This is a genomic window from Microbacterium phyllosphaerae (assembly GCF_050628115.1).
In the GTDB taxonomy this organism is placed as follows: Bacteria; Actinomycetota; Actinomycetes; order Actinomycetales; family Microbacteriaceae; genus Microbacterium; species Microbacterium phyllosphaerae_A.
The window spans coordinates 3151582-3207019 of sequence record NZ_CP192502.1; the positions used below are offsets into that span (position 1 = coordinate 3151582).

58 protein-coding genes and 3 tRNA genes (2 of these 61 running past the window's edge) are annotated in these 55438 nt (G+C 67.6%); 27 read left to right on the top strand and 34 right to left on the bottom strand.

Going from position 1 to position 55438, the window contains the following annotated elements:
- Positions 1-547: the 5' portion of a DEAD/DEAH box helicase gene (locus ACQ4LY_RS15085; RefSeq protein WP_431072770.1), read on the bottom strand. It extends 1196 nt beyond the left edge of the window; 547 of the gene's 1743 nt are visible here — the first part of the coding sequence; it begins with the start codon at positions 545-547; the stop codon falls past the left edge of the window.
- A gap of 148 nt (positions 548-695) precedes the next feature.
- On the opposite strand from ACQ4LY_RS15085, the gene ACQ4LY_RS15090 reads away from it, so the two are divergent.
- Entirely contained in the window at positions 696-1532 is an 837-nt protein-coding gene (locus ACQ4LY_RS15090; protein ID WP_431072772.1) for an SGNH/GDSL hydrolase family protein, read from the top strand.
- A 7-nt stretch (positions 1533-1539) separates the two neighbouring features.
- Here the strand turns inward: ACQ4LY_RS15090 and ACQ4LY_RS15095 are convergent, their stop codons facing one another.
- The gene (locus tag ACQ4LY_RS15095) at positions 1540-2343 is read right to left on the bottom strand and encodes a TrmH family RNA methyltransferase (RefSeq protein WP_431072774.1); all 804 of its coding nucleotides are present in this window, start codon (positions 2341-2343) and stop codon (positions 1540-1542) included.
- A gap of 95 nt (positions 2344-2438) precedes the next feature.
- Between ACQ4LY_RS15095 and ACQ4LY_RS15100 the strand changes: the two genes are divergently transcribed.
- Complete coding sequence (locus tag ACQ4LY_RS15100; RefSeq protein WP_431072776.1) at positions 2439-3278, top strand: Sir2 family NAD-dependent protein deacetylase; 840 nt, start codon at positions 2439-2441, stop codon at positions 3276-3278.
- Entirely contained in the window at positions 3275-3862 is a 588-nt protein-coding gene (locus tag ACQ4LY_RS15105; RefSeq protein WP_431072778.1) for a histidine phosphatase family protein, read from the top strand. Before ACQ4LY_RS15100 ends, ACQ4LY_RS15105 begins: the two co-directional genes overlap by 4 nt.
- 38 nt (positions 3863-3900) lie before the next feature.
- Here ACQ4LY_RS15105 and ACQ4LY_RS15110 read toward each other — a convergent pair whose 3' ends face one another.
- From ACQ4LY_RS15110 to ACQ4LY_RS15130, 5 genes are read right to left on the bottom strand one after another with little or no spacing between them, the layout of a single operon-like run.
- A complete protein-coding gene (locus tag ACQ4LY_RS15110) occupies positions 3901-4707 on the bottom strand; it encodes an HpcH/HpaI aldolase/citrate lyase family protein (protein ID WP_431072780.1) in 807 nt (268 codons plus the stop codon).
- On the bottom strand, positions 4704-5192 hold the full coding sequence (locus ACQ4LY_RS15115; RefSeq protein WP_431072782.1) for a MaoC family dehydratase: 489 nt from the start codon (positions 5190-5192) through the stop codon (positions 4704-4706). Before ACQ4LY_RS15115 ends, ACQ4LY_RS15110 begins: the two co-directional genes overlap by 4 nt.
- A 41-nt stretch (positions 5193-5233) precedes the next feature.
- Positions 5234-6382: an acyl-CoA dehydrogenase family protein gene (locus ACQ4LY_RS15120; protein ID WP_431075697.1), complete on the bottom strand. Its 1149-nt coding sequence runs from the start codon at positions 6380-6382 to the stop codon at positions 5234-5236.
- Entirely contained in the window at positions 6382-8304 is a 1923-nt protein-coding gene (locus tag ACQ4LY_RS15125) for an acetyl/propionyl/methylcrotonyl-CoA carboxylase subunit alpha (protein ID WP_431072784.1), read from the bottom strand. Before ACQ4LY_RS15125 ends, ACQ4LY_RS15120 begins: the two co-directional genes overlap by 1 nt.
- 5 nt (positions 8305-8309) lie before the next feature.
- Positions 8310-9863 (bottom strand): carboxyl transferase domain-containing protein, encoded by a 1554-nt coding sequence (locus ACQ4LY_RS15130; protein WP_431075699.1) that lies wholly within the window; start codon positions 9861-9863, stop codon positions 8310-8312.
- 113 nt (positions 9864-9976) lie between these two features.
- On the opposite strand from ACQ4LY_RS15130, the gene ACQ4LY_RS15135 reads away from it, so the two are divergent.
- Positions 9977-10570 (top strand): TetR/AcrR family transcriptional regulator, encoded by a 594-nt coding sequence (locus ACQ4LY_RS15135; protein WP_431072785.1) that lies wholly within the window; start codon positions 9977-9979, stop codon positions 10568-10570.
- On the opposite strand, the gene ACQ4LY_RS15140 is transcribed toward ACQ4LY_RS15135, so the two are convergent.
- The 3 genes from ACQ4LY_RS15140 to pdhA are packed head-to-tail and all read right to left on the bottom strand — an operon-like array spanning position 10563 to position 14040.
- The gene (locus ACQ4LY_RS15140; protein WP_431072787.1) at positions 10563-11915 is read right to left on the bottom strand and encodes a dihydrolipoamide acetyltransferase family protein; all 1353 of its coding nucleotides are present in this window, start codon (positions 11913-11915) and stop codon (positions 10563-10565) included. The genes ACQ4LY_RS15135 and ACQ4LY_RS15140 overlap by 8 nt on opposite strands.
- Complete coding sequence (locus tag ACQ4LY_RS15145; RefSeq protein WP_431072789.1) at positions 11912-12922, bottom strand: alpha-ketoacid dehydrogenase subunit beta; 1011 nt, start codon at positions 12920-12922, stop codon at positions 11912-11914. The genes ACQ4LY_RS15140 and ACQ4LY_RS15145 overlap by 4 nt, the downstream gene beginning before the upstream one ends.
- A 2-nt stretch (positions 12923-12924) precedes the next feature.
- Complete coding sequence (gene pdhA / locus ACQ4LY_RS15150) at positions 12925-14040, bottom strand: pyruvate dehydrogenase (acetyl-transferring) E1 component subunit alpha (RefSeq protein ID WP_431075700.1); 1116 nt, start codon at positions 14038-14040, stop codon at positions 12925-12927.
- Positions 14041-14208: 168 nt separating this feature from the next.
- On the opposite strand from pdhA, the gene ACQ4LY_RS15155 reads away from it, so the two are divergent.
- A complete protein-coding gene (locus ACQ4LY_RS15155) occupies positions 14209-14682 on the top strand; it encodes an Lrp/AsnC family transcriptional regulator (protein WP_056307813.1) in 474 nt (157 codons plus the stop codon).
- On the opposite strand, the gene ACQ4LY_RS15160 is transcribed toward ACQ4LY_RS15155, so the two are convergent.
- On the bottom strand, positions 14654-15553 hold the full coding sequence (locus ACQ4LY_RS15160) for an alpha/beta fold hydrolase (RefSeq protein ID WP_431072791.1): 900 nt from the start codon (positions 15551-15553) through the stop codon (positions 14654-14656). The two genes, ACQ4LY_RS15155 and ACQ4LY_RS15160, sit on opposite strands and share 29 nt — an antisense overlap.
- Before the next feature lie 80 nt (positions 15554-15633).
- Here ACQ4LY_RS15160 and ACQ4LY_RS15165 point away from each other — a divergent pair, with 80 nt between their 5' ends.
- The 6 genes from ACQ4LY_RS15165 (at position 15634) to ACQ4LY_RS15190 (ending at position 20123) form a co-directional block, all read left to right on the top strand.
- A complete protein-coding gene (locus ACQ4LY_RS15165) occupies positions 15634-16386 on the top strand; it encodes an exonuclease domain-containing protein (RefSeq protein ID WP_431072793.1) in 753 nt (250 codons plus the stop codon).
- Positions 16367-17305, top strand: a complete 939-nt coding sequence (locus ACQ4LY_RS15170) for a helix-turn-helix transcriptional regulator (protein ID WP_431072795.1) — start codon at positions 16367-16369, stop codon at positions 17303-17305. The genes ACQ4LY_RS15165 and ACQ4LY_RS15170 overlap by 20 nt, the downstream gene beginning before the upstream one ends.
- Positions 17306-17391: 86 nt before the next feature.
- On the top strand, positions 17392-17724 hold the full coding sequence (locus ACQ4LY_RS15175) for a hypothetical protein (RefSeq protein WP_431072797.1): 333 nt from the start codon (positions 17392-17394) through the stop codon (positions 17722-17724).
- Between the two features lie 214 nt (positions 17725-17938).
- The gene (locus ACQ4LY_RS15180; RefSeq protein WP_431072799.1) at positions 17939-18694 is read left to right on the top strand and encodes a glycosyltransferase family 2 protein; all 756 of its coding nucleotides are present in this window, start codon (positions 17939-17941) and stop codon (positions 18692-18694) included.
- The gene (locus ACQ4LY_RS15185) at positions 18691-19524 is read left to right on the top strand and encodes an endonuclease/exonuclease/phosphatase family protein (RefSeq protein WP_431072801.1); all 834 of its coding nucleotides are present in this window, start codon (positions 18691-18693) and stop codon (positions 19522-19524) included. Before ACQ4LY_RS15180 ends, ACQ4LY_RS15185 begins: the two co-directional genes overlap by 4 nt.
- A 77-nt stretch (positions 19525-19601) precedes the next feature.
- Complete coding sequence (locus tag ACQ4LY_RS15190) at positions 19602-20123, top strand: hypothetical protein (RefSeq protein ID WP_431072803.1); 522 nt, start codon at positions 19602-19604, stop codon at positions 20121-20123.
- A gap of 31 nt (positions 20124-20154) precedes the next feature.
- On the opposite strand, the gene ACQ4LY_RS15195 is transcribed toward ACQ4LY_RS15190, so the two are convergent.
- The 3 genes from ACQ4LY_RS15195 to ACQ4LY_RS15205 all read right to left on the bottom strand — a co-directional run bounded on the left by ACQ4LY_RS15195 (position 20155) and on the right by ACQ4LY_RS15205 (position 21141).
- A complete protein-coding gene (locus ACQ4LY_RS15195; protein ID WP_431072805.1) occupies positions 20155-20358 on the bottom strand; it encodes a DUF6458 family protein in 204 nt (67 codons plus the stop codon).
- 142 nt (positions 20359-20500) lie between these two features.
- Positions 20501-20574, bottom strand: a tRNA-Ile gene (locus ACQ4LY_RS15200).
- A gap of 30 nt (positions 20575-20604) precedes the next feature.
- The gene (locus ACQ4LY_RS15205; RefSeq protein WP_431072807.1) at positions 20605-21141 is read right to left on the bottom strand and encodes a gamma carbonic anhydrase family protein; all 537 of its coding nucleotides are present in this window, start codon (positions 21139-21141) and stop codon (positions 20605-20607) included.
- 141 nt (positions 21142-21282) lie between these two features.
- On the opposite strand from ACQ4LY_RS15205, the gene ACQ4LY_RS15210 reads away from it, so the two are divergent.
- Entirely contained in the window at positions 21283-21768 is a 486-nt protein-coding gene (locus tag ACQ4LY_RS15210) for a Dps family protein (protein ID WP_056307824.1), read from the top strand.
- Positions 21769-21830: 62 nt separating this feature from the next.
- Here ACQ4LY_RS15210 and ACQ4LY_RS15215 read toward each other — a convergent pair whose 3' ends face one another.
- From ACQ4LY_RS15215 to ACQ4LY_RS15235, 5 genes are read right to left on the bottom strand one after another with little or no spacing between them, the layout of a single operon-like run.
- Entirely contained in the window at positions 21831-23294 is a 1464-nt protein-coding gene (locus ACQ4LY_RS15215) for an amidohydrolase family protein (protein ID WP_431075701.1), read from the bottom strand.
- A gap of 29 nt (positions 23295-23323) precedes the next feature.
- Positions 23324-23965: an FMN-binding negative transcriptional regulator gene (locus tag ACQ4LY_RS15220; RefSeq protein WP_431072809.1), complete on the bottom strand. Its 642-nt coding sequence runs from the start codon at positions 23963-23965 to the stop codon at positions 23324-23326.
- A 23-nt stretch (positions 23966-23988) separates the two neighbouring features.
- Positions 23989-24987: an Fpg/Nei family DNA glycosylase gene (locus ACQ4LY_RS15225; RefSeq protein WP_431072811.1), complete on the bottom strand. Its 999-nt coding sequence runs from the start codon at positions 24985-24987 to the stop codon at positions 23989-23991.
- Position 24988: 1 nt separating this feature from the next.
- The gene (locus ACQ4LY_RS15230) at positions 24989-25474 is read right to left on the bottom strand and encodes a ribose-5-phosphate isomerase (RefSeq protein ID WP_056509813.1); all 486 of its coding nucleotides are present in this window, start codon (positions 25472-25474) and stop codon (positions 24989-24991) included.
- 37 nt (positions 25475-25511) lie between these two features.
- On the bottom strand, positions 25512-26696 hold the full coding sequence (locus tag ACQ4LY_RS15235; RefSeq protein ID WP_431072813.1) for a ferrochelatase: 1185 nt from the start codon (positions 26694-26696) through the stop codon (positions 25512-25514).
- A 124-nt stretch (positions 26697-26820) separates the two neighbouring features.
- On the opposite strand from ACQ4LY_RS15235, the gene pepN reads away from it, so the two are divergent.
- From pepN to ACQ4LY_RS15255, 4 genes are all read left to right on the top strand, one after another.
- Positions 26821-29373 carry an aminopeptidase N gene (pepN, locus tag ACQ4LY_RS15240; protein ID WP_431072815.1) on the top strand — a complete coding sequence of 851 codons (2553 nt, stop codon included), beginning with the start codon at positions 26821-26823 and terminating at the stop codon, positions 29371-29373.
- A gap of 73 nt (positions 29374-29446) precedes the next feature.
- The gene (locus ACQ4LY_RS15245; RefSeq protein WP_431072817.1) at positions 29447-30520 is read left to right on the top strand and encodes a mechanosensitive ion channel family protein; all 1074 of its coding nucleotides are present in this window, start codon (positions 29447-29449) and stop codon (positions 30518-30520) included.
- Positions 30517-30966 (top strand): globin, encoded by a 450-nt coding sequence (locus ACQ4LY_RS15250; RefSeq protein WP_431072819.1) that lies wholly within the window; start codon positions 30517-30519, stop codon positions 30964-30966. The genes ACQ4LY_RS15245 and ACQ4LY_RS15250 overlap by 4 nt, the downstream gene beginning before the upstream one ends.
- Positions 30963-32621: an FAD-binding dehydrogenase gene (locus tag ACQ4LY_RS15255; RefSeq protein ID WP_431072821.1), complete on the top strand. Its 1659-nt coding sequence runs from the start codon at positions 30963-30965 to the stop codon at positions 32619-32621. Before ACQ4LY_RS15250 ends, ACQ4LY_RS15255 begins: the two co-directional genes overlap by 4 nt.
- A 31-nt stretch (positions 32622-32652) precedes the next feature.
- On the opposite strand, the gene ACQ4LY_RS15260 is transcribed toward ACQ4LY_RS15255, so the two are convergent.
- Positions 32653-33318 carry a hypothetical protein gene (locus ACQ4LY_RS15260; RefSeq protein ID WP_431072823.1) on the bottom strand — a complete coding sequence of 222 codons (666 nt, stop codon included), beginning with the start codon at positions 33316-33318 and terminating at the stop codon, positions 32653-32655.
- A 51-nt stretch (positions 33319-33369) separates the two neighbouring features.
- On the opposite strand from ACQ4LY_RS15260, the gene ACQ4LY_RS15265 reads away from it, so the two are divergent.
- Entirely contained in the window at positions 33370-34257 is an 888-nt protein-coding gene (locus ACQ4LY_RS15265; RefSeq protein WP_431072825.1) for an acyl-CoA thioesterase, read from the top strand.
- A gap of 114 nt (positions 34258-34371) precedes the next feature.
- Here ACQ4LY_RS15265 and ACQ4LY_RS15270 read toward each other — a convergent pair whose 3' ends face one another.
- The 4 genes from ACQ4LY_RS15270 to ACQ4LY_RS15285 form a co-directional block, all read right to left on the bottom strand.
- Entirely contained in the window at positions 34372-34860 is a 489-nt protein-coding gene (locus tag ACQ4LY_RS15270; protein ID WP_431072827.1) for an acyl-CoA thioesterase, read from the bottom strand.
- Positions 34861-34867: 7 nt separating this feature from the next.
- On the bottom strand, positions 34868-36547 hold the full coding sequence (ettA, locus tag ACQ4LY_RS15275) for an energy-dependent translational throttle protein EttA (RefSeq protein WP_431072829.1): 1680 nt from the start codon (positions 36545-36547) through the stop codon (positions 34868-34870).
- 121 nt (positions 36548-36668) lie between these two features.
- Complete coding sequence (locus tag ACQ4LY_RS15280) at positions 36669-37166, bottom strand: DUF6993 domain-containing protein (protein ID WP_431072831.1); 498 nt, start codon at positions 37164-37166, stop codon at positions 36669-36671.
- 86 nt (positions 37167-37252) lie between these two features.
- Positions 37253-37789 carry a single-stranded DNA-binding protein gene (locus ACQ4LY_RS15285; RefSeq protein WP_431072833.1) on the bottom strand — a complete coding sequence of 179 codons (537 nt, stop codon included), beginning with the start codon at positions 37787-37789 and terminating at the stop codon, positions 37253-37255.
- Between the two features lie 206 nt (positions 37790-37995).
- Between ACQ4LY_RS15285 and ACQ4LY_RS15290 the strand changes: the two genes are divergently transcribed.
- Positions 37996-38265, top strand: a complete 270-nt coding sequence (locus ACQ4LY_RS15290; protein WP_431072835.1) for a hypothetical protein — start codon at positions 37996-37998, stop codon at positions 38263-38265.
- A gap of 20 nt (positions 38266-38285) precedes the next feature.
- Here the strand turns inward: ACQ4LY_RS15290 and ACQ4LY_RS15295 are convergent.
- Positions 38286-38361 (bottom strand) — tRNA-Arg (locus ACQ4LY_RS15295).
- 59 nt (positions 38362-38420) lie between these two features.
- Here ACQ4LY_RS15295 and orn point away from each other — a divergent pair.
- From orn to ACQ4LY_RS15325, 6 genes are all read left to right on the top strand, one after another.
- Positions 38421-39047 (top strand): oligoribonuclease, encoded by a 627-nt coding sequence (gene orn / locus ACQ4LY_RS15300; protein ID WP_431072837.1) that lies wholly within the window; start codon positions 38421-38423, stop codon positions 39045-39047.
- Positions 39048-39083: 36 nt separating this feature from the next.
- Positions 39084-39159, top strand: a tRNA-His gene (locus tag ACQ4LY_RS15305).
- Positions 39160-39362: 203 nt separating this feature from the next.
- Complete coding sequence (locus ACQ4LY_RS15310; protein WP_431072839.1) at positions 39363-39992, top strand: LysE family transporter; 630 nt, start codon at positions 39363-39365, stop codon at positions 39990-39992.
- A gap of 36 nt (positions 39993-40028) precedes the next feature.
- On the top strand, positions 40029-40376 hold the full coding sequence (locus tag ACQ4LY_RS15315) for a metallopeptidase family protein (protein ID WP_431072841.1): 348 nt from the start codon (positions 40029-40031) through the stop codon (positions 40374-40376).
- Positions 40373-40666, top strand: a complete 294-nt coding sequence (gene clpS, locus ACQ4LY_RS15320; RefSeq protein ID WP_431072843.1) for an ATP-dependent Clp protease adapter ClpS — start codon at positions 40373-40375, stop codon at positions 40664-40666. The genes ACQ4LY_RS15315 and clpS overlap by 4 nt, the downstream gene beginning before the upstream one ends.
- Positions 40663-41154 (top strand): DUF2017 family protein, encoded by a 492-nt coding sequence (locus ACQ4LY_RS15325; RefSeq protein ID WP_431072845.1) that lies wholly within the window; start codon positions 40663-40665, stop codon positions 41152-41154. The genes clpS and ACQ4LY_RS15325 overlap by 4 nt, the downstream gene beginning before the upstream one ends.
- Positions 41155-41158: 4 nt before the next feature.
- On the opposite strand, the gene ACQ4LY_RS15330 is transcribed toward ACQ4LY_RS15325, so the two are convergent.
- From ACQ4LY_RS15330 to gatC, 6 genes are read right to left on the bottom strand one after another with little or no spacing between them, the layout of a single operon-like run.
- Positions 41159-41740 (bottom strand): hypothetical protein, encoded by a 582-nt coding sequence (locus tag ACQ4LY_RS15330; protein WP_431072847.1) that lies wholly within the window; start codon positions 41738-41740, stop codon positions 41159-41161.
- Positions 41724-42041 (bottom strand): hypothetical protein, encoded by a 318-nt coding sequence (locus ACQ4LY_RS15335; protein ID WP_431072849.1) that lies wholly within the window; start codon positions 42039-42041, stop codon positions 41724-41726. Before ACQ4LY_RS15335 ends, ACQ4LY_RS15330 begins: the two co-directional genes overlap by 17 nt.
- 37 nt (positions 42042-42078) lie before the next feature.
- Complete coding sequence (dinB, locus tag ACQ4LY_RS15340; protein WP_431072851.1) at positions 42079-43335, bottom strand: DNA polymerase IV; 1257 nt, start codon at positions 43333-43335, stop codon at positions 42079-42081.
- 47 nt (positions 43336-43382) lie between these two features.
- Positions 43383-44897, bottom strand: coding sequence for an Asp-tRNA(Asn)/Glu-tRNA(Gln) amidotransferase subunit GatB (gene gatB, locus ACQ4LY_RS15345; RefSeq protein WP_431072853.1), 1515 nt, complete (start codon positions 44895-44897; stop codon positions 43383-43385).
- Positions 44897-46414, bottom strand: coding sequence for an Asp-tRNA(Asn)/Glu-tRNA(Gln) amidotransferase subunit GatA (gatA, locus tag ACQ4LY_RS15350; RefSeq protein WP_431072855.1), 1518 nt, complete (start codon positions 46412-46414; stop codon positions 44897-44899). The genes gatB and gatA overlap by 1 nt, the downstream gene beginning before the upstream one ends.
- Positions 46411-46710: an Asp-tRNA(Asn)/Glu-tRNA(Gln) amidotransferase subunit GatC gene (gene gatC / locus ACQ4LY_RS15355; RefSeq protein ID WP_311257383.1), complete on the bottom strand. Its 300-nt coding sequence runs from the start codon at positions 46708-46710 to the stop codon at positions 46411-46413. The genes gatA and gatC overlap by 4 nt, the downstream gene beginning before the upstream one ends.
- Before the next feature lie 68 nt (positions 46711-46778).
- Here gatC and ACQ4LY_RS15360 point away from each other — a divergent pair, with 68 nt between their 5' ends.
- From ACQ4LY_RS15360 to ACQ4LY_RS15370, 3 genes are read left to right on the top strand one after another with little or no spacing between them, the layout of a single operon-like run.
- The gene (locus tag ACQ4LY_RS15360) at positions 46779-48479 is read left to right on the top strand and encodes a long-chain-fatty-acid--CoA ligase (RefSeq protein WP_431072858.1); all 1701 of its coding nucleotides are present in this window, start codon (positions 46779-46781) and stop codon (positions 48477-48479) included.
- A gap of 47 nt (positions 48480-48526) precedes the next feature.
- Positions 48527-50371: a DEAD/DEAH box helicase gene (locus ACQ4LY_RS15365; protein WP_431072860.1), complete on the top strand. Its 1845-nt coding sequence runs from the start codon at positions 48527-48529 to the stop codon at positions 50369-50371.
- 11 nt (positions 50372-50382) lie between these two features.
- Positions 50383-50838, top strand: a complete 456-nt coding sequence (locus ACQ4LY_RS15370) for a GNAT family N-acetyltransferase (RefSeq protein WP_431072862.1) — start codon at positions 50383-50385, stop codon at positions 50836-50838.
- Between the two features lie 104 nt (positions 50839-50942).
- On the opposite strand, the gene ligA is transcribed toward ACQ4LY_RS15370, so the two are convergent.
- The 3 genes in view from ligA to ACQ4LY_RS15385 are tightly spaced (at most 42 nt apart) and all read right to left on the bottom strand, a layout consistent with a single transcriptional unit that may run on beyond the window.
- Entirely contained in the window at positions 50943-53258 is a 2316-nt protein-coding gene (gene ligA / locus ACQ4LY_RS15375) for an NAD-dependent DNA ligase LigA (protein WP_431072864.1), read from the bottom strand.
- Between the two features lie 42 nt (positions 53259-53300).
- A complete protein-coding gene (gene mnmA, locus ACQ4LY_RS15380; RefSeq protein ID WP_431072866.1) occupies positions 53301-54398 on the bottom strand; it encodes a tRNA 2-thiouridine(34) synthase MnmA in 1098 nt (365 codons plus the stop codon).
- 9 nt (positions 54399-54407) lie between these two features.
- On the bottom strand, positions 54408-55438 hold the 3' portion of the coding sequence (locus tag ACQ4LY_RS15385) for a cysteine desulfurase family protein (RefSeq protein ID WP_431072868.1). 145 nt of this gene lie beyond the right edge of the window; only the last 1031 of its 1176 coding nucleotides appear in the window; the start codon falls outside the window, past its right edge — the gene reads right to left on this strand; it ends in the stop codon at positions 54408-54410.

The following is a 55438-nucleotide window of genomic DNA, read 5'->3' on the forward strand; positions in this document are numbered from 1 at the left end:
GGTACTCGACGAACGGGATGGGTGCGGTGTCGCTGCGGAACGGGGTGCCCGAGAGCAGCAGCCGCCGTTTCGCCGGCCCGTAGGCATCGCGGATCGCGTCGCCCCAGCTGAGCGCATCGCCGCCGTGGTGCACCTCGTCGAGGACCACGAGCGTCTTGGCATCCTCGGTGAGATGCCGATGGACCGAGGACTTCGCGGCGACCTGGGCGTATGTGACCACCGCGCCGTGATAGTGCCGCGCGGGCGCCCAGTCGCTGTTCCGGAACCGGGGGTCGAGTCGGATGTGCACGCGGGCCGCGGCATCGGCCCACTGCGTCTTCAGATGCTCTGTGGGCGCGACCACGATGATGCGGTTCACCTCGCCCATGCGCATGAGCTCGACCGCGAGGGTCAGAGCGAACGTCGTCTTTCCGGCGCCGGGGGTCGCAGCCACGAGGAAGTCGCGCTGGTCGGCCTGGAAGTACTGCTCGAGCGCCTCCTGCTGCCACGCGCGCAGCTTGTTCGCGGTGCCCCAGGGGGCGCGCTGTGGGAAGGACGGAGAGAGCATCGAGACAACGATAATCGCTGCCACGGACACTCGGCACGCTCGCGGCCTTCCCCGCGCGCGTCCTCGCCGCGGATGCCCGCACCCGAGTAGGCTCGGTCACTGCGCAGCCGCCATAGATGTGCTGCGTCCGTTCGCGAAGGAGAGCTGGATGACAGACCAGGATTCGACCCGGACCCCGCATCTCGACAACGAGAGCGCGCACCCGTGGCGACGTTTCGTCGCGATCGGCGATTCGTTCACCGAGGGCATCGGGGACCCCGACCCATCGCACCCCGGGAATCATCGCGGCTGGGCAGACCGGGTCGCCGAGGTGCTGTCGCAGCAGGTCGACGACTTCGCCTACGCGAACCTGGCGGTGCGCGGCAAGCTCATCGCCCAGATCGTGCGCGACCAGATCGAACCGGCGATCGATCTGCACCCCGATCTCATCTCGATCTGCGCCGGCGGGAACGACGTGATCCGCCCAGGCACCGATCCGGATGCCATCGCCGTGCAGCTCGAGGATGCCGTCGCGCGGCTCTCCTCGACCGGTGCGGCCGTGCTGCTCTTCACCGGCGTCGATACGGCGTTCACCCCCGTCTTCCGGGCTTTCCGCGGCAAGGTCGCGATCTACAACGAGAACATCCGAGCGATCGCCGAGCGCCACGACTGCATCGTCGCGGACCAGTGGGCGCTCAAAGTCGTGCAGGACATGCGCTTCTTCGACGATGACCGACTGCACTACAACCCGCTCGGGCATCACGAGATCGCGAGGATGGCGCTCCGCGCCCTCAACGTCCCCAACGATCTCGAATCGATGCAGCCGGAGCCGCTTCCGGTCCGCACCTGGCGAGAGGCACGCTCCGAGGATCTGGGTTGGGCGCGCGAGCACCTCGTTCCCTGGGTCCTGCGACGTCTGCGCCACGAGTCCTCGGGCGATCACATCATGGCGAAGCGCCCGGAGCCCTCGCCGGTCGTGTTCCCCGGTCTCGACCGACGGCCCTGATCGAGCGTCAGCCCGATGTGAGCGCCCACAGGGCCACCGCCGCGGCCGATGCGACGTTCAGCGAATCCACGCCGCCTGCCATCGGGATGGTGACGACCGTGTCGGCGATCTCCAGAGCCGTGCGGGAGAGTCCGTCGCCCTCCGCTCCCATCACGACCGCGACGCGTTCCGGGCGGTCGGCGACATACGCGTCGAGCGTCACCGCGTCATCGCGCAGAGCGAGAGCTGCGACGTCGAAGTTCGCCGCATGCAGGTCCGCGACCGCCGACTCCCAGTCCGTGATGCGAGTCCATGGCACCTGGAACACCGTCCCCATGCTGACGCGCACGCTGCGTCGGTAGAGCGGGTCCGCTCCCCCGGGCGACACCAGCACCGCGTCCGCCCCCAGTCCGGCCGCCGCCCGGAAGGCCGCTCCGACGTTGGTGTGATCTCCGACGTTCTCGAGGATCAGCACGAGGTTCGCGCCGTCGATCACCTCATGCACCGTCGGCAGCTCAGGGCGATGCATCGATGCGATCGTGCCGCGATGCACAGCGAAACCGGTGACCGCCTCGGCCACCTCGTCCGGGACCACGAACACAGGCACATCCAGATCGCCGACGATCGCTCTGATGTCGTCGATGCGTCGTTCCTGCACGAGAACGGAGCGCGGACGGTGACCTGCGGCGACGGCGCGCGCGATCACCTTGGTCGATTCGGCGATGTACAGCCCGCCGGCGGGGTCGCTCACGGTGCGGAGCGCCGTGTCGGTGAGCGCGCGATAGTCGTCCAGTCGTCGATCGTCCGGATTCGTCACGCGCAGCAGTTCCACGCGCTCCAGTCTGCCATCGCTCTCTTCGCGCGCCTCGCAGGCGGCCGCGAAGCCTCGGTCATCCCTCACGCCGTAGACTCGCAGGAGGAGGTCCTGTGAGCGCATCGAGTCCGGTCGAGTTGTCGGCCACCATCGCTCGCACCGCTGAACTCCTTCGAGGACGGAAGATCGCGCTGCTCACCGGAGCGGGCATCTCGACGGACTCCGGGATCCCCGCCTACCGCGGGGAGGGCTCCCGCAACCGCTCGGACCCGATGACCATCCAGCGATATCTGGCTGACGAAGCCGCTCGGCGTCGCTACTGGGTCGGCGGCCATCTCGGATGGCGCGCGTTCGCCAGGGCTGACCCGAACCCCGGTCATCTCTCGCTCGCCGCGATGGAGTCATCCGGCCAGGTGAGCGGCGTGATCACACAGAACGTCGACGGCCTGCACCTGCGCGCAGGCAGTTCGCACGTCATCGAGGTGCACGGCACGATGCGCAGGGTGCTCTGCCTGAAGTGCGGTCAGGTGTTCGACCGCCGCGACATCGCGGTGCAGATCGAAGAGCGCAATCCGTGGATCTCGGTGCCCGAGAACGTCGCGCTGGCACCGGACGGCGACGTACTGCCCGAGAGCACCGACGGATTCATCGTCCCGGTCTGCACGGTGTGCGGCGGGATGCTGAAGCCGGATGTCGTGTTCTTCGGCGAGTACGTCCCGCAGGATCGTTTCAAGGCCGCCGAATCGCTGCTCCGCGCGAGTGACGCGATGATCGTCGCGGGATCCTCTCTCGTCGTGAACTCCGGGGTCCGGCTCGTCGAGCGCGCGCGCCGCCGCAGCATCCCCCTCATCATCATCAATCGCGAGCCGACGCGCGCGGATGTCTGGGCCGATGTCACCATCGCCGCGGGCACCAGCGACGTGCTCCCCGCCCTCCAGGAGCTTCTCGAATGACCCTGCTCACCCTCGTACGTCATGGCCAGACCGACTGGAACCTCGCTCGACGGATCCAGGGCGCAACCGACATCCCGCTGAACGAGACGGGTCGCGCAGATGCGCGGACAGCCGCGGAGCGTCTCGAGGGGAGCACGCATCACGCGATCTACAGCAGCCCGCTTCTTCGCGCGCGGGAGACCGCCGAGATCATCTCGGACCGGCTCGGGCTCGGCGCGCCCGTGCTGGTGCCGGACATCCGGGAGCGCGAGTTCGGCGAAGGAGAGGGCATGCTCGTCTCCGAGTACATGAAGACCTACGGCGACTGGCTGGCGCCGGTGCCGGGCGCAGAGACGCTCGACGAGGTGGCCGTGCGGGCGATGGATGCTCTGGACGAGATCGCTCGTGATTCTCGTCGACGCTCGACGCCTGTCGCCGAATCCGTGATCGTCGTGGCTCACGGCGGCGTGATCCGGTCGCTCATCTCGCATGTTTCCGGTGGCACCCTGCCCCACGCCGGTGACCCGATCGTCAACGGATCCGCGCACCGCTTCGAGGTGTCGCCCGGGGTGCTGCGCCTGCTGGATCAGTCCGTCCTCATCTGAATCGCCGGCCGAGGGGCGACTCGACGCTCCGAACTGCCTCAGCGCGCTCGGGAGAGCAGCGAACGCGCATGCCGGAGGACCGGTTCATCGATCATCCGTCCTCGGAAACGGAAGACACCGCGCTCGGACTCGGCCGCGTGGAGCACGGCACGCGCCCAATCGAGAGCATCCGCTGAGGGTGCGTACGCTTCGCGGATGACCGCCACCTGACTCGGGTGGATGCAGGCGGTCGCCGCGAAGCCCGACGCCGACGCGTCGACAGCCTCGGCCTCCTGCCCGGCGATGTCATCGATGTCTATGTGCACCGCATCGATGGCGCCCTTGCCGTGCGCGCCGGCTTCCAGAAGCACCCGCGACCGCGCATGGCGCGCGACGTCGCGATAGCCTCCGGTCGGGAGGCGGCTCGACGTCCCGCCGAGAGACGCGACGAGATCCTCGGCACCCCACATCATCGCGACGATCTGCGGATGCGCCGCGATCCGGTCGGCCGCGTGGACGCCCCGCGCCGTCTCGCACAGCGCGATCAGCGAGAACCTCTCGTCGAAGGCGCTGAGGCTCTCGGCGCGCTCGGTCTTGGCGACCATGACGGTGCGGAAGTCCGTCTGGGAGAGCGTCGCCAGATCCGACGCGAATGCCTCCGACCCCGGCGGATTCACCCGCACGATCACCCGATCGGGATCGAGGTCGGCGTCGATGAGATTGCCCCGAGCTGCTGCCTTCGCGTCGGGAAGCACGGCGTCCTCGAGATCGAGGATGACGGCATCCGCCTTCTCCAGCGCCCCGCGGAAGCGTTCAGGGCGATCAGCCGGACAGAAGAGCAATGCCGGTCCGAGTTCGAAGGTCATCGGGCTCCCCCGTCGGGCAGACAGTGCACGAGCACCGAACGCGCGGCCGTGGCGACGACCGTCTCGTCCTGGTTGCGTCCGGTGTGGGCGATGGTCACGATCCCCTGTCCGGGTCGCGAGGTCGAGAGGCGCTTCTCGAGGATCACGCTCTCTGTGTAGAGGGTGTCGCCCGCGAACATCGGGTGCGGGAATGCGACGTCGCCGAAGCCGAGCTGCGCGACGAGCGTTCCCTGCGTGAGCTGGGCCACGGATGCGCCGACCATCGTCGACAGCGTCCACATCGAGTTGATCAGGCGCGCGCCGAAGGGCTCCTGTGCGTCAGCGAACGCCGCATCGAGGTGCAGCGCCTGCGTGTTCATCGTGAGCGTCGTGAAGAGCACGTTGTCGGCCTCGGTGGCGGTCCGGCCCGGTCGATGGAGATATCGGGCCTCAAGGTCGAACTCCTCGAAGTAGAGCCCCCGCTGGATGATGTCGTGCGCGGTCACTTCGGCTCCCTCGGTCGATCGGAACGTCGCATGCTGCCACGCTACCCGGCGAGTCCGAGGGCACGCGCGATCACCAGGAGCTGGACCTCGGTGGTGCCCTCGCCTATTTCGAGGATCTTGGAGTCGCGGTAGTGACGCGCCACCGGGAACTCGTTCATGAACCCGTTTCCGCCGAAGATCTGCGTGGCGTCCCTGGCGTTGTCCATGGCGGCTTCGCCCGCGACGAGCTTGGCGATCGCCGCCTGCTCGGCGAACGGCCGTCCCCCGTCGCGCAGCCTCGCCGCATGATGCCAGGCGAGCCGCGCCGTATGCACCCGAGCGCGCATCCGCGCCAGAGTGAACTGGGCGTTCTGACGGGTGCTGAGCGCACTTCCGAAGATCGTGCGACTCTTCGCATAGTCCACGGCCGCCTCGAGGCAACCCTCCGCAGCGCCGGTCGACAGCGCCGCGATGGCGATACGCCCCTCGTCCAGGATGCTCAGGAAGTTCCGGAACCCGCTCCCCCGCGCTCCGAGGAGGTTCCCCGCCGGTACGCGCGCGCCGTCGAAGGTCAGCGGATGCGTGTCGGATGCGTTCCATCCGACCTTGTCGTACGGCGCCTCCACCGTGAAACCCGGGGTGCCGTTCGGGACGATGACCGTGGAGATCTCCTTGCGTCCGCCCTCGCTGCCCGTGACGGCGGTGACCGTGACGAATCGGGTGATGGGCGTCCCGGAGTTGGTGATGAACTGCTTCGACCCGTCGATCACCCATTCGTCCCCGTCGAGGCGGGCCGTCGTGCGGGTCGCCCCCGCATCGCTTCCGGCCTCGGGCTCGGTCAGCCCGAAGCCCGCAAGAGCACGACCGGCGAGCAGATCCGGGAGCAGTTCCTGCTTCTGCTCTTCGGTTCCGAATCGGAACACCGGCATCGCTCCGAGGCTCACTCCCGCTTCGAGGGTGATCGCGATCGACTGGTCGACGCGACCGAGAGCCTCGATCGCGATGCCCAGGGCTATGTAGTCGCCGCCCTGTCCGCCGTGCTCTTCGGGGAACGGCAGCCCGAACAGTCCGAGGTCGCCCATCTGTCCCACGACGTCCATCGAGAGCGTGTGCGTTCGGTCGGCCTCGTAGGACTGCGGCGCGACGACGCTGTCAGCGAAGTCGCGCACCATCGCGGCGAGCTCGCGCTCCTCGTCGTTCAGATCTTCCATCATCGGTTCTCCTCCGTCGTCACGCGGGCGACCGGCTGGTCGCGCCGCACCTGGTCGCCCACGGCGACCAGCAGGCTCACTGTCCCGTCATGCGGGGCGAGCACGGGGTGCTCCATCTTCATCGCCTCGATCGAGACGATCGGCGTACCTGCCGTCACCGTCGAACCGTCGGCCGCGTGCACGGCGACGATGCTCCCCGGCATCGGGGCACGGGCCTCGGGTCCTGTCGCGTCGGCACGCGCATCACGTGCCTGCAGGCGTCGCTGCATGCGCTGGCGGCGATCCATCGGCCGGAGTCGTGCGGTGCGCCCGTCCTCGCTCACCCAGACCGCGCCGTCGCCGTCGATGGCGACGGTGATCTTTTGGCGGTGACAGGCTGGCGCTTCGGGCGCGACGAGAAGCTCGTCCTTATCGGTGAGGAATACTATCTCGCGCTCCGCGACACCGCTGACAGCAGCCCACACGGCGCCGGCACGGCGGGCGATCCTGGCGTCTGCACCTGGAGCGCCGTCACGCATGGCCATGCGTCTCGCGGCGGCCAGCATCGACGTCGTCGGATGCTCGACCTCCAGAGGCAGGAGAGTGTCGATCAGCCCCGTGTCGAGATCTCCTGCCATCACCCGTGAGTCGCGACACAGCGTGCGCAGGAACGCGATGTTCGTGTCCACACCGAGGACGACCGTGCGCGCCAGCGCCTCGTCCAGTCGGCGAAGGGCAGTCTCCCTGTCGGAGGCGACGGCGATGACCTTGGCGATCATCGGGTCGTAGAAGCCCGTGACCTCTGAGCCCGTCTCCACCGCGGCATCCACCCGCACGCCCTGCGGCGGATCGAACAGCAGCACACGGCCGGTGGACGGCAGGAACCCGCGCTCCGGCGACTCGGCGTACACACGGGCCTCGACCGCGTGCCCGCGCACGGGAGGAGCCTGATCGAGCCGCTCTCCCCCGGCGACTCGGATCTGAAGCGCCACGAGGTCGAGACCGGTCACCTCCTCGGTGACGGGGTGCTCGACCTGCAGACGTGTGTTCATCTCGATGAAGAAGACCTGCTCCGGTTCATCCGCATCGATGAGGAACTCCACCGTGCCGGCACCGACGTACGAGACGCTCTCTGCCGCCTGGACCGCCGCGGTCAGAAGCCGACTTCTGGTCGCATCCGGGATGCCCGCCGACGGCGCCTCCTCGATGACCTTCTGGTGACGACGCTGGAGAGTGCACTCGCGCTCGCCGAGTGCGATCACCGTTCCGTGGACGTCTCCGAAGACCTGGACCTCGATGTGTCGAGGGCGCCGGATGAGCCGCTCGAGGATCAGCGCGTCATCGCCGAAGGCCGACGCTGCGACCCGCCGCGCCGAAGCCAGCGCCTGCCCGAGCGCCGCCTCATCGGCGACGATCTCCATGCCCTTGCCGCCGCCTCCTGCGCTCGGCTTGACCAGCAGAGGGAATCCGACGGCGATGGCCTCTTCGGCGATCTCCGCGTCCGACAGACCGCGGGCGTCGAACCCGGGAACGACCGGCACACCGGAACGCACCACATGGTCGCGCGCCTTGGCCTTGTCACCCATGATCTGGAGCGCGTCGACCGATGGGCCGATGAAGACGATGCCGCTCTCCGCGCATGCTTCGGCGAGCCCGACGCTCTCCGAGAGGAAGCCGTAGCCGGGATGGATCGCCTGAGCGCCGGCGGTGCGCGCGGCGCCGATCACGGCATCGATGTCGAGGTAGGACTCCGCTGCGGGAGCCGCGCCGATCCGCACGGCGTCGTCGGCCTCCCGCACATGGGGTGCATCCGCATCAGCGTCGCTGTAGACGGCGATGCTGCGGATGCCGAGTTCTCGCAGTGACCGGATGATCCGGCGTGCGATCTCGCCTCTGTTCGCGACGAGAATCGCGTCGAATGAGTGAGTGTTCTGGAGTGTCATGGCGGTCACATCCGGAAGAGGCCGAAGCGCGGTTCGGGCAGCGGACTGCGGGCGACCACGTCGAGGGCGAGGCCGAGGATGTCGCGGGTCTCGGCGGGGTCGATGATGCCGTCATCCCAGAGCCGAGCGGTCGCATAGTAGGGCTCGCCCTGCGTCTCGTACTGCTCGCGGATGGGAGTCTCGAACGATGCTCGTTCGTCGGCACTCCACTCTTCTCCGCGAGCGGCGAGCTGGTCGGACTTGACGGTGGAGAGCACGGAGGCGGCCTGCGCCCCGCCCATCACGGAGATGCGGCTGGCCGGCCACGTCCAGAGGAATCTCGGGGAGTAGGCCCTGCCGCACATCGAGTAGTTGCCCGCGCCGAAGGAGCCTCCGATGATCACGGTGAGCTTGGGTACGCGGGTGCTCGCCACAGCCGTCACCATCTTCGCGCCGTCCTTGGCGATCCCGCCGGCCTCGGCATCCGAGCCGACCATGAACCCCGTGATGTTCTGCAGGAACAGCAGCGGGATGCCGCGTTGGTCGCAGAGTTCGATGAAGTGCGCGCCCTTGAGCGCCGATTCGCTGAAGAGGACGCCGTTGTTCGCGACGATCCCGACCGGGTGGCCGTGGAGCCTGGCGAACCCCGTGACCAGAGTCTTCCCATACTCCGCCTTGAACTCGCGGAAGCTGTCGGCGTCGATGAGCCGATCGATGACCACGTGCACGTCGTATGCCGCGTTGACGTCGACCGGGACGACGTCGTACAGCGATCCGAGCTCGGCAGGGGCCCGGCTGTCGTGCACCTCCCAGGCGGCCTGATGCGGAGCAGGGAGTGTGGCGACGATGTCCCGCAGGATCTCAAGGGCATGCTCGTCGTCCTCCGCGAGGTGATCGACGACGCCGCTGCGGCGGGCATGGAGCTCGCCTCCCCCGAGCTCCTCTGCGGACACGACCTCGCCGATCGCGGCCTTCACGAGGGGCGGGCCGCCGAGGAAGATCGTGCCCTGGTCGCGAACGATCACCGTCTCGTCGCTCATCGCGGGGACGTATGCCCCACCGGCCGTGCACGAGCCGAGGACCGCTGCGAGCTGGGGGATGCGCTCTGCCGACATCCGCGCCTGGTTGAAGAAGATCCGACCGAAGTGCTCGCGATCGGGGAACACTTCATCCTGCTTGGGGAGGAAGGCCCCGCCCGAGTCCACCACGTACAGGCACGGGAGGCGATTCTCCAGGGCGATCTCCTGCGCACGCAGGTGCTTCTTCACGGTCAGCGGGTAGTACGTACCGCCCTTGACCGTCGCATCGTTGCAGACGACCATGACGTGCCTCCCGTGCACGAGACCGATGCCGGCGATCACCCCCGCTGCCGGTGCTTCTCCCCCGTACAGGCCGTCGGCCGCCAGCGGTGCCACCTCGATGAAGGGGCTCCCCTCATCGAGAAGACGGGACACGCGCTCGCGCGGCAGGAGCTTTCCTCGCGCGACATGACGCTCACGAGAAGCCTCCGGCCCACCCTGCGCGACGACCGTCAGCCGGTGGTGCAGTTCGGCAGCGAGGGACTGCTGGGTTGCGGGCATCGTGTTGTCCTCCTCGACCCACGTGGCGCCGACCACTTCGCTCTGGCGCACTCGATGCGTTTTCGGTTAGTGTTCACTAACCGATTGCATCAGGTTAGCGAGGATTAACTGAGATGACAAGCCCCGTCACCGCGCGAGATCGCGCCAAGGCAGAGCGCTCCGACGCGATTCTCCGCGAGGCCGCGCGACTCTTCGCCGACAGCGGCTACAACGGTGTGAGCCTCGAGGACATCGGGGCTGCAGTCGGGGTGTCCGGCCCCGCCGTCTACCGCCACTTCGCCGGGAAGCAGTCGCTGCTCGGAGCGGTTCTCGTCAAGGTGAGCGACGACCTCGTCACCGGCGGAACCCGCGTGGCGTCCGAGGGGCTGACGCCTGAGGATCGGATGCGCGCACTCGTCGCCTTCCACGTGGACTTCGCACTCGGTCATGCCGACGTGATCCGCGTGCACGACAGGGATGTCGCGCAACTCGATGCCCGCGATCACGCCGAAGTGCGGCGTCTGCAGCGTGCCTACATCGAGCTGTGGATCAGCACGCTGGCCCCACTCGTCGATGCCGACGCCGACGAGCTGCGTCTGCGCGTGCAGGCGTGCTTCGGCCTCATCAACTCGACCCCGCACAGCACGCGCGCCGCCGCCCGCCAGCGATCCACCACCGCGACAGTGCTCGCCGCGATGGCGGAGTCGGCGCTGCGCGTCGCTATCTGAGCAGCATCGCCCGCCCCGGCGCTTCGAGAACGTCCGCGACGTCTTTGAGGAACCGCGCTCCTTCTGCACCGTCGACGAGACGGTGGTCGAACGACAGGCTGAGCGTCATGATCTGGCGCAGCGCGATCTCGCCCCGGTGCTCCCACGGCTGACGCCTGACCGCGCCGACCGCGAGGATGCCGGATTGCCCTGGCGGGAGGATCGGCGTGCCGGCGTCGATTCCGAACACCCCGATGTTCGAGATCGAGAACGTACCGCCCGACAGCTCCGCCGGCGAGGTCTTCCCAGACCGCGCGGTCTCTGCCAGGGTCTTCAGCGCGTCTGCGAGGCCGACGAGGGTGAGCACATCGGCGTCGCGGATGTTCGGCACGATGAGGCCCCGTTCGGTGGCCGCTGCGATCCCGAGATCGACGTAGTGGTACTGGACGATCTCTCCCGCAGGCTCGTCCCACCGCGCATTCAGCCCTGGCGTCCGTGTCAACGCCAGGCACACGGCCTTCGCGACCACCGCGAGTGGGCCGATTCTGTGCGCCGAAAGACCGCGATCCTCCTTGATCGATGCGAGGAGGTCCATCGTCGCGGTGACGTCCACGGTGTGGAACACCGTCACGTGCGGCGCCGTGAACGCGCTCTCGACCATCGCGGCCGCGGTGTGCTTGCGCACCCCGCGGATCGGGATCCGCGTCTCGCGGACGCCCTCGTGCAGCGCAGCCGCGGTGTCCGGGAGCGCGACGCCTCGCGGTGCCACGTTCTCTTCAGGACGGATTCCGACGCGTGCCGCATGCTCGTCGATGTCGTCGCGCGTGATGACGCGATCGCCCACCGATGCCGCGACCAGGACGAGATCGATCCCCAAGCGCTTCGCGTAGGCCCGCACGGGCGGAGTCGAGCGCGGACGTTCGATGACTGTCTCCACGCTCACGGTCGGCGATGCATCGTGCGGTGCCGCCTCGAGCACCGCGGTGTCCGTGACCGGAGTCCTGCCTCCCGCACGCCGAGCGCGCCGAGCCGGGCGTCCGGATGCCGATGGCGCAGCGCCGTATCCGACGAGGTTGGGCTGCGCCTTCTCCTCTGCGGGCGAAGTCGCGACGGGCGGCTCCTCCGCCCCGTCGACGTCGAAGGCGATCAGGGGCGAGCCGACGGCGACGGTCTCCCCCGCCTCCGCGTGGAGTGTCGAGACGACGCCCTCGTACGGCGAGGGCAGCTCGACCACGGCCTTGGCGGTCTCGACCTCGGCGAGGGTCTGATTCAGCGCGACAGCGTCTCCGGGAGCGACAAGCCACTGGACCACCTCGGCCTCGGTCAGGCCCTCCCCCAGATCGGGCAGACGGAACTCGGCGATCATGCGTCCGCTCCCGTCAGGCTGTTCGGACGATCGAGCACCCGATCGACCGCGTCGAGCAGACGATCGAGATCCGGCAGATGATACTTCTCGAGCTTTGCTGGCGGGTACGGCACATCGTGGCCCGTCACCCGGAGAGGCGCGGACTCGAGGTACTCGAAGCAGAACTCCGTGATGCTCGCGATGATCTCCGCCGCCATGCCCACCTCGCGCGACGCCTCGTGAGCGACCACCACACGTCCTGTCTTACGGACGGAGGCCGCCACCGTGTCGTAGTCGACGGGCGAGAGCGAACGCAGGTCGATGACCTCGAGCGAGATCCCCTCGTCCTCGGCGGCCTCTGCGGCCTGCAGAGCCGTGGAGACCATGGCGCCGTAGGTGATCAGAGTGGCATCCGTGCCGTGTCGGACCACGCGGGCGAGGCCCATGGGTGCGGAATCCGCCAGCGGTGCCTCGAGGTCCACCTCGCCCTTGTGGTGGTACAGACGCTTCGGCTCGAAGAAGATCACCGGGTCGTCGGAGGCGATCGCCTGACGCAGGCTGCGGTAGGCGTCTTCGGGATTCGACACCGCGATCACGCGGAGTCCAGCCGTGTGCACGAAGTATGCCTCGGGCGACTCGGAGTGATGCTCTGCCGCGCCGATGCCGCCCGCCCACGGGATGCGGATGGTGATCGGCATCTTCACACGCCCCTGAGTGCGGTAGTGCAGCTTCGCGACCTGCGCGACGATCTGATCGAAGGCGGGATAGACGAAGCCGTCGAACTGTATCTCGACGACCGGCCGATAGCCGCGGAACGCGAGGCCGACGGCCGTGCCGACGATGCCCGACTCCGCGAGGGGGGTGTCGATGACGCGCGAGGCGCTGAACTCGTCGAGCAGTCCATCGGTGATGCGGAAGACGCCACCGAGCTTCCCGATGTCCTCCCCGAGCAGGACGACCCTCTCGTCGTCACGCATCGCCTGGCGCAGGCCCGCCCCCAGGGCCTTTCCGAGAGTGAGCTCCGTCACGGTCACGCCTCGCCTTCGAAGGACGCGAGATATGCCGCGTACTCGCCGCGCTGCCGTTCGAGCCCGGTGTGCGGCTCGGCGTAGACGCCGTCGAACACGGAGAGCGGAGGGCGCGTCACCATGCCGAGGCACTCCGCACGCATCTCTCTGGCGACGACGTCGGCGGCTGCCTGCGTCTGCGCCACCTGCTCATCGCTCAGTTCGCCGATCGCGCGCAGGTGTGCTTCCAGTCGGGTGATCGGGTCACGACGACGCCAGGCATCGAGCTCGTCCTCGTCGCGGTAGCGAGTCGGATCGTCGGCCGTCGTGTGGGGTCCCATCCGGTACGTCACGGCCTCGATGTAGGCGGGGCCCTTGCCCGAGCGAGCATGCGCGAGCGCCCAGCGCATCGCGGCCATGCAGGCGAGGACGTCATTGCCGTCGACCCTGAGGCTCGGGATCCCGAATCCGGGAGCGCGGCCGGCGATCGGGTACTGCGACTGCACGGACACGGGCTCCGAGATGGCCCAGTGGTTGTTCTGGCACACGAAGACCACGGGCGCTTGATAGGACGAAGCGAAGATCATCGCCTCGTTGACGTCTCCCTGACTCGTCGCTCCGTCGCCGAAGTAGGTGACGGCCACCTCGTCGGCGCCGTCATGGCGGATGCCCAGCGCGTAGCCCACTGCGTGCAGGGTCTGTGCGCCGATGATGATCTGCAGCGGTGCGACCCGAAGCGCTGCCGGGTCGTGCCCTGCCCCTTCCTCCCCTCGCCACATGCGCACGTAATCGCCGGGCTCGGCGCCGCGAGCGTAGATCACACCGGTCTCCCGGTAGCTCGGGAAGACGTAGTCCTGGGGCGCGAGCGCCCTGGCTGTGCCGATCTGCGTCGCCTCCTGACCCTGGCACGGCGCCCAGAGCCCCAGCTGTCCCTGCCGCTGGAGGGCGACGCCCTCGGCGTCGATCCGCCGGAGGATGATCATGTCCCTGTGGAGCGCCCGCAGCGATGCCGCATCGATGTCGGTGATGAACGTGTCGAGCCGGGGGTTCGCGATGCGGGTGCCGTCGGGGGCGAGGATGCGCTCTGCGAGTTCGAGATCCTGTGCGGTGTCGGCGATCGGGGTGATCTGCGGTGACATCATCGTCCTCCTCATCAGTGGCCGACGTCACGGGTTCTACGCGCGGCCCCGGCATCTTCGCCGGTTCACTCGAGCGTACGTCCGCTCATCACCTCGCTCAAGCAAGCGCGATCGCCTTGAGCATGTTGCCCAATTCGAGCCCGTGCGCCCCTGCTATGGTTTGGCACTATGGCCGGACTTGACCGTATCGATCTGGAACTTCTCGCAGCTCTCGCCGATGACCCGCGGGTCACGATCGTCGCCCTGGCGGAGAATCTCGGGCTGTCACGCAACACGATCCAGGCCCGCATGGCGCGGCTGGAGCAGACCGGCGTGTTCATGTCCTACGAGCGCTCGTTCTCCACCGATGTCCTCGGGTTCCCCCTGCAGGCGTTCGTCAGCATCGGGGTCCGTCAGACCGAGCTGCCTCGCATCATCAACGAGCTCGCGCGCATCCCGGAGGTCGTGCAGGCCCACGGGCTCAGCGGCTCGATCGACCTGCTCGCGCGAGTCGCCTGCCGCGACGCGCGGCATCTGTTCGACACGGATGCCCGCATCCTGTCGATCGACGGCGTCGAACGCACCGAGACGTCGCTCGCGATGGGCGAGGTCATCCCGTTCCGGGTCGCCGGACTCATCGGCCTCGCGCGGCGGGAATCCTGAGGAAGCGGCGGATGGCACCTGCCGCTTCGGCGGGCGTCTCGTAGTGGATCAGATGCCCGACGTGCGCTATCTCCACCAGTGTCCCGTGATCGAAGCGCGTCACCAGCTCTCGTTCCACCTCGATCGGCGTGATGTCGTCGCGCTGCGCGGCGATCAGCAGCGTGGGCACGTCGATCGCCGCGGCGAACTCGCTCACATCGTGTGAGACGCTCGCGATGAACGCGTCGCGGAGCACATCGCGGTCCGCGAAGCGCGAGAAGTAGGTGTCGTGCTGATCGTGGATGAACCGGCGGAGGTCAGGGTCGGCGGTCTTGGCCATCGTCACACTCATCACCCTGACGATGAGACGGTTGCGCAGCAGCGCGGTTCCCAGCTTCTCGGGCAGCCGAGCGCCCAGGGCGTAGTACATGACCGCGAGACGGGTCATGATGCCTTTCGGTCCCTCGAGCGCCGGAGCGCCGATCGGGTTGATCAGGATGAGGCGAGGGGTCTCGAGGCCGTCCGCGACCGCTGCAGAGGTGACGATCGAACCGAAGGAGTGTCCGAGGATGACCGCACCTGGCGCGATCACTGCGGCGAACTCCGTGAGCCATGCGACGTACTCGGCCAGATCGTACGTGCGCCCCGGCACGGGCGCGGTCTCGCCGAATCCGGGCAGATCGGGGGCGATGACACGCGCCTCCGGCAGGAACGCGAGGACGGACTCGAGGCCGTGGTGATCGCCGCGGAACCCGTGCACGGCGATCACGGACACCTCGGCATCCGCGGGGCCGTACTCCCAGTAGGCCGTGGTCCCCCCGCGCACCTCCGCCTCGCGCCGCTCGACCGGGAGGCGTTGCAGGCGGTCGGCGTAGGGCGAGGGCACGGTCATGCTCCGATTCTAGGGTCGACGAATGGATGCTCCCCGTGTGCCTCCATCCGGATGTCCGTACCCGGATCTACGGTGAGACCATGCCGTCGGCTCCTCCCCTCCCGCACTGGATCACCCGCGTGGGCGTGTTCGATCTCGAGACGACGGGCGTCGATGTCGAGAACGATCGCGTCGTGACAGCGCACGTGGGATTGCTCGATGTGGACGGCCGCGAGATCGCTGCGCGCGACTGGCTCGCCGATCCGGGCGTCGCCATCCCCGAGGGCGCAACGGCAGTGCACGGCGTGACGACCGAGCACGCCCGACGACTCGGGCGTCCCGTCGGCGAGGTCGTCGCGGAGGTCACGTCAGCTCTTCGCTCGCTGCTGTCGCAGGGCGTTCCGGTGGTCGCGTACAACGCCGCGTACGATTTCTCGCTCCTGGCGCATGAGGCACACCGACATGGGATCGCCCCTCTCGAGAACCCGTCGCCGATCATCGACCCGCTCGTCATCGACAAGGCGTACGACCGCTACCGTCCCGGCAAACGCACACTCCAGGTGGTTGCCGCGCTCTACGCGGTGCAACTCGAAGACGCGCACGAGGCCGCAGCCGATGCCGTCGCGGCCGGCCGTGTCGCCCAGGCACTCGCGCGCCAGTTCGCACTGCCCGAGACGCTCGACGAATTGCACACCCGGCAGGTGGGATGGGCGCGTTCTCAGGCAGCGAGCCTCACCGAGTACTTCATCCGCATCGGACGACTCGACCCCGAAGATCGCCTCGATGGCACCTGGCCGGTGCGCGCCCGTCGGTCGATCGAGGAGGTGACCCGCGATGCGATTCCGAACCAGTGACGTCTCGCGTGTGGAGAGCACCTGGAAGCAGTTCGTCCCGTCCGCAGTGCTGCATGACGTCGATCCGCAGCGGTTCCGCTTCGACTGGCACTCTGCCGATCTCGGCGCCGCGAGCCTCGTGCGCTACGACCTCGCAGCGGAGGTGCGATCAACAGCCGAGCCTCAGGACCAGGTCCTGGTCTGCCGCGTCGACGGTCCCGGCGTCCGGGTGTACTCCGATCGAGGCGATCTCGACGCGAGTCGCCCCTGGATATCCGACGGCCCGAGAGTGCATGCCCGCTGGGATGCGGGCGCCAGGGTCACGGCGCTCGTCTTCGAGCGAAGCACCCTGACTGACCTTGCGAAGAGGATCAGCGGCGATGACGACATTTCAGTCCGCATCGACGATCTGTCTCCGCGCTCAGCGCACGCCGGTGCGGCCTGGGATCGTATGTTCGCGTATCTCGAGCAGAGTGCCGCAGGTTTCACCGACGGAACAGACGATGACGATCTGCTGCGCAGAGAGCTCGCCCGTCACGCGGCCGCGACGACACTCGCAGCCTTCGCGACGACGAGTCGCCTCCCGCGCCATCGGCCGACGCAGAGCGTACCGGCGCCCGCGACCGTCCGTCGCGCCCTCGACTTCATCGCCGAGAACTCGCACCGCCCGATCACTGTCGACGACGTCGCCGCGGCCGTGCATATCTCGACTCGGGGCCTGCAGTATGCCTTTCGACGCGCGCTCGACACGACCCCGGCAGAGTCGTTGCGGCAGGCACGCCTCGACGGAGCGCATCGCGACCTGCGATCGGGCTCTCAGGCGACCGTCGCCTCGGTGGCGCGCCGATGGGGATTCTCGCACCCTTCCCGCTTCGCCGCGGCCTATCGAGAGAGCTTCGGTGTGCTTCCTTCTGTGACTGCCGCGAGACATCGTCGATGACATTACGCGAACAGGTTGTTCGCACCCGTCGCGCGCCGCGGCAAGCGCGCGAGAACCGCTGAGCGCCGACGCATATATTCCGAGATATGGGTTCTCTCTATTACGGCGGCTCAGAGCCGATCCATATCGAAGATCGCGCGCTCGCGCACCTGAAGGTCGTCGTGGCGACGAAGTTACGCCGCAATGAGAGCTTTACGCTGACGTGGAAGCACCCTGACGGCGACGCGGAAGGCCGTTCCACCGTCTGGCTGCATCCTTCGATCCCTCTGCGATTCGTCTTCGACGAGAGCGAGGCGCCCGAGCTCAGCCGTCGATGGATCGAGGATCTCGCTCACTCGGCGAACTCAAGCGGCGGCATCACGCTCGTCGACGAAGTGTTCGACCCTTCGCCAGATGTCGAGGCCGCAGAAGCTCACTGACCGCTAGCCTCTGACCGCTGGCCTCTGGCCTCTGGCCTCTGGTTTCGACAGAGGCTTCGGTACGCAGCCTCCGGTGTCAAGTCCCTCGCGCCGGGCATCAGCCGGTGAGAGCATCTCACCGATGATGGCACGCAGCAAGCGTCGAACGGGCGAGGGGCAGACAGGCGGAGAGCAGGCCAGCGCCGAGCCGGCGACGAGAGACTCGTCCCGTCCCTTGACCACCTCAGTGGTCGTCCCCGTCAAAGACGATGCGGCGCTCTTGGCCCGCTGTCTGAAAGCTCTGCACGCTCAGAACCGGCCCGCCGACGAGATCATCGTGGTGGACAACGGCTCGTCGGACTCCTCTGCCTCCGTCGCCTTGAACTGGGGCGCGCGCGTGCTCCGCTGCGTCGAACCCGGTATTCCCGCCGCAGCATCCACCGGATATGATGCCGCTCGCGGTGATCTGATCCTCCGCCTCGACGCGGACTGCGAACCGGATCCCCGCTGGATCGCCGCTGTCGTCTCGGCCTTCCACGACGACGAGCGACTCGGTGCCGTCACCGGGGATGCGCGATTCACCGACGGTCCTGAGACGCTGCGCACCCCGCTCGCACGCCTGTATCTCGGCGCGTACAGGAGCCTGCTGAGTATCACTCTCGGTCACCTGCCCCTCTTCGGTTCCAATCTCGCGTTCCGCAGGACGGCGTGGCAGGCAGTGCGTTCCGACGTCCATCGCGAGGATCCGGACATCCACGACGACCTGGATCTCGCGTTCCACCTCGGCGAGGGCCACCGCATCGCTCGGCTCTCGTCTCCCTCCATGGGGATGTCGATGCGGCCGTTCACCGCCGGTCACTTCGGCCGTCGTCTTCACCGCGGCGTTCGGAGCGTGATCGTGCACTGGCCACGCGACTTCCCACCCGTGCGGTGGGGGCGACTGATGCTCCGCCGTCGGCTGTCCATTACGACGGGGCGGCGCACACGATGATCGCCGAGCCGCTGATCGGACCCGTCGTCGCACCGCGACTGCACCTGATGTCTTTCAACATCCGACGCGCGATGGAGGGTCCTCCACGCCCGAGGCGCGATCGGTGGAGCGTGCGGGGACCGGCCGTCGCGGAGATGCTCCGCACGGAGCGGCCGACCGTGCTGGGGCTGCAGGAGGTGCTCCCCCGGTCACTCGAAGTGGTCACCGAGGCGCTCGGTCCGGACTACCGGTTCGTCGGCCGAGGGCGCAATCGCGATGGCACCGGAGAGGGAACGCCCATCGTCTACGATGCCTCGCGGCTCGAACTGCGCGACTGGAGACAGCGACCCCTCTCAGCGCGGCCCGAGCAGGCCGGCAGCCGCTCATGGGGCACTCTCTTCCCTCGCATCCTCGTCTCCGCTGAGTTCTCCGACAGATCGGACGGCCTTCGATTCCTGATCATCAACACTCACCTCGACCACATCTCGTCACTCGCTCGGCGACGATCCGCGCAGTGCATCGCCGGTCTGACCCGCACGCGCGGACTTCCGACCGTCGTGATGGGAGACCTCAACGCCGGCGCTCGGTCCGGGGCCGTGCGCACACTCGTGTCGCGGGCCGACCTGATCGATTCATGGAGCGCCGCCGAGGATCGTCTGACACCCGCGTGGGGAACCCACAGCGGGTATAGACGACCGCGACTCGGTGGCCGGCGCATCGATTGGCTGCTCGTGAGCAACGACATCCGCGTGCGTGCTGCAGCCGTCAACGCCCGCACCTTCCGCGGGATCACACCGTCGGATCACCTCCCAGTACAGGCAGTGCTGGATCTGCACGGAAGGACATCGTGAAAAAGGACTTCCTTCGACCACCTCGCACCTTCTCGGAGTGGTCAGCCGACGCCCTACGTGTCCTCGGGGTCATCGGGGTGGCGTTCGCACTGATCTGGCTCGCCCCGACGGACGCCGGCATCGCAGCGCTCGCCCTTCCTGCTGTGATGCTGCCGCGTGCCCTGGGCGTCAGCGGCTGGTTCGACGTCACTGTGTGCGCCACCGTGCTCATCGCCGCGTGGAGCAACGTCCTCGATCTCTACAGGACGATCCCGGGCTGGGACCTGCTGCTGCATCTGCTTTGCACCGGCGTCTTGACCGTCGTCGCCGCGCTGATCCTCAGCCGCACGGATGTCGTGCGCATGACTCGCGACACGGGCGCTCGACCGCGTACGTCGCTCGTACTGGCGCCGGTCGTAGCGCTGGCACTCAGCGCGATATGGGAGATGATCGAGTGGGTGGGCTGGGCCTACCTCAGCGACGAGATATTCGTCGCCTATCAGGACACGATCGGCGATATGGCTTTCGGTGCGCTGGGCGGAGCCGCCGCCGGCGTCGTCCTCGCCAGGAAATCTCTACAAAGACCGTCATCGACAGACGGCGTCTCCCGACACGGATGAATGCGGGAGCGTTTCAGGCACGCTCCTCGGCTCAGAGGACCTGGTCGTCGACAGACCCGCCCCGCCGTCCGCGACGCACGATCAGCATGATGACGCCGATGATGATCCCGAGTACACCCGCCGCCATCAGGATGTAGCCGACCATGTTGAGATCGATCCATGGGATCTGCACGTGCACGGCGAACGCGAGGATCGCTCCGATCACGAAGAGCGCGATTCCGGTACCGATTGTCATGGTTCCTCCTGAAGAGTGGCGGACATCCTGAGGATAGCGAGGGCACGGCGCCAGCGTCACCCCTGACGCACGATCGCCACTGCTGAGGGCTTGCGCACGCTCGTTCACGTTTCGGCGAACGAGCTACGAGGACTGCGGAAAGTAGGGCGGGCGGGACTTGAACCCGCGATCGTTGGGTTATGAGCCCACTGCCTTAACCAGCTTGGCCACCGCCCCGTGAGCACAAGCCTACCGGTCGGCTTCGGGTCAGACCGGCGTCGCTTCAGCGTGCGTCTCCAGGTGTCCCAGGTAGATGTCCGCATTGGCGATCAGTCCTGCGCGTTCATCGTCGCTGAGCGTCCGCCGTACCTTCGCAGGCACCCCGGCCACCAGCGAGCCGTCGGGGACCTCGGTTCCCCCGAGCACGACAGCGCCGCCGGCGATGAGGCATCCCGCACCGATCACCGCTCCACTGAGGATGACGGCGCCCATGCCCACGAGCGAGCCGTCTCCGATCCTGCATCCGTGGACCACGGCGTTGTGACCGATCGAGACTTTCGCGCCGACGATGACGGGGTGGCCGGAGTCGACATGCACCGAGACGTTGTCCTGCACGTTGCTCCCAGCGCCGATGACTATGCCGGCCGAATCGCCACGGAGAACCGCGTTGTACCATACGCTCGCTCCCGCAGCGAGCGAGACGTCGCCGACGATGCGGGCGCCGTCTGCGACGAACGTGCCTCCGTCGATCGACGGAGTCTTTCCGGGGAGTGCGAGAACGGAGGCTCCGGCAGCGATGCTCATGAGGCGAGACTACCCTCACCTCTCCCGATTTCCGCGTGATTCCGGGGCACTAAGCCGAGCCTTCGCTTGCTTGCGGAATGTTTTCAAGTGAGTAGCGTTGTCTTCATCAGGTACGAGAAGAGCACTTCAGAGGAGCCGAAGATGAGCAAGGTACAGACCGTTTCCACCACCGCCAGCGACCCGACCGTGGCAGCTGCAGCGGCACAGTTCCTTTCGCCCGTCGTCCTCGGACTTCAGGCGCTCACGGTCAACGGCAAGCAGGCGCACTGGCACGTCCGCGGTGCGAACTTCGTCGGTGTCCACGAGCTGCTCGACACCATCGTCGCCCACGCCGGTGACTTCGCAGACACCGCAGCGGAGCGCATCGTCGCCCTGGGCCTCCCGATCGACGCACGCATCAGCGCCGTGGCCGCGAAGGGCAGCGCGACCTCGGTCCCCGCAGGCTTCACGCAGTCCGACGAGCTCGTTCGCGCCGTCATCTCCGACATCGACGCGATCCTCGTCGACGTGAAGGCCGCGATCGACGGTCTCGACGAGGTCGACCTCACCAGCCAGGACGTCGCCATCGAGGTGATGCGCGGCCTCGAGAAGGACCGTTGGTTCCTCGTGTCGCACATCGCCGCGTAAGCAGCACCTCGTGAGAGAGGGCACCGGGTTCTCCCGGTGCCCTCTCTCATTCGCCCTCGATGTCAGGCTCCGTGCGTGACGCGACCGGCGACCATCGTCGCGATGATCGGCATGCCCCGCAGGTCGCTGCCCGACGCGGTCAGCGGGTCGAACCCGCACAGCACGATGTCAGCGACCTCTCCCGGTCGCAGAGCCGTGCGCACACTCGCCTGAAGAGCCTGCTCCCGGGTCAGCCGCTCCTCCGGATGCCACGGGTCGCGGTCATCGTCGGTGCGAGTCACGGCCGCGGCGATCGCCTGCCACGGGTCGAGCGGCGCGACGGGGGCGTCGGAGCCGAACCTCAGCTCGACGCCCGCATCACGCAGGGCTCCGAGGGGATACCCGATGGACGTCTGCCCCGCCCAGTGCTTCCCGACGAGGTCGCGGTCGTCCAGCGCATGCTGCGGCTGGACGCTGGCGATCACGCCGAGGCGACCGAAGCGGGCGAGATCCGCATGCCTCACGAGCTGTGCATGTTCGATCGTCCCCACGGCGCCCGACACCGTGAACGCATCAAGAGCCCCGGTGACCGCACGATCCCCGATCGCGTGCACGGCGACCGAGAGACCGGCGCCCGTGGCGATGGTGAGCAGCTCGGTGAGTTCTGCCGGCGGGACCGTGAGCACTCCGAAGTTCTCGGGATCGCCAGGGTAGGAGTGCGAGCATGCCGCGGTCCGCGTTCCCAGGGATCCGTCGCTGATGATCTTCAGCGGTCCGACGTGCACCAGACCGCGTCCGGCCTCCGGCGCGTCCGGCGTCTGGTGGAGTTCCCCGGTCCGCAGACCTGCCGCGATGGCGCGGGTCAGGTCGAACGGGTAGATGGCGAACTCGACGCGATGAGAGGTGAAGCCCGCCGTCACCCGCCGCGGCCAGGCATCGGCGTTCCACGCCATGTCGAAGTCGACGAGGCCGGTGACGCCGCGGGATGCTGCCCGCTCCCCTGCCGCCCGCACGGCGATGTCGCCACGATCGGGGTCGACGGCGTTGAGCCTGCGGGAGATCTCGAACGCATCCTGCTCGCGCAGCATCCCATCTGAGCTCGTGAAGCCCTCGAGCGACAGCGCGGCGGAGTTGAGCCACGTGCTGTGCACGTCGGCATTGATCAGGTACGTGGGTATCGATCCGGTGGCGTCGTCGAGGAGCGCGAGCGTCGGCGCGTCCGGCCACATGGCGTCTCGGAATCCGCTCCCGACCTTGCGGCCGTCCGGCAACGGGGCGGATGCGGACATGATCGCCGCCGCCTCGGCCGCGGACGCCGCTCCGCCCAGGGCCACGCGCTCGGTCGCGAGGGCCCACTGCACGGTGTGCACGTGGTTGTCCCACAGGCCCGGCACCGCCCAGGCGCCGCGCCCGTCGAGCACCTCTCCCTGCGGGGCGAGCGCGCCGGTGGGAGCGATGTCGCTGATGAGACCGCCGTCGATGAAGATGTCGACCGGTTCGTCGTCGACCAGGAATTCCCGACCGGGACCGGCGATCCGTACGCCCATGATCGTCCCGACGCGGGCACCGAGGCTGGTCACCTGGTTCCTCGTGCGCGGGCCTGCTGGGCACGCCTCATCTCGGCGGCCAGTTGGGGCTGTGCGTACGGGCCGTCGCCCTCGAGCTCGGCGATGACGGTCTCGACGGTCTCGACCGGCTTGTTCTGGCTGAGCTTGCGCTTCGCGATCACGCGGGTCGGAGTGAGCCGGAAACCGACCGTCCCCGCCGCGAGTCGCGAGACGAACGCCGGGTCGTTCGGGCGCTCCCACATGCCTCGTGGCTCAGACATCCGCCCCTCGAACCGGTCGACGAGTCGATCGAGCACTGCGAGGTTCTCCTCGTCGCTGAGGATCTCGGGGACTCCGGCCAGGTGCACCGCGATGTAGTTCCAGGTCGGCACGGCTTGGACATCGCCGTACCAGCCGGGCGAGATGTAGCCGTGCGGTCCTTGGAAGACGACGAGGAGCTCCCGCTCCCCCATGCCGTGGATCAGGTCGTCGGGGCGGCCGACATGTCCGACGATCGTCAGGTCGTCGCGATCATCGTCGAGCAGAGCGACGTAGTGCGATGACACGAGTCCATCCGGACCGTTGCTCACGATCGTCGTCCATGGGTTCGCATCGATGACTCGCCGGATCTCGGCGACGTCCGCGAGCGTGAAGCTGGGGTTCTGACGCATCGTCCCAGCCTATGGCCGACGGATCACGCCTGGCAGCGCGGACACCAGTACAGCTTGCGCGCACCGATCTCCTCGAGTGCGATCTCCGTGCCACAGACACGGCACGGGAGACCCGCCCGGTGGTACACCCAGTGACGGTCGTCACGGCTCGCCATCGCCGCACGATATTGATCGGGTGAGAGATCGTTCATGGTCATCATCTGACCGGTCTCGACGCCGATCGCGAGCAGGTTCACCCAGTCGTGCCAGAGTGCGCGGACGACGTCCTCCGGCACTTCGCGCCCCGGCGTGTGAGGGTTCAACCGCTGACGGAAGAGCATCTCCGCGCGGTACACGTTGCCGATGCCGCTCACGACCGCCTGGTCCATGAGCAGAAGCGCGATCACGGTCTGCTTCTTGCGCACTGCCTGCACGAAGCGTTCCTCGTTCTGCGCCGGATCACCCACGAGCGGATCCGGGCCCAGCTTGGCGACGCTGGCGAGCATCTCCTCCGGGGTCTGAAGCACGCATGCGGTCGGTCCGCGCAGGTCGGCGGCCGTGATGTCGGTCATCAGGCGCAGCCGCACCTGGCCGACGACGGGAGGCGGCCACTCCAGTCCCTCGTCGGCGAGACCCTTCGTCTGCTCGGACATGCGCACGTGCACTCGCGTGCGCCGTGGTGCGCCGATCGATGCGAGCGAGTTCTCCCCGGCGTCATCGAGTATCTCCTCGTCGACCACGGTGCCCCGCTGGTTGGTCTGCCCCATGCGTCCGTTCGCAGACGCGATCGTCGGGTCGACCAGGATCTCCCCGGCGAAGTCCCATGCCCCGTAGAGGCCGAGGTGAACCCGCAGCCACACGTCGCCCTCCGCCTCGAGGAACATCTGCTTTCCGACAGCCTGAACGCTGAGCGCCTCACGTCCGTCGAGCACGGCCGCGCCTTCGGCGAACCGCCCCTGAGGGCTCGATGCTCTCATCGCCTTGCCGACGAAGTTCCGCTCGAACTGGCGCGCGATGCGGTGGACGGAATGTCCCTCGGGCATGTCAGGCTCGCGGGTCCGGGAGAAGAGAGCCGTCGCGCTCGAAGTCTGCGATCTGACCGATACGGCGGACGTGGCGCTCGTCGTGCGAGAAGGGTGTCGAGATGAAGGTGTCGATGAAGGAGGTGACCTCGTCGAACGTGTGCTGGCGCGCGCCGATCGAGATGACGTTGGCATCGTTGTGCTCGCGCGCGAGTTCAGCCGTCGAGGTGTTCCACACCAGAGCGGCTCGGACGCCCTCGACCTTGTTCGCGGCGATCTGCTCGCCGTTGCCGGACCCTCCGAAGACGACGCCGAGCGTGTCGATCCCGGACGCCTGATCGGCGACCACGGCCTGCGCCGCGCGGATGCAGAAGGCGGGGTAGTCGTCGACGGCGTCGTATTCCACCGGCCCGTGATCCACGACCTCGTGACCGGCGCCGCGCAGGTGGTCCTGCAGCTGCGTGGAGAAGTCGAGACCGGCGTGATCGGTGGCGATATGGATGCGCATGGCATCCATCCTAGAAGCGCAGAGGGTCAGCGGGTGATCACGGGGCGACACCGGCCGCGGCCGGCTTGAACCCCGCACGCACGTTCTCGCAGCATCCTGGGCGGCACACGTCAAAGGCACCGGGAAGCGCGGTGACATGTGGGCGCTCCTCATTCGGTCGTCCCTCGAGACGCTCGACGATCAGATCGACGATGCCCGACACGAACGACGGGGCGACGCCCGGGGTCGGCGTTCGCGTAAACGCGAGACCCGCCTCCTCCGCGGCCTCCGCGGCCTCGGTGTCGAGGTCCCAGAGGACCTCCATGTGGTCGCTCATGAATCCGACGGGAACCACTGCGACCGCCTTCCGGCCACGCTCTGGCAGCTCACCGATCACGTCGCATACGTCGGGCTCGAGCCACGGCTGCGAAGCGGGGCCGGAGCGGGACTGGTAGACGAGCTCCCACGAGACGTCGGCGGCTGCAGGAATGCTCGCGCGCACCCGATCCATGACCCAGGCGGCGACCGCGAGGTGCTGAGCCGCGTATGCGCCACCCTCTCCCCACTCGATGTCGCGGGCGCCCGAGCGCTCGGCGTCGGCGGTCGGGATGCTGTGGGTGGAGAAGAGGATCTGGATGTCCGCTGCGGCGATGCCCTCACCGAGGAACGTCTCGACCGCTTCCCGCACGCCGGTCTCGAAGGACTCGACGAATCCGGGGTGGTCGTAGAACGGACGGATCTTGTCGATCGTCACGGTCTCACCGAGCTTCGTGTCCTCGAGGACGCGCGCGAAGTCCTCCCGGTACTGACGGCAGCTCGAGAACGAGCTGTACGCGCTGGTCGCGAATGCGAGGAGCGTCGTCTTGCCGTCAGCCGCAGCTTCCGTCACGACCTCCTCGAGATACGGGCTCCAATTGCGATTGCCCCAGTAGACGGGGAGATCGATGCCGCGTCGCGCGAGTTCGCCCTCAAGAGCCTCTTTGAGGATGCGGTTCTGCCCGTTGATCGGGCTGACTCCGCCGAAGTGGCGGTAGTGGTGGGCGACCTCTTCGAGACGCTCGTCAGGGATCCCTCGCCCTCGCGTCACGTTGCGGAGGAAGGGAATGACGTCGTCCTGCCCCTCGGGTCCTCCGAATCCGGCGAGAAGGATGCCGTCATAGGCGACGGGCGTCGTCATATACGGGGCACCGGAGGCGGCGGCAGCAGAGGCAAAGGGGACGGTGTTCGGCTCGATCGCGGTCACCTCTCCATCCTTTCACCTTCGGAGAGTGAGACAGGCCGTCGTGCTGGCGTAGGCTGTCATGGTTGCCGTGGGCGCCAACTGCGCTGGGTTGCGGCAGCATCCCCTCACCCCTGGGAGTACCGCTGTGCCTGGAGAGAACCTCACCCGCATCGAAGCGCAGGAGCGCCGCGACGTCGTCGACACCCAGTCGTACGAGGTCTCGCTCGACCTGACGAAGGGTGCCGAGGTCTTCGGCTCCCGCAGCGTCGTGCGCTTCACCGCGACGCCGGAGAGCTTCACCTTCATCGATCTGATCGCCCGCGAGGTCCGCGAGATCTCGCTGAACGGCGAGCAGCTCGATCCCGACGAGGTCTTCGCCGACTCGCGCATCGCCCTCTCCGGCCTGCAGGCCGAGAACGTCCTCGTCGTCGACGCCGACTGCGAGTACACGAACACCGGCGAAGGCCTGCACCGGTTCGTCGACCCGGTCGACGACGAGGTCTACCTCTACTCGCAGTTCGAGGTTCCCGACTCCCGTCGCGTCTTCGCGGTGTTCGAGCAGCCCGACCTCAAGGCCACGTTCCAGTTCACCGTGACCGCACCGGCATCCTGGAAGGTCGTCTCGAACTCACCCACGCCCGAGCCGATCGTGCACGACGACGACACCGTCGCCACGTGGGGCTTCGAGCCCACTCCCCGGATCTCCTCGTACATCACCGCCCTCGTCGCCGGTCCCTACGAGTCCACGTTCTCGGAGCTCACCAGTGCGTCCGGCCGGGTGATCCCCCTCGGCGTCTACGGCCGCAAGAGCCTGTGGCAGCACCTCGATGCCGACTACATCTTCGACAAGACGCGCGAGGGCTTCGCCTACTACGAGTCTAAGTTCGACGTTCCCTACCCGTTCGCCAAGTACGACCAGCTCTTCGTCCCCGAGTTCAACGCGGGCGCCATGGAGAACGCGGGCGCCGTGACGTTCACCGAGACGTACGTGTTCCGCAGCAAGGTGACCGACGCCGTCAAGGAGCGTCGTGTCGTCACGATCCTCCACGAGCTCGCGCACATGTGGTTCGGTGACCTGGTCACCATGAAGTGGTGGAACGACCTCTGGCTGAACGAGTCGTTCGCCGAGTGGGCGTCCACGATCGCCACAGCCGAGGCCACCGAGTGGACCGAGGCGTGGACGACGTTCAATGCGATGGAGAAGACCTGGGCGTACCGCCAGGACCAGCTGCCGTCGACGCACCCGATCACCGCGGTGATCAACGACCTCGAGGACGTGCAGGTCAACTTCGACGGCATCACTTATGCGAAGGGCGGCTCGGTCCTCAAGCAGCTCGCCGCGTGGGTGGGCATCGAGGAGTTCTTCGCCGGCGTCTCGCAGTACTTCAAGAAGCACTCCTGGGGCAACACCGAGCTGAGCGACCTGCTCGTCGAGCTCGAGGCGACCAGCGGCCGCGACCTCAGCACCTGGTCGAAGAAGTGGCTCGAGACCGCCGGCGTCAACACGCTGGAGCCGGTCATCGCCGAGGATTCCGACGGCACGATCTCGCGATTCGCCGTCACGCAGACGGCACCGGCCGACTACCCGACGATCCGTCCGCACCGCTTGGGCATCGGCTTCTACAACCTCACCGACGGCGCGCTGGTGCGCAGCCACTACGCCGAGGTCGACGTCGACGGCGACCGCACCGAGGTACCGGAGCTGCACGGCATTGCGCGCCCCGACCTCGTGCTGCTCAACGACAACGACCTCGCCTACGCGAAGATCCGCCTCGACGAGCGCTCGCTCGCCACGGCGATCGCCCATCTCGCGGACATCAGCGATCCTCTCGCCCGTTCTCTCGTCTGGGGTGCAGCCTGGGACCAGACGCGCGATGCCGAGACCGCCGCGACCGACTACATCGATCTCGTGCTTGGCAACATCGGTCGAGAGACCGAGTCGACCACGGTGCGCACGACGCTCGCGCAGCTCCGCACGGCGGCGACTCTGTACGTCACGCCCGAGACGCGTCTCGCGGCGCGTCAGAAGGTGGCTGACGGCCTCTGGGCGCTCGCCGAGGCCGCCGAGTCCGGCAGCGACAGCCAGCTGCAGTTCGTCACAGCCTTCGCGAACGCGCTGGTCACGCCGGATCACGCCGGCATCATCGGTCGACTGCGGTCGGGTGAAGAGACTCTCCCCGGGCTCGAGATCGACGCCGACCTCAACTGGCAGCTCCTCGTCGGCCTAGCCACCATCGGCGCCACCGATGCCGCATCCATCGACGCTGCGCTCTCGTCCGACAACACCGCGAAGGGCGGCGAGTTCGCCGCTCAGGCCCGCGCCGCGCTTCCGGACGCCGCATCGAAGAAGGCCGCCTGGGCTTCTCTGATCGAGCGCGATGACGCTCCGAACACGATCGTTCGCTCCGCAGCCCTCGGGTTCGTGCACCCCGCCGGGGCCGAGTCGCTTCGCGCGTTCGTCCCGGCGTACTTCGACATGCTGATCCCGATCTGGGAGTCGCGCACGTACCAGATCGCCCAGTACCTGATCGTCGGCCTGTTCCCGACCGCGATCGCCGACGTCGAGCTCCGCGACTCCACGCGGGCGTGGCTCTCCGCTCACCAGGACGCCGCTCCCGCGCTGCGTCGCCTCGTGCTCGAGAACCTGGCTGACGTCGAGCGCGCACTCGCGGCGCAGTCTCGCGACGCCGAGGACTGAGACCCGTCTGCCGATCAGGCCTCTGCGCGGTGCGTCCAGCCCGCGCAGAGGCCTGATCGCTACTCTGGAGGGGATGATGCAGCCACTCGACGTCAACCCCGACACCGTACCCGCAGAGCTCCCCAAATGGTGGGCCGATACATTGACCGTGCTCGGTGTCGTCGGTGGAAAAGCACTCCAGGTCGCTCTCATCGTCGCCGCGTGCGTGCTCATCGCGCTCGTGCTGCGTGTGGTCATCCGCCGAGTGGTGCATCGCATCGTCGACAGCGCCAAGAACAAGGCCGCCGTCGATGACACCCAGGCTCTCGAACGGTCACCTCTGGCAGACATGCGACTGGTGCAGCGCACACGAACTCTCGGGACGATCCTGCAGAACATCGTGAACGTGATGCTCGTCGTGATCGCCGTGGTGCTGATCGTCAATGTTCTCGACAACACTCTCCTCGGCTCTCTCACTCTGCTGACGGCAGCCGTCGGTGCCGGCCTCGGTTTCGGTGCGCAGAACATCGTCAAGGACGTGTTGAACGGCATGTTCATCGTCGCGGAGGATCAGATCGGAATCGGCGATGTCGTCGACCTCGGCCTCGCGTCCGGTGTGGTCGAGTACGTCAGTGTGCGCATCACCCAGGTCCGAGACGTCAACGGCACGCTCTGGTATGTGCGCAACGGCGAGGTCACCCGCATCGGCAACATGTCGCAGGGCTGGGCTCGCGCGATCATCGATCTCGGCGTCCCGGTGGATTCGGACCTCGAGAACGTCGAGAAGATCATGCTCGACACCGCGCTGACCCTCTCGAAGGACCCGAAGTGGCGCACGCGCATCATCGAGAAGCCGGAGCTGTGGGGCCTCGAGTCGATCGACGGCGACGCTCTCGTCGTCCGACTGGTCATCAAGGCCCGAGCCAACGCGAAGGATGACGTCGCGCAGGAGCTGCGCAAGCGTCTGCGCGCCGCCCTCCTCGAGAACGAGATCTCGTTCCCGCGCATGACCACCGTGATCCCCACCGGGCTCGACGGCGCTCGTCGGGTGCGCGGCGCCAATCCGCCCAAGACGCGTCCGAACGCTGTCACGGGCGTACCCGTCATCCCGGACCGCGGGATCTGGCGACGCAAGAAGACGAATGACGACGGGAGTTCCCAGAAGTGACCTTCTTCGACGAGGTCGGCGGTCGCGAGACCTTCGCGAGGATCGTGTCGGTGTTCTACCGCGAGGTGGCGCTGGATCCGGTCCTGAAGCCGATGTATCCCGAGGAGGACCTCGGTCCCGCCGAAGAGCGCCTGCTCATGTTCCTCGAGCAGTACTGGGGCGGCCCGACGACGTACGGCGAGACGCGCGGCCATCCTCGTCTGCGGATGCGTCACATGCCCTTCCATATCGATCCCGACGCCCGCGATCGGTGGCTTCGTCACATGCGGACGGCGGTGGACGAAGCACAGTTGTCGCCGCTCCACGAATCCACGCTCTGGGACTATCTCGAGCGCGCCGCGTATGCCATGGTGAACACATTCGAGCCGTCAGGCATCGGCACCTCCGCAGCCGGGCGCCCCACGCTCGAGACGCGATCACGTCAGGAATCAACGGAGAGCACATGACGAACACGCCCCTGTCTGCAGACGTCCTGGTCATCGGATGGGGGCTCGCCGGGCTCGTCGCCGCCGGTGAGGCGCTGGATGCCGGCCGTCGCGTGATCCTGATCGATCAGGAGCCGCGCACGAACCTCGGCGGACAGGCATGGTGGTCGTTCGGCGGCTTGTTCTTCATCGACTCACCCGAGCAGCGCCGCATGGGCATCCGCGACTCGCTCGCTCTCGCCACGCAGGACTGGTTCGGCACCGCGGCCTTCGACCGCCCTGAAGACGACTGGCCGCGACGCTGGGCCGAGGCCTATCTGCAGTTCGCGGCGGGCGAGAAGCGTGCGTGGTTGCGAGAACGGGGCGTCAGCTTCTTCCCTGTCGTCGGCTGGGCGGAGCGCGGCGGATACGGCGCTCTCGGGCCCGGCAACTCCGTACCGCGCTTCCACATCACCTGGGGCACGGGCCCAGGGGTCGTCGCCCCCTTCGCCGCTGCCCTCGAGCAGGGTGAGCGCGAGGGCCGGGTCACGATCCTCCCCCGCCACCGGGTGACGGAACTCGTCACGACGGATGGGGCGGTCACCGGAGCGCGTGGCACGATCCTCGAATCCACCCCGGCCGCTCGGGGGGTCGACACCTCGCGCGCTGTCGTCGGCGAGTTCGAGATCAGCGCGGGTGCGACGATCGTCTCGTCCGGCGGTATCGGAGGCAACCACGACCTCGTCCGTGCGGCCTGGCCGGCGAGTCTGGGCGTGCCGCCCGAGCAGATGCTGACGGGCGTCCCCGCGTACGTCGACGGCTCGATGCATGCCGTCTCCGAGGCCGCTGGAGCCCGTCTGATCAACGGCGACCGCATGTGGCACTACGTCGAGGGCATCAAGAACTGGGACCCGGTGTGGCCGTCGCACGGCATCCGGATCCTCCCCGGGCCGTCCTCTCTCTGGCTCGATGCGACGGGAAAGCGACTGCCTGTGCCGCTGTTCCCCGGGTTCGATACGCTGGGCACCCTGGCCCACCTGCGCACGACCGGGCACGACCACTCATGGTTCGTGACGTCCCGCCAGATCATCGAGAAGGAGTTCGCGCTGTCGGGCAGTGAGCAGAATCCCGACCTGACGGGCAAGGACGTCGGGCTGCTGCTCAAGTCGCGACTCGCCAAGGGGCCGACGGGGCCGGTGCAGGCCTTCCTCGACGAGGGCGAGGACTTCATCGTCGAGAACGACCTCGAGTCCCTGCTCGAGCAGATGCGCCGCCACCCCGGCGGAGAGTCGCTCGACATCGATCACGTCCGTCGTGAGGTCGTGGCCCGTGACAGGGAGATGGACAACGAGTTCACCAAGGACGCGCAGATCGGGATGCTGCGCTCGATGCGGGGATACCGGGGCGACAAGCTGATCCGCACCGCTGCGCCGCACCGACTGCAGGATCCAGCCGCGGGCCCTCTCGTCGCCGTCAAGCTGCACGTCCTCACGAGGAAGTCGCTCGGCGGGATCAACACCGATCTCGACGGGCGTGCGCTCGGCGCTGACGGTGAGCCCATCCCCGGGCTGTTCGCCGCCGGTGAGGCGAGCGGCTTCGGCGGTGGCGGTCTCCACGGGTATCGCGCTCTCGAGGGCACCTTTCTGGGCGGTTGCCTGTTCTCGGGGCGGCAGGCCGGCCGCGCTGCGGCGCGCTGATCCGATCCACGGATCGCCGCGTCGGTCTGTGCTATTCCGCCGCGCCGGTGCCGCGCACGGCTGTGAGACCGGAGGCGACGGGACCGCGGGCGAGGATATGACCGCGACGGAAGGCGAGACGGGTCCATCGCCCTGACGTCATGACGGGCACATCCTCTTCACCCGAGATGAAGCCGAAGGCGTCCGCGGCGAACGCCACGCCCCGCGGCAGACCTCCGAGATCGTCATCGGGCTCACCCCAGATCGCTGCGCGCAGCGCACGGACCGCTTCTTCTCCCGACCCCGGCGCCGCTCCTCGCGCAACGGCGCTGATGCCCCATTGCGCCCGCTGGGCGATCACGGATGCCGCGAGGGTCGACGTCGCCTGCCACTGACCACGCGGCGGGGCGACCCCTGCCCACGCGGGCGAGAGTCCCGTCTCGGGAAAGGTGAGCACGCGGTCATCGTCGGTCGGGCTGAGCGATGCCACAACGACGTCGCACTCGAGCTCTGGGTCGACCTGGACGATGCGCATCGCCAGCACGGTCGGAGTCTGATCGAACAGCCCGTGGGGCGCGAGAGCGGCTCCGGTCAGCGCGAGAACCCCGTTGGCCGCCTGGAGTCGGACGCCCTCGTCGGAGATGCGCGTCGCTCGTCCGAGGAAGGTCAGGACGTCTTTCGACGTCGCGGAATCGGCGAGAAGAAGCTGGTGCGGCACACCCTCTAAACTAGCAACGCCAGCGGCATCCGCAGGCGCGGGAAGGAAGTCATGACCGCCGACGCACACGCGATCCGCACTGTCGAACAGCTCCTGGAGGTGCTGGATCTCGACTCCACACAGGCGCGCACGACCGAGGACATCTTCACAGGTTCGTCGCACGCGATGCCGTCGGGCCGTATCTATGGTGGACAGGTGCTCGCACAGAGCCTGCTCGCCGCCGAGAGGACTCTTCCCGAAGATCGAGCGGTCCATTCGATGCACGGCTACTTCCTGCGCCCCGGCGATGCGAGTCAGGGCATAACGATCGCTGTCGACCGTATCCACGACGGTCGTTCGTTCTCGACCCGTCGCTCGCAGGCATACCAGAACGGCGTCCCGATCTTCTCGATGATCGCGTCGTTCCAGGACGACGATCCCGGCGTCGAGCATGCCGCGGCCATGCCTGACGGCGTACCGTCGCCGGATTCCCTGCTGCCGGACGAGCAGCGTGTCGAGGGACTGCCGCCGGGGACCGCCCGCATGCTGAGCGACCGAGCCGCCGACGTCCGACACATCGACTCGCCGCTGTTCCTGCCGAGCGATGACGCGAGAGTCCCTCAGCAGGCCGTGTGGATGCGGCTGCGCGCTCCCCTGCCCGACGATCAGCGCATTCATCGTGCGGCTCTGGCATACCTGAGCGATATGACAATTCAAGAGTCCATTCTGCGCGCGCATGGCGTGTACTGGGCGCTTCCCGGGCTCAAGGTCGCGAGCCTCGACCACGCGATGTGGTGGCATCGTCCGGCTCGGGTGGACGAGTGGCTCCTGTACGTGCAGGAGTCGCCCAATGCCCGGGGAGGACGCGGCCTCGCACAGGGGCGAATCTACACGCAGGCCGGCGACCTGGTCGCCTCGGTCGCGCAGGAGATCATGGTCCGGATTCCGTCGCAGGACTGACGTCGCACATCGAGCTCACGTCGTGCGCTCGATCCGGTCGCAGGCTCGATTCCCTGCTGGACGCCGACGCAGGGCGGCCGAACAAGGGTTACCGGTCGGGGTCGACCGTTTCGCTCAGCGGTGCGCGTATTCGATCGAGGGACCGACGAACGGCGCCCACGCATCGCGCATCTCCTGCGTGAGACGCGTCGGTCGCCCTGTCGCGGCATCGACGAGCACGATGATCGCCGTGGATCGTGCGTAGATCGTGCGAGGCACGGCCTCGGGGTCGTTGTGCACCTCGTAGCAGACCTCGACGCTCGAGCCACCGAGCTTGCCGAACCACATCTGCACTTCGAGCGGACGGCGCTGATACGGCACCGGGGCGAGGTACTCGATCTCCTGACGCGCGATGAGCGTGAGGATGCCCTCGTCGAGTCCCGAGTCGAGGACAGCGGTCGACGGCGCCTGCTCACCGGGGCCCGCACGCCAGAACGCGCGCACGCGCGCTTCCTCGAGCAGCTTGAGCATCGAGGTGTTGTTGACGTGGTTGAACGCATCCAGATCGCCCCAGCGGAGGTGGATCGGGATGTGCAGGCGGGGCCCCGGTGTCAGGTCGGACATCGTCGGCTCAGTCGCGCGTGAGCTTGCGGTGCGTCGAACGGTGCGGCTTGGCGGCGTCAGCGCCGAGGCGCTGGATCTTGTTCTCCTCGTACGCATCGAAGTTACCCTCGAACCAGTACCACTGATCGGGCTTCTCGTCGGTGCCCTCGTACGCGAGGATGTGCGTCGCGATGCGGTCGAGGAACCACCGGTCGTGAGTGATGACCACCGCGCAGCCGGGGAACTCGAGGAGCGCGTTCTCGAGCGAGCTCAGGGTCTCGACATCGAGGTCGTTGGTGGGCTCGTCGAGGAGGAGGAGGTTGCCGCCCTCCTTGAGCGTGAGGGCGAGGTTCAGACGGTTGCGCTCACCACCGGAGAGCACACCCGCCTTCTTCTGCTGATCCGGACCCTTGAAGCCGAACTTCGACACGTACGCCCGCGACGGGATCTCTGTCTTGCCGACGGTGATGAAGTCGAGGCCGTCGGAGACGACCTCCCACAGCGTCTTGTCGGGGTCGATGTTCGAGCGCGACTGATCGACGTAGCTGATCTTGACGGTCTCGCCGATCTTGAGGTCACCGCCGTCGAGCGGTTCGAGGCCGACGATCGTCTTGAACAGCGTCGTCTTTCCGACACCGTTCGGGCCGATGACGCCGACGATGCCGTTCGGCGGCAGACTGAAGCTGAGATTGTCGATCAGCGAGCGTCCGTCGAAGCCCTTCTGCAGCTTCTTGGCGTCGATCACGATGCTTCCCAGGCGCGGACCCGCGGGGATCTGGATCTCCTCGAAGTCGAGCTTCCTGGTCCGCTCGGCCTCCGTCGCCATCTCCTCGTAGCGGGCGAGACGAGCCTTGGACTTGGTCTGCCGACCCTTCGCGCTGGACCGGACCCACTCCAGCTCCTCCTTGAGGCGCTTGGCGAGCTTGGCATCCTTCTTGCCCTGGATCTCGAGGCGTTCGCCCTTCTTCTCCAGGTAGGTCGAGTAGTTGCCCTCGTAGCCGATCAGGCGGCCACGGTCGACCTCGGCGATCCACTCGGCGACATGGTCGAGGAAGTATCGGTCGTGGGTGATCGCGATGACGGCGCCCTTGTAGGCCTGCAGGTGCTGCTCGAGCCAGAGCACGCTCTCGGCGTCGAGGTGGTTGGTCGGCTCGTCGAGCAGAAGCAGATCGGGCTTCTGGAGGAGGAGCTTCGCCAGCGCGACACGACGCTTCTCTCCACCGGAGAGCGGCGCGATCGCGGCGTCTCCCGGCGGGGTGCGCAGTGCATCCATGGCCTGCTCCAACTGAGAGTCGAGGTCCCAGCCGTCTGCGGCGTCGATCTCTTCCTGCAGGGTGCCCATCTCGGCGAGCAGCGAGTCGAAATCGGCATCCGGGTCGGCCATCAGCATCGAGATCTCGTTGAACCGATCGACCTTCGCCTTGATGGCGATGCCGTCTTGGATGTTCTCCAGAACGGTCTTGGTCTCATCGAGCTCCGGCTCCTGCATGAGGATTCCGACCGAGAATCCCGGGGAGAGCTTCGCCTCGCCGTTCGACGGCGTGTCCATGCCCGCCATGATCTTGAGGATCGTCGACTTACCGGCGCCGTTCGGGCCCACCATGCCGATCTTGGCACCGGGGAGGAAAGCCATAGTGACGTCGTCGAGGATGAGTTTGTCACCCACCGCCTTGCGCGCACGAACCATCGAGTAGATGTACTCAGCCACCGAAAAAGCTCCTTCTGTTGGCGTCGAAGATCGACACTCCAGCCTACCGGCCTCTGCGCGTGCAGCCGTCGAGACGAGTGCAGGCACGGGGAACCGTCAGAAACCGACCGAAAGTCCGGGATCACCAATCGATCGCGCGGGTCGCGCCGACCAGACAGCGCCCCTCCGCGAGCTGCGGCATCACCGCAGTCACCGGCGCCCCTGTCGACGGGCCCACCTGCCCGACGAGACACTCCGCGTCACCCCAGCGCACCGAGAACTGGATGCTCTCGGCCGGGTTGCCGACGGTCGAGACATCCTGAGTCACCTGCATGGCGTCTCGATCGAAACCCGCGGCGATGAGCGCATCGATGTAGGCGCGGCCCGACACGTTCTGATCGGAGCCCCACACCTGGGCCGTCACCGCCGCGAACAGCGGCAGGTTGTCGTCCGCTGTTCCGTCCGCGACGTACGCGGGTGCCGCTGGGCTTTCCGTCGGGCTCGGCGACCCGCCGGCATCCGTCGGTGCGGGCGTCGGGGAGGCGGTGGGACCGCACGAGGTCAGCAACAGGATCAGCGCGGCCGCCGCGCCTGTTGCAATAGCCGCACGCGATGCAGAGGAATCCGGTCGTCGAAGCACGCCCCGAGTCTACGGTCGGACTCCCCCGCTCCGGCGAACGTCGGCGGCGACGCTCCACGTCGGGATCGCGATCACGCGCCGCCGGCTCAGTACGTGAGGCTCTCGGAGGCCGCCGACCGGCCCGCGGCGTCGCCGTCGGACGCGGGGAGTTCGTCTCTCTCGGCCCACGATGTGTCGATGCCGGCCGTATCGCCGGACGACTCCGATGACCTGTCGTCGTCGACCGCGCCCCCGGCCCTGCTCTGTGCGGGTGGCTCAGGCGTGGAGCGGGTGCTGCGACGGTACGCCGTGGTGCCCCAGCGGAGATCATGACCGATCGCGTCCGCATCGATGTCGACGCTCGTGCCGTGCTTGCCGTTGTTCTCCCAGGCGCGGATCTTCATCCTCCCCGTCACGATCACGCTGTCTCCTGAACGCAACGATGCCTTCGCGTGCTCCCCGAGCTGGCGGAATGCGGCGACGGAATACCAGTTGGTCGCGACGTCGACCCATGTCTGGGTCGCGTCATCGAAGCGACGATGAGTGCTCGCCAATCGAAAGTTCGTGACGGCGATTCCGCTGGCGGTCCGGCCCTGGGTGGGGTCGGTGGCGACGTTGCCGACGATGGTCACTGTGTCGTGCATGTTCACTCCTTTGTAGCCCGGGACACGTGCCCGGATCGCTCCAGAGTGGCCCCAGTGACACCGCTGCTGAGAACCGTCGAGCGGTGATCGTGCACAACTTCACCGTCCGACCTTCCGTGCAGAAGCAGTGGAGAGAAGGCTTCGACGAACCGGGCGGTGCAATGTCCGTGGTCGGTCATATGTTCGAACCACGAAAGGAGTCGCCGATGTCCGACACCCAACTCACGTTCCTGCCCGAGGTCCCGTACGCCACGCCCCACCTGTCATCGCCGAAGGAGCATCTCGTGCGCGCCTCAGCCCACCTGTGGCGGGTGCAGGATGTCAGAGGCCGCGTCCTCGGCCACCTCCGTCTGCTGCCCGACCCTCTCGGCATGCGATATCGCGCAGAGCGACTGCACCTCGCGACAGCGTCGTTCAGACTGGTCGGCGACTTCTGGCGGGCCGACGATGCCGTCGCCGCCCTGCGGAACGGGTGATGACGGACGACGTTCGGCTGTGGTGCCCCCGGCAGGATTCGAACCTGCGACCAAGAGATTAGAAGGCTCCTGCTCTATCCCCTGAGCTACGGAGGCGGGCAGTTCTACCGTACCGCGCCCGGCTCGGATGTCGGTGCCGTCGATAGTATGGCCACATGGTATCTGCGTCAGAGAACGACCGCCTCGTCTGGATCGATTGCGAGATGACCGGGCTGGATCTCTCGGTCGATGAGCTCGTCGAGATCGCCGTCGTCATCACCGATTTCGAGTTGCGCCCCGTCGACCCGGGATTCCAGGTCGTCATCCGTCCCAGTGAGGCGGCACTCGAGAACATGAACGACTTCGTCACGAAGATGCACGAGACCTCGGGGCTCATCACCGAGATCCCTGACGGTGTCTCGCTCGTCGAGGCCGAGGAGCAGACTCTCGCGTACATCAAACGCTTCGCCCCTCTCGAGCGCAAGGCGCCACTCGCCGGCAATACGATCGGCACCGACCGGATGTTCCTCGCGAAGTACATGCCTCAGGTCGACCAGTGGCTTCATTACCGCAACGTCGACGTCTCGAGCATCAAAGAGCTCTCCCGCCGGTGGTACCCACGGGTCTTCTTCCAGGCCCCCGCCAAAGACGGCGGCCACCGGGCCCTGGCCGACATCCTCGAATCCATCCGCGAGCTGCGCTATTACCGCGAGGCCGTCTTCGTCGATGAGCCGGGGCCGTCGAGCGATGACGCCCGCGACATCGCGACGCGCACCGTGTCAGAGTTCACTCCGAACATGTAATAGACTCATCTGGTCGCCAACTCCGGTTGGCACATGGTGGGTATAGCTCAGCTGGTAGAGCGCTGGCTTGTGGTGCCGGATGTCGCGGGTTCGAGTCCCGTTACTCACCCCATCCAGAAAGGTCCGAGTCGACAGACTCGGACCTTTCTGCATTCCCGACAATGGCAAGGAATACGTCGGCGCGATCCTGATGTCCCTGTCGACGATCGTCGTGGCGCTGAACGCGCAGCTGCTCCGCCGGCTCGATCTGCGGATTCCGAGCATCGCCGCGACCGACTGAACACCGGGAGGGAGCGAGACCCCTAGTATTGCGAGGTGTCACTCGCCGTGTGGTTCTCGCTCCTGACCGCCTGCGTGGTGATCAGCTTCACGCCGGGCGCCGGCGCGATCAACACGATGTCGAACGCGCTCAGCCAAGGATGGCGACGATCGATCTGGGGCATCGTGGGCCAGCAGCTCGCGTTGATCGTCCATGTCGTGATCGTGGCGGCCGGCCTCGGACTCGTCGTGTCGCAATCCGAAGTGCTGTTCAACGTCATCCGATACGCCGGAGCCGCCTACCTCGTCTTCCTCGGCATCCGACTGATCCTGACCAAGCCCGCTTCCGCAGAGCTCGAAGACGAGACCGGTGTCGATCTGCGCGAAGGACACTGGTCGATGATCCGACGCGGGTTCTGGGTCAACCTCCTCAATCCGAAGGCGATCGTCTTCTTCCTCGCGTTCATCCCCCAGTTCATCCGCCTGGACCAGCCTCAGCTGCCCCAATACCTCACCCTGATCGTCACGGTCATGGTCGTCGATGTCCTCGTGATGTGGGGGTTCTTCGCGACTGCGGCCCGTCCGTTCCGTCGCCTGTCCCGGTCTGTCAAGGGGCAGCGAATCCTGAACACCGTCTTCGGGGCGCTCTTCATCGCTGTCGCCGCGCTCCTGGTGTTCCTCCACTGACGCCACGCCCGTGCTCGCGGCAATAGGCTGGAGCCGATGGAGATGGATGCTGCACCCTTCGAAGAACTCGTGATCGACGAGCTCGACCGGCTGCCCGATGAGATGGTCGACGGACTCGAGAACGTCGTCTTCGTCGTCGAGGACCGCCCTGAGGACGGGACCCTCGACCTGCTCGGGCTCTACGACGGTCTGGCGTTGACCGAGCGTACGCAGTACGGCTCCGGCGAGCTGCCCGACCGGATCGTCGTCTACCGCGAGCCACACCTCGCAGCCTGCGCGGACGAAGACGAGCTCCGCGACGAGATCCACACGACCCTGGTGCATGAGATCGCCCACTTCTACGGCATCGATGACACACAGCTGCACGAGTTGGGGTGGGCATGAGTCCCCTCGTCACGCCTGACGTCGAAGAGATCATCGAGCTCACGGCCGCGCCGCTCGTGCCCTGGGAGGTCGTCGTGTGGAATGACCCCGTCAACCTCATGAGCTATGTCGTACGGGTCTTCCGCACCTACTTCGGGTACTCGCTGGAACGGGCGACGCAGCTCATGCGCGCAGTCCATCACGATGGCCAGGCCATCGTCGCCACAGGCCCCCGCGAGACGATGGAGGTGCACGCCCAGGCGATGCACGACTACGGCCTGTGGGCGACGGTGCGAAAGGCCGCACGATGACCGAGCTGACGGTGCACGTGCGGATGGCGAGAGTGGAAGGCGCCCAGCTCGCACAGCTCGTCGACGACTTCCGCGAGCTGGTGGGGGCCGACCGCGATGCCACCGATCCGGCCATCGGTCGTCTGGCTCCCTCCCCGTACCCCGACGATGACGACGCCTCGCGCTCCTTCCACGACGCGACGCGCGAGGACCTGCTCGACAGGCGCGCGCTCGACGCCGATGTGGTTCGGGCGGCGCTCGCCGAGCTCCGCGGCGACCTGGACTCCATGTCCCAGGGCGAGGCGTTCACAGAGCATGACCTGGCGATCCGGCAGTCCGATGTCGATGCCTGGCTGCGAACGCTCACTGCGATCCGTCTGGTGATCGCTGAGCGTCTGGGTATCGAGAGCGACGAAGACCATGATCCTGAGGACGCGAGGTTCGGCGTCTACGACTGGCTCGGATACCGCCTCGAACTCACCATCGAGGCGGCAGACGAACTGCTGTGAGGCGTCAGGGGATCTCGACGACCCTCGTCGCGAGGGCTCGAGGCTCGTCCCGCGCGATGTGCGCCTTCTCCTGAGCGGCCCACCGGTCCCAGTGCGGGCGATAGGTCTCACCGTCGCGATTCAGCGCTCGTGCCTTGCGCCCGGGCTCTGCGGACTCGAGCCAGACGCGCACATCGGCGATCGCGGCTGTGGCGGGCGTCAGGATTCCGCTGCCTTCGATCAGCACCCCGAGCGCCGGGTCCACGGCGTGGCTCTCGGCCTCTTCCTCCCGGTCCCAGTCCCAGCGGCGCCATTCACCGAGGTATCCGCGGCCGTGCGGACGGAGGATGCCGTCGAGGGCATGCTCGACTCCGCTCTGGAGCCCGTCCCAGCCGGGATAGATCGAGTCGAGGGCGACCAGCTGCACCCTGCCGACGATCGGCCAGCGCTCGACCAGCATACGCGCGAGCGTCGTCTTGCCGGCTCCGCTTCGACCGTCGATGATGACGACAGGGTTCGCCGCCGCGAGGGCACGGATGTCCTCGACGATCAGCGCCGCGGCGCGCGCGAGCGCTGCCCCGACGGGGTCGTCACTTCTTGAGGGCACGGATGATGCGGGAGATAGCTCGTCCGGCGACCCAGACGAACGGCACAGCGACGACCAGCAGGGTCACGATGTTGGGCTCGAACCGAAGTCCCTCCTCGCGACGCACGTAGACGCCGACCGGCACGGACACTCCGCCGCCGCCACCGCCTTCTGCACCGTCACCGCTTCCGCCGCCGAATCCCGAGTACGTGAACGCCACCGGGGTGATGCTCACGCCGTCGACGTCCTGCGGCTCTCCGTACGCGCTCTTCACGCCGAACGACGCGGCCTGCTTTCCGAGTTCCAGTGCAATGTTGGGCATGGCTCCACGCTAGCTCAGGAAACGAGCGGCCGAGAGGTCAATCGAGACCGTGCGCCTTCGGATGCTGCGCCGCACCGCGTCCGTCGCCTCGGCCGATGTGCCTGGCCCGACCGATCATGGCCGATCCGAAACGCGCGACCGCATCGTCGAGAGCCCCTTCGACCCGCCGCCAGTCCTCGTCGTCGTCCCACAGACCGATGCCTCCACCACCCGCCGGCCGGAGCTTCTCGGCACGCACACCGACGAGCCGCACGGGGTCGCGGCGGTCGATCTGCTCGAACAGCGCCTGAGCCGCCTCACCGATTCGCTGGCCGACGGCGGTCGGCTCGGCAAGCGTCTGCGACCGGCTCACCGTGCGGAAGTCGTCGAATCGGATCTTGATCGCAACCGTCGAGGTCTTCCATTCAGCCTTCCGCAGTCGTGCGGCGACGCGATCGGCGAGCCTGAGCAGCTCGGCTCGCAGATAGGTGCGATCCGAGATGTCCGTGTCGAAAGTCTCCTCGTGGCCGATGCTCTTCTCGACGCGCTCGGTCTCGACCGCCCGCGCGTCCTCACCCCGAGACAGCTGCACGAGACGCGCACTCAGCGCCGGGCCGACCGCGCGATCGAGCATGTCTGTAGACGACGTGCGGATGTCGCGGATCGTGCGGATGCCGCGCCCTTCCAGAGCCTCGGCCGCTTTCGGCCCCACGCCCCACATCGCCCGAACCGGTCGAGGATCGAGGAACGCCTGCGTGTCGGATGCGGCGATGACGAGCATGCCGTCCGGCTTCGAGATGGTCGATGCCATCTTCGCGACGTGCTTGGTCGACGCCACTCCGACGCTGCAGGTGATGCCGACCTCGTCGCTCACCCGCTCTCTGACGAGCTGGGCGATCTGCGCGGGGGTCCCCCACAGCCGCCGGACGCCACGGACGTCGAGGAACGCCTCGTCGACCGACAGCGGCTCGACTAGCGGAGTGATCGACTCGAAGATCGCCATCACCTGGCGGGACACCGCCTGGTAGCGATGGAAGTGCGGCGGCACGATCCTCGCCGACGGACACAGGCGGATCGCCTGGGACACCGGCATCGCCGCACGGACCCCGTAGCGACGCGCCTCGTATGACGCGCTCGAGACGACGGAGCGACCGTCGGGTGCCCCGATGATCAGCGGGAGGCCACGAAGACTCGGGTCGTCGAGCACCTCGACCGCCGCGTAGAACGCGTCCATGTCGACGTGCAGGATGCTGGTGCCGGTGTCGTCAGCATCGGCGGACGACACGATGCGCCCTCTGCCGTCACCGTGTCCCATGAGACCATTCTCCCCCGGACCTCCGACATGAGGCCCGGGGGATGCGGTTACTGCGCAGCGCGCTCGAGGACGAGTTCGCGGACCCTGGCGGCATCCGCCTGGCCCTTCATCGCCTTCATCACAGCGCCGATGACGGCGCCGGCCGCCTGGACCTTGCCGTCCTTGATCTTGGCGAGCACATCGGGCTGCGCAGCGAGAGCCTCGTCGATCGCGGCGATCAACGCGCCGTCGTCAGAGACGACGGCGAGTCCGCGGCTGTCGACGACCTCCTGCGGTGTGCCCTCGCCGGCGATGACGCCCTCGAGCACCTGACGAGCCAGCTTGTCCGTGAGTGTTCCGGCATCCACGAGCTTCTGCAGCGCCGCGACGCTCGCGGGCGACACCAGCTCGGTGACGTCTTTCTCCTGCGCGTTGGCCTGGCGGGTAATCTCGCCCGTCCACCACTTGCGGGCCGTGGCAGGGGTGGCTCCGGCGCTGATGGTCTCTTCGACGACATCGAGCAGGCCGCCGTTGCGCACATCCTGGAACTCCAGGTCGGTGAAACCCCACTCCGTCATCAGTCGGCGGCGCCGGGCGACCGGCTGCTCGGGGAGTTCCGCACGCAGTGCTTCGATCAGCTCGGCGGCGGGCTCCACGGGAACCAGGTCCGGCTCCGGGAAGTAGCGGTAGTCGTCGGCATCCGACTTCGGACGACCGGGCGAGGTCGTTCCGGTGTCCTCGTGCCAGTGCCGCGTCTCCTGCGTGATCGTCCCGCCGTCGGCGAGGATCTGCGCCTGACGCTGGATCTCGTACCGCACCGCGCGCTCGACGGAGCGCATGGAGTTGACGTTCTTCGTCTCGGTGCGCGTCCCGAGCTTCTCCTGGCCGCGGGGACGCAGCGACACGTTCGCATCGCAGCGGAGGTTCCCGCGCTCCAGACGGGCCTCGGAGATGCCCAGGCTGCGCACGATGTCACGGATCGTCGCGACATAGGCCTTGGCGACCTCGGGAGCACGGTGCTCGGTGCCGAAGATGACCTTCGTCACGATCTCGACCAGCGGAACGCCCGCGCGGTTGTAGTCGACGAGCGAGTACTCGGCGCCCTGGATGCGACCGGTCGCGCCACCCATGTGGGTGAGCTTGCCCGCATCCTCTTCCATGTGAGCGCGCTCGATCGGAATCTGCACGATCGTTCCGTCTTCGAGCTCGACCTCCACGGATCCCTCGAAGGCGATCGGCTCGTCGAACTGCGAGATCTGGTAGTTCTTGCCGAGATCCGGGTAGAAGTAGTTCTTCCTCGCGAATCGGCTCGAGGGAGCGATCGAGCAGCCGAGTGCGAGACCCAGACTGATCGACGACCTGATCGCCGTCTGGTTGACCACGGGGAGCGCTCCCGGAAGACCGAGGTCGACGGGTGCGATCAGCGTGTTCGGCTCGGCAGCGTGGTACAGCTCGTTGGCCGGATTCGGCGCGTCCGAGAACATCTTGGTGTTGGTGTTGAGCTCGACGTGCACCTCGAACCCGAGTACGGGCTCGAACAGCTCGAGAGCCTTGTCGAAGTCCATGAGCTTGGCGGTGGCCATCAGCGGTTCCCTCCTGCGAGCTGCGGTGCACGGGTGAGGAGCGGCGCACCCCACGAGTCGACCAGCAGAGTCTCGACGGCGGCGCCGACCTTGTAGAGTCGCGCGTCCTCCCGTGCCGGTGCGATGAACTGGATGCCGACCGGAAGACCGTCCTCTGCAGCCAGGCCGCTGGGGATCGAGATTCCGGGGACCCCTGCGAGGTTCACCGGGATCGTCGTGATGTCGTTGAGGTACATCTGCAACGGGTCGTCGATCTTCTCGCCGATCTTGAATGCGGTCGTCGGAGCCGACGGCGTCGCGATGACGTCCACCTCTGCGAACGCGTTCGCGAAGTCCTGCTGGATGAGCGTGCGGACCTTCTGCGCGCTGCCGTAGTAGGCGTCGTAGTATCCGGCCGACAGTGCGTAGGTGCCGAGGATGATGCGGCGCTTGACCTCATCCCCGAAGCCGGCGTCACGCGTCGCCGACATGACGTCCTCGACCGTCGGGTTGCCGTCGGGGGTCACGCGGAGGCCGAAGCGCACCGAGTCGAACTTCGCCAGGTTGCTGGAGGCCTCGGCGGGGAGGATCAGGTAGTACGCGGCGACGCCGTACTCGAAGTGCGGAGCGCCGATCTCGACGATCTCCGCTCCCTGCGCCTCCATCAGTGCGAGTGCGCTATGGAACGACTCCGCCACACCGGCCTGGAATCCGCTGTCGGGCAGCTCGCGGATCACTCCGACCTTGAGCCCCTTGAGCACGTCTCCGCGGGCGCCCTCACGAGCCGCATCCGCGAACGAAGGCCACTCGTCGCGCAGCGACGTGGAGTCCTTCGGGTCGTGGCCGCCGATGGCGTCGTGCAGCAGACCGGCGTCGAGCACCGTGCGGCTCACCGGTCCGACCTGGTCGAGGCTCGACGCGAGGGCGATCGCGCCGTAGCGGCTCACGCCGCCGTAGGTCGGCTTCACACCCACCGTGCCGGTCACGTGCGCGGGCTGGCGGATCGACCCGCCCGTGTCGGACCCGAGAGCGAGGGGTGCCTCGAATGCGGCGACCGCAGCTGCGGATCCACCGCCCGAGCCGCCGGGGATCCGATCGAGATCCCACGGGTTGCGGGTGGGACCGTACGCGGAGTGCTCGGTGGAGGAGCCCATCGCGAACTCGTCCATGTTGGTCTTGCCGAGCGGGATCAGTCCGGCTGCACGCGAGCGGGCGACGACGGTGGCGTCGTACGGCGAGCGGTAGCCCTCGAGGATCCGCGAACCGCTCGTGGTCGGCTGGTCGGTCGTGACGAGAACGTCCTTGATCGCCAGCGGCACACCGGCGATCGGTCCGAGCTGCTCGCCCGCCGCACGCCGCGCATCGACGGCCGCGGCGGCGTCGAGCGCGCCCTCGTTGACATGCAGGAAGGCGTGGACATCGCCGTCGACGGCGGCGATGCGGTCGAGGTGAGCGCGAGTGGCCTCGACGCTCGAGATCTCGCGGCTGGCGAGCTTGTCCGCAAGCTCCGCCGCGGTCATGCGGATGATGTCGCTCACTGCTCTTCTCCCAGGATCGCGGTGACGCGGAACCGGCCGTCGGCCTGGTCCGGCGCGTTCTGGAGCACCTGCTCATGCGTGAGGGTCTCGCCCACCACGTCGGGGCGGTAGACGTTGCTCAGCGGGATCGGATGACTCGTCGCGGCGATGTCGGGACTTGCGACCTCCGACACCTTGGCGATGTTGTCGACGATGGCGTCGAGCTGGCCCGTGAGCCTCGTCACCTCGTCGTCGTTGAGCTGGATGCGCGCGAGCACGCCGAGATGGCGCACAAGATCAGGGGTGATTTCAGACACACCCCGAGTCTAGTTGCCGTGCCCGCCGAGTCCCTGCAGTCCGGCGAAGCCAGCCCTATGCTGGGCGGGTGAGCTCGTATCAGCCTCCTCGTCCGTGGGTCGCCAGCTACGCCGAAGGCGTCCCGGAAGACCTCTCCCCCGTGACCGGATCCCTGGTCGACATCGTCGCCGCATCCGCTCGCGACTACCCGGATGCCCCCGCCCTGCAGTTCTTCGGTCGCGAGACGACCTATTCGGAGCTGCAGGAGGCGATCGACCGTGCGGCCTCGGGCCTGCGCGATCTCGGCGTGCGGGCGGGCGACCCGGTCGCGATCGTCCTTCCGAACTGCCCGCAGCACATCGTGGTGTTCTACGCCGTGCTGCGCCTCGGCGCCGTCGTGGTCGAGCACAACCCGCTCTACACACCCCGCGAGCTGCGCAAGCAGTTCGAGGACCATGGCGCGAAGCACGCGATCGTGTGGAACAAGGTCGTCTCCACGGTCCAGGAGTTCCCGACCGACCTCGCGGTGACGAACCTCATCTCGGTCGACGTCACCCGGGCGATGCCTGTTCTGACCCGTGTCGCCCTGCGCCTGCCGATCACCAAGGCACGCGCGTCTCGCGCGGCACTCACAGAGAAGGTGCGAGGAACGGTCACCTGGGACTCGCTGGTGCAGTCCGCTCCCCTGCCGGTGTCACACCCGAAGCCGGCCACCGACGACCTCGCCATCATCCAGTACACCTCCGGCACCACAGGCACCCCGAAGGGCGCGGCTCTGACGCACCACAACCTGCTGGCGAATGCCGCACAGTCGCAGGCGTGGGTACCGTCGATCCAACACGGCAAGGGATGCGTCGTGTACGCGGTGCTGCCGATGTTCCACGCGTACGGTCTGACGCTCTGCCTGACCTTCGCGATGTCCATGGGGGCGCGGCTCGTGCTCTTCCCGAAGTTCGACCCCGATCTCGTGCTCGACGTGATGAAGAAGCACCCGGCGACCTTCCTGCCTCTGGTGCCTCCGATCGCCGACCGACTGCTGTCGGCCGCGAACACCAAGGGAGTCTCGCTCGACGGCATCGAGGTCGCGATCTCCGGCGCGATGGCGCTGCCGCACGAGCTGGTCGTCCCGTTCGAGGCGGCGACGAACGGGTTCCTCGTCGAAGGGTACGGGCTCAGCGAGTGCTCACCCGTCCTGATGGCGAACCCCGTCGCGGACAACCGCGTGCCTGGCACAGTCGGACTCCCTCTGCCCGGCACGGAATGCCGCGTCGTCGATCCCGAGAACCCGACCGTCGACGTCCCCGCCGGCTCCTCGGGCGAGCTACTCGTGCGCGGACCCCAGGTGTTCTCCGGGTACTACGGCAAGCCTGAGGAGACCGAGGCTGTCTTCGTGGACGGATGGTTCCGCACCGGAGACATCGTCACGGTCGACGACGCGGGCTTCATCCGCATCGTCGACCGCATCAAGGAGCTCATCATCACAGGCGGCTTCAACGTGGCCCCCACCGAGGTCGAGAGCGCGCTGCGACAGCATCCTCAGGTGTCGGACGCCGCCGTCGTCGGACTCCCGAGCGATCACTCCGGCGAGGAGGTCGTCGCGGCGATCGTCGTCGACGGCGATTCGGATGTCGATGTCGAGGCGATCCGAGAGTACGCGCGCAGCATCCTCACGCCCTACAAGGTCCCCCGCCGCGTCTTCATCGTCGACGAGCTGCCCACGTCGCTGATCGGCAAAGTGCTGCGCCGCCAGGTCAAGGAGAGGCTGCTGGCCCTCACCTCCGGCTCCTGAGGGCGCCCTCACAGGCGCCGAATCCCGTGAAGCGCTACCCTTGGTCAGTGACTCCTGAAGACGCTGTGCCCACCGACGCCCCCGAGACCCCTGGATTCGAGGAGCTCGGCATCACCGGCCCCGTCCTCAAGGCCATCAAGGACCTCGGCTACGAGACCCCCTCCCCCATCCAAGCCGCGACGATCCCGACCCTGCTGTCAGGTCGCGATGTCGTCGGTATGGCGCAGACCGGAACGGGCAAGACCGCGGCCTTCGCGCTCCCCGTGCTGGAGCGCCTCGACGTGTCACAGAAGACCCCGCAGGCCCTCGTGCTCGCACCGACCCGCGAACTCGCCCTGCAGGTCTGCGAGGCGTTCGAGTCGTACGCCTCGAAGATGAAGGGCGTCCACGTCCTCCCCGTCTACGGCGGACAGGGCTACGGTGTGCAGCTGTCGGCGCTGCGCCGCGGCGTGCACGTGATCGTCGGAACCCCCGGCCGCATCATGGACCACCTCGCCAAGGGCACCCTCGACCTGTCCCAGCTGCAGTACCTGGTGCTCGACGAGGCCGACGAGATGCTGAAGATGGGCTTCGCCGAAGACGTCGAGCAGATCCTCGCGCAGACGCCAGAAGAGAAGCAGGTCGCGCTGTTCTCGGCCACCATGCCTCCGCAGATCCGTCGTCTGGCGCAGAAGTACCTGCGCGAGCCGGAAGAGATCAGCATCAAGTCGAAGACCGCGACCGGCACGAACATCACCCAGCGCTACCTCGTGGTGTCGTACGCGCAGAAGGTCGACGCGCTCACCCGCATCCTCGAGGTCGAGAACTTCGACGGGATGATCGTGTTCGTCCGCACGAAGAACGAGACCGAGACGCTCGCCGAGAAGCTCCGCGCCCGCGGGTACTCCGCTGCGGCGATCAACGGCGACGTTCCGCAGGTGCAGCGCGAGCGCAGCGTCAACCAGCTCAAGGCGAGCAAGCTCGACATCCTCGTCGCGACCGACGTGGCCGCCCGTGGTCTCGACGTCGAGCGCATCAGCCACGTCATCAACTTCGACATCCCCACCGACACCGAGTCCTATGTGCACCGCATCGGCCGCACGGGCCGCGCGGGGCGCACCGGAGACGCGATCAGCTTCATCACCCCGCGCGAGCGCTACCTGCTGAAGTCCATCGAGAAGGCCACGCGTCAGCAGCCCACGCAGATGCAGCTGCCGACTCTGGACGACGTGAACACCACACGGCTCACCAGGTTCGACGACGCGATCACGGCGGCTCTCGGCGATGCCGCGCGGATCGAGAAGTTCCGCGACGTCATCGAACATTACGTGCGCAATCACGACGTGCCGGAGGCCGATGTGGCTGCTGCTCTCGCGGTCGTCGCGCAGGGCGACACTCCGCTTCTGCTCGACCCGGCCGATGACCCGCTGTCGAAGGCGGTCGAGTACGACAATCGTCCGCCACGTGAGAACACCAAGGGTGATCGTCGTGAGAGTCGCGAGCCTCGCGAGCGTCGTGGGCGCGGCGACTACAAGCCGTACCGCATCGAGGTCGGCCGTCGTCACCGTGTCGAGCCCCGTCAGATCGTCGGCGCGCTCGCGAACGAGGGCGGCCTCGGCCGTGACGACTTCGGCGCCATCAACATCCGCCCGGACTTCACCGTCGTCGAGCTGCCCGCGAACCTCGACTCGTCCGTGCTGGACAAGCTGAAGGACACCCGCATCTCGGGCCGTCTGATCGAGATCAAGCCCGACCGCGGACCGGGAGCCCGTCGCAACGACGGTCCTCGTGACGGAGCGCGTGGAGGGTCCGACCGCCGCGACGACCGCCCGCGGTACGACCGGGACGAGCGCCCGGCTCGCAATGACGAGCGAGGCGAGAAGCCGTTCCGCAAGCCCCGCCACAAGGACTGACAGGCACGCACGTGCACATCGAGCGCGCAGGCCCCGACGATGTTCGGGGCCTGGCGCGCGTGAAGTGGATCGACAGAGCCGCTGACGATGCCGGCGATGCGGAGTTCGACTCGTTCGTGACGACTCTCGCATCCTGGTGGGACGACCATCGGGCCACGCACTCCGCGTTCGTCGCGCGCACGATCGACGACGAGATAGTCGGCGCCGCATGGGTCGCATTGCTCCCCCGAGTTCCGAGCCCTGGTGCGAGCAATCGCCTGTCGGCAGACATCCAGAGCGTCTTCGTGCTGCCCGAGCACCGTGGTGAAGGGGTGGGAACCGCCCTCATCGACGCGGCGACAGCCCATGCGCACGGCGCCGGCGCATCCAGGGTCACCGTGCACTCGAGCGAACGCGCTGTCCCGGTCTATCGAAGGCTCGGGTTCGCCGGGTCTCCGGAGCTGCTCCAGCGCATCTCCGAAGCGTAGGCCCGGTCAGGACCCTGCCGGTCCGGTCGCGGCACTGTGTGCGAGACGCGCCGCAACAACGATGAGGGGCTCGCGCCGAGACAGCAGCGATCGTCCGTAGCGCTTCATCCGAGCGCGTCCGGCCCTTCGGTCACGAGGATGTGGAACTGCGCGGCGTCGAGGATGCGGATGCCGAGCTCCTCCGCCTTGCCGAGCTTCGATCCGGCACCCGGCCCCGCGGCGACGAAGTCGGTCTTCTTCGAGACGCTCGACGCCGCTTTGCCGCCGGCTTTGATGATGGCCTCCTGTGCTCCGTCGCGGGTGTAGCCGTCGAGCGATCCGGTCGCCACGACGGTGAGCCCGTCGAGCACACCGCCCTCGACGACCGCGGCCCCCGGCCCCGGGTGCCCAGGCGTGGCCCATTGCACGCCGGCCTGGGTCCACTGCCGCACGATCTCCTGATGCCAGTCCACGTCGAACCAGGCGAGCAGCGAGTCTGCGATGATACCGCCGACCCCCTCGACGGCAGCGAGCTCTTCTCGCGACGCTGCTCGGATCGCGTCGAGCGAGCCGAACCACTGCGCCAGCGCTCGGGCGGCGACCGGCCCGACGTGACGGATGTTCAGCGAGACGATAAGACGCCAGAGATCCTTGGTCTTGGCCTTCTCGAGCTCGGCGAGGAGCGTGAGCGCCTGCGACGACGGCTGAGGGCCCTCGAGACCGGACTTCTTCTCCGCCGCGCTGGGATTGCGGCGGAACGGCGCGCGTGTCTTGACGAGACCGTCGTCGTCTTCCTTGGGCAGGCCGGTCTCGGCGTCGCGCACGAACAGCTCGATCGGCACGATCTCGTCGAGGGTGAGGGCGAACAGACCGGCCTCGGTCTGGAGCGGGGGGACCTCCGGGAACGTCGGCTGCGTCAGAGCAGCAGCTGTGACCTCGCCCAACGCCTCGACGTCGAGAGCGCCGCGCGATCCGATGTGCTCGACGCGGCCGCGCACCTGGGCGGGGCACGATCGCGCGTTCGGGCAACGCAGATCGATGTCCCCCTCTTTCATCGCGCGCAGCGGTGTGCCGCACTCGGGGCAGTCGGCCGGCATCACGAACTCACGTTCAGTGCCGTCGCGTTTCTCGACGACGGGTCCGAGAACCTCGGGGATCACGTCGCCCGCCTTGCGCAGCACGACGGTGTCGCCGATCAGCACGCCCTTCGCCTTCACGACGTCCTTGTTGTGCAGGGTCGCCTGCCTGACGACGGAGCCGGCGACGTGCGCGGGAGCCATCACCGCGAACGGCGTGGCGCGCCCCGTGCGCCCGACGGACACGACGATGTCAAGGAGCGTCGTCTGCACCTCTTCGGGCGGGTACTTGTACGCGATCGCCCAGCGAGGCGCGCGGCTCGTGGCACCGAGCTCGTCGTGCAGGGAGAGTTCGTCGACCTTGACGACGATGCCGTCGAGTTCGTGCTCGATGTCGTGACGGTGCTCGCCGAAGTACTCGACGAACGCCGCGACCTCGTCGATGCTCGTGCAGACCTTGGTGTGCGGGCTCGTGGGCAGCCCCCACTCGGCCAGCTGCTCATAGACCTGGCTCTGCGCGGCGACCGGAGGGTTCTGCCACGCGCCGATGCCGTGCACGTAGAGCGCGAGGGACTCGATCCGAAGCATCCCCGCCTCGAGTTCGAGCCCGTCCTTCTTGTCGATCTGCTGGCGCAGCCCGCCGCTGGCGGCGTTCCGAGGATTCGCGAACGAGGGGAAGCGGCGTGCCGCCGCGGTACGCGCCTTCTCTTCGTCGAACGGCCTCTTCGCGCCGCCGCGCGCCTCCCAGCGGCTCAGTGCGTCGGCATACGCGCGTTCGCGGAAGGAAGCCTGCGCGGCGTTGAGTCGTTCGAAGGCGGCGACAGGGATGAACACCTCGCCCCGCACTTCGACGATCTCGGGATGCCCGTCGCCGCGGAGCTCCAGCGGGATCTCGGGAAGACGCAGGGCGTTCTCTGTGACGATCTCGCCGACGCGGCCGTCGCCCCGCGTCGCCGCCGACGTCAGGCGCCCGTTCTCGTAGCGCAGATTGATCGCAAGGCCATCGATCTTGAGCTCGGTGAGCCAGTCGACATCTCGTCCCGCAGAGGCGCGCGTCTTCGCCGCCCACTCGCGGAGTTCGTCGATCGAGAAGACGTTGTCGAGACTCAGCATGCGTTCGGCGTGCTCGATGGTCGCGAGCCCCGTCGCCTCGGCCGCGCCCACCATCTGCGTCGGCGAATCCTGGCCCTGCAGCTCGGGATGCAGCCGCTCGAGCTCCTCGAGCCGGTGCATCCAGCCGTCGTAGGTGAAGTCGTCGACGACGGAGGTGTCGCGCCCGTAGTACGCATCCTTCGCCTCGAGGATGCGAGTGGTCAGCTCGTCGGCTTCGATACGGGCGTCTTCCAGCGAGATGTTCTCCGGCACTCCGCCAGTCTACGAGCGGGCACCGACATCGCGACGGAGGCGCTACGCGTCGACCGGTACGGCGGACACCGTGCGGTCGATCGTGAACTGACCGAGCACGCGAGTGCCGACATACAGGACTGCCGTCTGCCCCGGCGCGACGCCGTTGAGCGGTTCCTCCGGCACGACGCGCACACCCTCGGATGTGACGAAGGCTCGAGCGACCTCGGGCTCGGCGTGAGCGCGGATCTGCACTTCGCAGTCGAACTCCGACTCCGCAGGCGCAGCCCCCGCCCAGCTGAATCGCTCGCCCGAGATCTCGCTGATCGCGAGCGCCTCTTTCGGTCCCACGACGACTGTGTTCGAGACGGGTCGCACTTCGAGCACGAATCGCGGCTTGCCGTCCGCCGCAGGGACTCCGAGCTTGAGTCCGCGACGCTGACCGACGGTGAACGCATGTGCTCCCTCGTGGGAGCCGACGATCTCACCCGTGCGGTCGACGATCTCACCGGTGGCCGTGCCGACTTTCTCGGCGAGCCACCCGCGAGTGTCACCGTCCGGGATGAAGCAGATGTCATGGCTGTCGGGCTTCTGGGCGACGGTCAAGCCGCGCTCCGCGGCCTCTGCGCGCACGACGGCCTTCGAGGGCGTCGTGCCGAGGGGGAAGTACGTGTGGGCGAGCTGATCGGCCGTCAGCACTCCGAGCACGTACGACTGATCCTTCGCGTTGTCGGCTGCGCGGTGCAGCTCGAGGCCGGCATCCGTCGGGATCAGGGTGGCGTAATGTCCGGTGCACACAGCGTCGAATCCGAGCTCGATCGCGCGCTCGAGCAACGCGGCGAACTTGATCTTCTCGTTGCATCGCATGCAGGGGTTCGGTGTGCGCCCCGCCTGATACTCCGACACGAAGTCGGCGATGACGTCTTCGCGGAAGCGCTCCGAGAAGTCCCAGACGTAGAAGGGGATGCCGAGGAGGTCGGCTGCGCGTCTGGCGTCGAGTGCGTCCTCGATCGTGCAGCATCCTCTGCTGCCCGTGCGCAGGGTTCCCCCGGCGCGGGACAGCGCGAGGTGCACGCCGACGACGTCGTGCCCTGCATCGACCGCACGCGCGGCCGCGACGGCGGAGTCCACCCCACCACTCATGGCCGCAAGAATCCTCATGGATCCAGTCTACGAGCGTACGGCTGAGCCGGAGCCGGATGCGCGCGAGTACGCCTCAGCGATCGACGAGAGGACCGCGTCGACGTCCGCGTCGGTTGACGTGCGACCGAGCGAGAAGCGGAGCACACTGCGCGCATCCTGTTCGCTGCGGCCCATGGCCATGACCACGTGCGAAGGCTCTGCCACACCCGCCTGACATGCGGATCCGGTCGACGCCGCGATCCCCGCCATGTCGAGCAGGAAGAGCAGGCTTTCCCCCACCGCGCCGGGGAACAGGATGTGCGCGTTGCCCGGAAGCCTCTCGACGCGGTCCCCGAGGATCTCGGCGACCGGAACACGGGCGAGGACGCCGTCGACCAGTCGATCGCGCATCTCGCTCAGCCGAGCGTTCTCGGTCAGCCGCTCCGCCTCGGCGAGCTCCAGAGCGACGGTGAACGCGGCCGCGCCCGCGACGTCCTGGGTCCCGGCGCGGAGGCCGCGCTGCTGTGCGCCTCCTCGGAGGATCGCCGCGAGGCGCGCTGTGCGTGATGTGACGAGCGCGCCTACACCGACGGGCGCGCCGATCTTATGACCGGCCACGCTCATCGCGACCAGCCCGACAGCGTCTGCCGCGTCGCCGCGCAGGGCGCGAAAGGACAGCGCGACGTGACCGAGTGCCGACACCGCATCGAGGTGCAGCGGAACCTGCGCGTCCGCGGCCGATGAGGCCAGCGCCGCGGCGTCGTTGATGGTCCCCGACTCGTTGTTGGCGACCAGTGCGGTGGCCAGAGCCGCCCCCGGAAGCTGTGCGGCGAATGCGCCCAGATCGATCGCCGCCGTGCGATATACCGGGACAGCGCGTAGTGCCGCTCCCACCCCGACCAGCGCCTCGACCGTGTCCATGGTCGCGTGATGCTCGGCATCCGGCATCACGATCGCGTCGGTGCCCACCCGGCGTGCCTGCCACAGCCCCTGCAGCGCGAGATTGATCGACTCCGTTCCCCCGGAGGTGAAGACCACCTCGATGGGATCGGAACCGAGCACCGCGGCGATACGCTCCC

Coding starts and splice junctions, on each gene's coding strand:
- ACQ4LY_RS15205 (WP_431072807.1), bottom strand. CDS start 21,141: ATGAGCATCGCTGCCGGAGCCTCCGTTCTCGCACTCCCCGGAAAGACT.
- orn (WP_431072837.1), top strand. CDS start 38,421: ATGGTATCTGCGTCAGAGAACGACCGCCTCGTCTGGATCGATTGCGAG.
- ACQ4LY_RS15195 (WP_431072805.1), bottom strand. CDS start 20,358: ATGACAATCGGTACCGGAATCGCGCTCTTCGTGATCGGAGCGATCCTC.
- ACQ4LY_RS15215 (WP_431075701.1), bottom strand. CDS start 23,294: ATGGGCGTACGGATCGCCGGTCCCGGTCGGGAATTCCTGGTCGACGAC.
- ACQ4LY_RS15130 (WP_431075699.1), bottom strand. CDS start 9,863: ATGCCCGCAACCCAGCAGTCCCTCGCTGCCGAACTGCACCACCGGCTG.
- ACQ4LY_RS15225 (WP_431072811.1), bottom strand. CDS start 24,987: ATGCCCGAGGGACATTCCGTCCACCGCATCGCGCGCCAGTTCGAGCGG.
- ACQ4LY_RS15265 (WP_431072825.1), top strand. CDS start 33,370: ATGACCGCCGACGCACACGCGATCCGCACTGTCGAACAGCTCCTGGAG.
- ACQ4LY_RS15165 (WP_431072793.1), top strand. CDS start 15,634: ATGCCGTCGGCTCCTCCCCTCCCGCACTGGATCACCCGCGTGGGCGTG.
- ACQ4LY_RS15135 (WP_431072785.1), top strand. CDS start 9,977: ATGACAAGCCCCGTCACCGCGCGAGATCGCGCCAAGGCAGAGCGCTCC.
- ACQ4LY_RS15160 (WP_431072791.1), bottom strand. CDS start 15,553: ATGACCGTGCCCTCGCCCTACGCCGACCGCCTGCAACGCCTCCCGGTC.
- gatB (WP_431072853.1), bottom strand. CDS start 44,897: ATGGCCACCGCCAAGCTCATGGACTTCGACAAGGCTCTCGAGCTGTTC.
- ACQ4LY_RS15185 (WP_431072801.1), top strand. CDS start 18,691: ATGATCGCCGAGCCGCTGATCGGACCCGTCGTCGCACCGCGACTGCAC.
- ACQ4LY_RS15285 (WP_431072833.1), bottom strand. CDS start 37,789: ATGCACGACACAGTGACCATCGTCGGCAACGTCGCCACCGACCCCACC.
- ACQ4LY_RS15315 (WP_431072841.1), top strand. CDS start 40,029: ATGGAGATGGATGCTGCACCCTTCGAAGAACTCGTGATCGACGAGCTC.
- ACQ4LY_RS15120 (WP_431075697.1), bottom strand. CDS start 6,382: ATGGAAGATCTGAACGACGAGGAGCGCGAGCTCGCCGCGATGGTGCGC.
- ACQ4LY_RS15255 (WP_431072821.1), top strand. CDS start 30,963: ATGACGAACACGCCCCTGTCTGCAGACGTCCTGGTCATCGGATGGGGG.
- ACQ4LY_RS15090 (WP_431072772.1), top strand. CDS start 696: ATGACAGACCAGGATTCGACCCGGACCCCGCATCTCGACAACGAGAGC.
- clpS (WP_431072843.1), top strand. CDS start 40,373: ATGAGTCCCCTCGTCACGCCTGACGTCGAAGAGATCATCGAGCTCACG.
- ACQ4LY_RS15245 (WP_431072817.1), top strand. CDS start 29,447: ATGATGCAGCCACTCGACGTCAACCCCGACACCGTACCCGCAGAGCTC.
- ACQ4LY_RS15170 (WP_431072795.1), top strand. CDS start 16,367: ATGCGATTCCGAACCAGTGACGTCTCGCGTGTGGAGAGCACCTGGAAG.
- ACQ4LY_RS15105 (WP_431072778.1), top strand. CDS start 3,275: ATGACCCTGCTCACCCTCGTACGTCATGGCCAGACCGACTGGAACCTC.
- ACQ4LY_RS15220 (WP_431072809.1), bottom strand. CDS start 23,965: ATGCGTCAGAACCCCAGCTTCACGCTCGCGGACGTCGCCGAGATCCGG.
- ACQ4LY_RS15140 (WP_431072787.1), bottom strand. CDS start 11,915: ATGATCGCCGAGTTCCGTCTGCCCGATCTGGGGGAGGGCCTGACCGAG.
- ACQ4LY_RS15270 (WP_431072827.1), bottom strand. CDS start 34,860: ATGTCCGACCTGACACCGGGGCCCCGCCTGCACATCCCGATCCACCTC.
- ACQ4LY_RS15175 (WP_431072797.1), top strand. CDS start 17,392: ATGGGTTCTCTCTATTACGGCGGCTCAGAGCCGATCCATATCGAAGAT.
- ACQ4LY_RS15110 (WP_431072780.1), bottom strand. CDS start 4,707: ATGACCTTCGAACTCGGACCGGCATTGCTCTTCTGTCCGGCTGATCGC.
- ACQ4LY_RS15290 (WP_431072835.1), top strand. CDS start 37,996: ATGTCCGACACCCAACTCACGTTCCTGCCCGAGGTCCCGTACGCCACG.
- ACQ4LY_RS15325 (WP_431072845.1), top strand. CDS start 40,663: ATGACCGAGCTGACGGTGCACGTGCGGATGGCGAGAGTGGAAGGCGCC.
- ACQ4LY_RS15125 (WP_431072784.1), bottom strand. CDS start 8,304: ATGACACTCCAGAACACTCACTCATTCGACGCGATTCTCGTCGCGAAC.
- ACQ4LY_RS15155 (WP_056307813.1), top strand. CDS start 14,209: ATGGCCGGACTTGACCGTATCGATCTGGAACTTCTCGCAGCTCTCGCC.
- ACQ4LY_RS15335 (WP_431072849.1), bottom strand. CDS start 42,041: ATGCCCAACATTGCACTGGAACTCGGAAAGCAGGCCGCGTCGTTCGGC.
- ACQ4LY_RS15210 (WP_056307824.1), top strand. CDS start 21,283: ATGAGCAAGGTACAGACCGTTTCCACCACCGCCAGCGACCCGACCGTG.
- dinB (WP_431072851.1), bottom strand. CDS start 43,335: ATGGGACACGGTGACGGCAGAGGGCGCATCGTGTCGTCCGCCGATGCT.
- pdhA (WP_431075700.1), bottom strand. CDS start 14,040: ATGTCACCGCAGATCACCCCGATCGCCGACACCGCACAGGATCTCGAA.
- mnmA (WP_431072866.1), bottom strand. CDS start 54,398: ATGAGGATTCTTGCGGCCATGAGTGGTGGGGTGGACTCCGCCGTCGCG.
- ACQ4LY_RS15230 (WP_056509813.1), bottom strand. CDS start 25,474: ATGCGCATCCATATCGCCACCGATCACGCCGGTCTCGACTTCTCCACG.